Origin of the sequence: Blastomonas ursincola (assembly GCF_013607875.1) — a bacterium.
Taxonomy (GTDB): Bacteria; Pseudomonadota; Alphaproteobacteria; order Sphingomonadales; family Sphingomonadaceae; genus Blastomonas; species Blastomonas ursincola.
Genome location: NZ_VDES01000004.1, coordinates 1 through 57,671 on the forward strand (window position 1 = coordinate 1; position 57,671 = coordinate 57,671).

Genomic DNA, 57,671 nt, shown 5'->3' on the forward strand with positions numbered 1-57,671 from the left:
ATTGGTCGCGGTGGCGCCGGATCCGGTGATCGCATAGGTTCCGGCATTGCTCGCGATCGTCGCGACCGAACCATAGGTGAGGCCTGAGACGACGCTGGCGGTATCGCCATTGCGGAAGCCGGTGATGCTGCCGGTAAAGGCGGGGTTGGAGAGCCCGTATTCGCGCGTCGCGTTGTCCGCCGTCACCGTCAGCAGCGCCTTGGTGATCGTCAGCGTGCCGGGGACGTAGGCGAAGTCATAATTGGTCGCGCTGCCACCCGACGCTGTGATCGCATAACTGCCGACGGCCGATCCGGTGTTGGCCGCGGTACCATAGGCCAGGCCCGAAACCACGCTGGCGGTATCGCCCGCACGCAGGCCGCTGATCGTGCCGGTGAATACCGGATTGGCGAGGCCGTACTCCCGCGTTGCATTGTCGGCGGTCACCGTAAGCAACGCCCTGGTGATCGTGAGCGTGCCGGGGACATAGCTGAAATCGTAGTTCGTGGCGGTGGCACCCGAACCCGTGATCGCATAGTTGCCGATGCCCGAGTTCAGCACCGCGCTGCTGCCATAGACCAGACCGCTGATCACGCTGGCGGTATCGCCGTTGCGATAGCCGGTGATCGTGCCCGTGAACGCCGGGTTGGCCAGGCCATATTCGCGCGTCGCGTTGTCCGCGGTAACCGTCAGCAGCGCCTTGGTGATCGTCAGCGTGCCGGGGACGTAGGCGAAGTCGTAATTGTTCGCCGTCGCACCCGATCCGGTGATCGCATAGGTGCCGACATTGCTCGCGATCGTCGCGACCGAACCATAGGTGAGGCCTGAGACGACGCTGGCGGTATCGCCATTGCGGAAGCCCGCGACGCTGCCGGTAAAGGACGGGTTGGCGAGCCCGTATTCGCGCGTCGCATTGTCCGCTGTCACCGTCAGCAGCGCCTTGGTGATCGTCAGCGTGCCGGGAACGTAGGCGAAGTCGTAATTGGTCGCTGTCGCACCCGATCCGGTGATGGCATAGGTGCCGACATCGCTCGCGATGGTCGCAACCGAGCCATAGGTCAGGCCCGAAACGACGCTGTCGGTATCGCCGTTGCGGAAGCCGGTTATCGATCCGGTAAAGCCTGGGTTCGCAAGGCCATATTCGCGCGTGGCGCTATTTGCTGTCACTGTCAGCAGCGCCTTGGTGATCGTCAGCGTCCCGGGGACGTAGCTGAAATCGTAATTGGTCGCTGTCGCCCCCGATCCGATGATTGCATAGGTACCAACCGGCGACGCAGCCGTTGCGATCGTGCCGAACGTCAGGCCGGAAATGACGGTGGGGTTATCGCCGTCGCGAAAGCCGGTCACCGATCCGGTGAAATTCGGGTTCGTCAGGCCATATTCGCGCGTAGCGTTATCCGCCGTCACCGTCAGCAACGCCTTGGTGATCGTCAGCGTCCCGGGCACAAAGGCAAAGCCATAGCCGACATCCGATGTCAGCGAGCCCAAAGCCGCGTTGATCGCGTAGGTGCCGACGCTGGAACTGGTGAACGCCGAAGTGCTGAGCGCCGGGTTGCCGGCAAAGGCATAGGCCGCGCTGTCGCCATTCACCAGCCCGGCAAATCCAGCGGTGAAGGTCGGGTTGGCGAGCCCGTATTCGCGCGTGGCGTTGTTGGCCGTGAAGGTCAGGATGGGCTGACGGAAGAAGATGAACAGATTGCCGGGCTGGGTGATCGACCCCGGCGGGTTGAGCTGGAAACCGCGATTATAAAGATTGTTGCCGACCAGCCCGCCGCGCTCGATGACATCGTAATCGTTGGAATAGACAAGGAACCGCCCGCCCCCGGTCATGTTGAACGCGCCTGGTCCACCATTGTTGGTGAACACGCTGCCGATGACCGTGATGGCCGTTCCGGCACCGCTGGCGTTCAGCGTGATGCCCGCAGGAATGATGACTTCCTGAACGGGGCTGGAAAAGCCCGCATTGAGCACATTGATCGTGCCGGCGGTGATATTGCCCAGCGTGATGGCACCGGATTGCGGATTGGCAAGGCCGGCGCCAGGGCCGATCTGTATATCGACCAGACCCGTTCCTGCGTTGATGAATCCGCCCGCGCCAAAGGTGACGACCGAAGCACCGGGGTCGCGGAAGGCATCGATGGCACCGGGGAACAGGATGTTGTTGGTAAACAGTTCAACCCTGCCGTTATCGCTCGTGATCCCGGCGTTGACAAAGATGGAGCGGCCCGCCTCCAGGCGCAGATTGCCGCCATCGCCAGAGGGATTATCGACCAGAATTGCCGCGTTGACGGTGATGTCGTTGTTCGCCTGAAGCGTGACGCCGGTTCCGCCCGAAAGGATCGCGGCAAGCGCGCTGGCGCTGATCGTCACATCCCCGCCCGGATCGTCACCGAAGCCGAGGCCCGGCAGCCCGACCGCGCTGGCGGTGTTGAAGAAATAGACCGACCCGGCATTGCCGACCCGATCTTCGGGACCGTCGTCTCCGGGCGCGCCCACCACCAGCCTGCCGCCATCGAGCGACAGCGCACTGCCGAAAAGGTCGGCAACGCCTGTGGGACCGAAGTTGATATCGGCAGGGCCGTTATACCCGCGGCCGATGCGCGAGGTGAGCGAGGGGTCGCCGCCAAAGCTCGCGCCGGGCACAGCAAAGAGATAGGCCGCGCCTACCCCCGCCTGCTCGTTGCCCGCGCCGCGATCGCCCGGCGCGCCGACCGCCAGGGTTTCGCCGCGCAGCGCCACCGCCGATCCGAAAAGATCGCCACTGTCCAGCGTGGGCACCCCATTGGCCCCGGCATAGTCCACACCCAGCGTGCGTGCGAGCGTCGGCGTCGCAAAGGCAGTGTCGGCAAAGGTGAACAGATGCACCGCGCCTGCGCTGACCCTGCCACCCAGCGCGCCATCATCGCCGGTCGCGCCGACGGCAAGCCGCAACCCGTCAAGCGAGAGCGACGCGCCAAAGCGGTCCGCGCTGTCCAATATCGTCAGGTCAAGGTCGCCGCTTCCCGAATAGCCGCGGCCGATGGTTCCCGCCAGCGACGCTCCGAACAGGGCAGGATCGGTGAAGGTGATGAGGTAGACCGCGCCGCTATCGGCGACCGCATTGCCAGCACCGTCGTCGCCCGGCGCCCCGACGACCAGCCGGGTGTCCAAGAGCGAGACCGCGCTGCCGAACCTGTCGTCGGCATCGAGGCTGATCCCGAGATTGTTGCCGCCGGCATAGCCAACACCGATCTGGCCCAGCAGGCCGCCGCTGTTGAAGTCGGTGTCGGTAAAGGTGAAAAGATACACGGCGCCGGAATTGGGAACGCCGCGCGCTGCGCCCGGATCGCCCGGCGCGCCCACGGCAAGCCGGGTCCCATCGAGCGAAACTGCGCTGCCAAAGGCCGCCCCCGCCGTCAGTTCGCTCACCGCGATATTCTTGCCGCCGCTATAGCCGCGTCCCACGATGCCCTGCAGAACGGGTGCCGCAAAATCGGGATTGGCAAAGGAGAAGAGATAGACCGCGCCCGCGTTGGGAACGTTGATGCCCGCACCATCATCGCCGGGTGCGCCGACCGCCAGGCGGTTGCCGTCGAGCGATACCGCCGCGCCGAAATTGTCGTCGAGTTCAAGGCCCGCGACCGGCGTGCCGAGGCCGCGTGTATAGCCGGAGCCGATGGTACCGACCAGCCGCACGCCGCCGAAATCGAGATCGGTAAAGGTGAACAGATAGACCGCGCCCGAATCATCGACATTGCCAGGGTTGCCGAGGCCGTCGTCCCCTGGCGCGCCGACCACGAGCCGGCCGCTGTCGAGAGACACCGCCGATCCGAAGAAATCGAGCTCGTCCAGCTCGACGTCGAAATCGGGATTGGTGCCGAAATTGGCAAATCCCTTGCCCAGGATTTCGGAAACCGTGCCGCCGCCAAAACTGCTGTCGGAAAAGCTCAGCAGATAGACCGCACCCGAACTGACGGGGCTGGCGGCGGAGCTGGTGAGCCTCGGCGCGCCAATGGCCAATCGATCTCCATCGAGCGAAATCGAATGGCCGAAAAAGCTTCCGTCCCCCATGCCGAATGGCGTCAGCGCCGTGTCGACATCCCCAGGCCCATTATAGCCGGCGCCGACGATGCCGCGCTGGATTCCACCGGAAAAGGCGAGATCCGCAAAAGTGAACAGATAGACCGCACCCGGGCTGATCAGGCTGTTGCCGTTGCCGTCATCGCCAAGCGCACCGACCACCAGACGCGTGCCATCGAGCGCCACCGACGAGCCGAACCGGTCGAAATCGTCGAGCGCGATATCCAGGTCGTTGCCACCGGCATCGAAGCCGAGCCCGACAATGGCCTGCAGCGCACCGCCCTGGAACAGCGAATCGGCAAAAGTGAACAGATAGACCGCCCCGGTCTCGCGCTCGAGCGCGGGGGGATTGCCTGCGGCGTCGTCGCCATCGGCCCCAACCGCCAATCGGTTGCCATCGAGCGAAACCGATGTGCCGAAGCGGTCATTGGCCTGGAGATCGGCCAGGCCGATATTCTTGCCGCCCCCATAGTCCAGGCCGACAATGGCTTCGAGCGCTCCACCGGAAAACTGGGCGTTGGAGAAGCTGAATAGATAGACGGCGCCGGCAAAACCGGCCGTGTTACCGGCGCCCGCATCATTGGGTGCGCCGACAGCCAGACGGTTGCCGTCGAGCGAAACCGAGGATCCGAAACGGTCTCCCCCCTCGATCTGCGTGACGAACAGGTTCTTGCCGCCGACATAGCCATGGCCGATCACCGATTGCAGGGTCGCGCCCCCGAACAGGAAATCGGTGAAGGTGAACAGATAGACCGCGCCCGCATCGATCAGGCCGTCGATCGAACCGTCATCGCCCCGGGCCCCGATCGCGAGGCGGACTCCATCGAGCGAAACCGCATTGCCGAAACCGTCGCCTGCACCGAGCTGCGCAAACGATGGCGCGGCAGGTGCCGTCAGGTCCAGCCCCACCGAAGCGCGATAGTCGGCGCCGATCGTGCCGGTCAGGCGGCCGCTGCCGAACGCGGCATCGCTGAACTGGAAGAACTGCACCGCGCCGCTGTTCGGCTGGCTGTTGGCGGGGCCGTCATCCCCTGGCGAGCCGACGGCGAGGCTGGTGCCGAACAGCGAGACGGCAGCGCCGAAATTGTCGCCTTCTTCCACCGGTACCGAGATCTGCTGCGCCCCATTGACCGTGCCGACATAGCCGTTGCCGATGATCGAGCGCTGCAGTGGGCTGGCCAGCAGGGCATTGGCAAAGCCGTAGAGATAGACGGCACCGGCGCCGAACTGGAAGAGATTGCCCGCGCCCTGATCGCCCGGCGCACCGATCGCCAGCCGCCCGGCGTTGAGGGAAACGGCGCTGCCGAAAAGGTCGCCATTGTCGAGCGATCCGGGATCGCCGTCATTCGCCCCGGTATAGCCGCGACCGATGACTCCGACCTGCGCGACGCCGCCTGCCTGGCTGTCGGCAAAGGTGAAGGTGTAGACCGCACCGATGGCGCTCAGGCTGCCGCCGATATTGCCCGCCCCCTCGTCGCGCGGCGCACCGACAGCGAGCTGCCGCGCGACGATATCCATCGACAGCGATGAACCGAAATTGTCGCCGGGATCGAGCGCGCCGAGGTTCAGGCTGTTGAGCCCGCCATAGCCCGCACCGATGGTGCCGATGACACCGCCTGCACCCACAAACGGGCTGTGCAGCAACAGATAGACCGCGCCCGAATCGCCCACGGCGTTGCCCAGGCCATCGTCGAACGGTGCCCCGACCAGCAGGTTGGTGAGCGAAATGGCGACGGCAGAACCGAATCTGTCCCCAGCCTCCAGCGCGACGTCCAGATCGTTGACGCCGCCATATCCGTTGCCGACCGTGCTGAACGACGAGAGGTTTTCGAAGGCCCCGGACTGGAACGCGAAGGTATAGACGGCGCCGCCATCGGCGACATCGTCCTGCCCGCCGTCATCGCCCGGCGCCCCCACCGCAAGGAACGACCCCGACAGCGAGACCGAAGCGCCGAAATTGTCGCCGGCCTGCAGACCGGCCAGCGACAGGTTCTTCCCGCCGGTATAGCCCGACCCGATCACGCCTTCGAGCACGGGTGCCGTGAGGTTGAGGCCCGGCGCATTCGAGAAGCTGATCAGATAGACCGCACCCGCGCCGGTGGTGAGGCCGGACGCGCCATTGTCGAACGGCGAGCCGATCGCGAGCAGCTGGCCGTCCAGCGAGACGGAATTGCCGATATTCTCGGGCGGGTTACGGTTTATGCCCTGCGCGGCGAGCGAATATGTCGGACCGTTGGCATAGGCCCCTCCGATGATCCCGGCGAGCTCGAGGTTGGCGAAAAACGGGCCGTTGAAGGTGAACAGATAGGCGGCTCCGGCCGATGGACCGACGCCATTGCCGCTGTCCCCCGCCGCACCAATGATCAGCCGGTTGGATTCGAGCGTTATCGCCGCACCGAAGCGGGTGCCGTCAAACAGGCCGACGACCGGCAGAGCCGACGGACCGATATAGCCCGAGCCGATGACGGCCTCCAGCGTGGGGCTTTCCAGCGCGGCACCGGCAAAGGCGAACAGGAAGGCCGCACCACGATCGAGACCACCGCCGGAAGACCCGCTGTCACCGGGCGCGCCCACGGCCAGCCGGTTGTTCAACAGCGAAACCGAAGCGCCAAAGCCGTTGGCACCGTCAAGCTCGCCCACTGAAAAATCGCTTGGTCCCCCAATATAGCCGCTGCCGAGCGTACCGAGCAGTGTCGGCAATCCGAAATTGCTGTCGGCAAAGTTCAGCAGATAGACCGCGCCCGCATCGCCGAGCGCGTTGCTGGTTCCGTCATCGCCAACGGCGCCGACGGCCAGGTTGAAGCCGTCGAGCGACACCGAGCTTCCGAAACGGTCGCCCGCCTCCAGATTGCCGATCGCCAGAAGATCGGTACCGGAATAGTCCGCGCCATAGACGCCAATCAGGCTGCCGGATTCGAAATAGTTGAACACCGGAACAGGGCCGCTGAAATCGATCGTGTTCGAGAATTTCAGCGAATAGACCGCGCCGGAATCGATGAAATTGTTCGATCCGCCATCGTCCCCGGGAGCCCCGACCACGAGCTGATTGAAGCGCAGCGACACCGCGCTGCCAAAGGCATCGCCCGGCCCCAGATTGAGCAGCCCGACATTCTTTCCGCCGCCGTAATCGCGGCCGATCGTCGCCTCCAGCACCGGATTGTTCAAACCGGGATCGAACCGGAAAAGATAAACCGCGCCCGCATCGGGCGACAGATCATCGGCGCCATCGTCTCCCGGTGCACCGACCGCCAGCAGATCGGGGTTGAACCCACCGAGCGAGACGCTGCTGCCGAACCGGTCGCCATCCTGCAACGCTGCAACATCGAAATTGCCCGCGCCGGTATAACCCTTGCCCAATATGCCCTTGAGCGTCGGCGCGGCAAAATTGGCACCGGCGAAGGTGAACAGATAGACCGCGCCGATATCGGTGCCATTGACGTCAGCCGAGCGGTCTCCGGGCGCGCCGATGGCGAGCAGTTCTGCCGTCAGCGAGACGGCGGTGCCGAAGCCGTCGTTGGGGAAGACTTCCGGCACCGATACGTTCTGCGGGCTGCCGTAGCCGCGGCCGAATGTCCCGGCATAGGAAAGGTTGGCGAAATTGCCGCCGGTGAACGCGAACAGATAGACCGCGCCGAGCCCGAAATCCTTGTTGGCCGCGCCCATGTCGCCCGATGCGCCGACCACCAGCCGGTTCTGGTTGAGCGAGAGCGCGTTGCCGAAACCGTCGCCGGTTTGCAGCTGGCCCAGCGGCAGATCGAGATCGCCGCCATAGCCCCTGCCGATTGCGCCGATCTGGGTATAGGTGCCGTTCGACAGCGAGAACAGATAGGCCTTGCCCGAACCCCCGACCGAATCGTCAGCACCGCTGTCACCGGGCGCGCCGACCACCAGCCGACCTCCCGAGGCGGATACCGCCGCCCCGAACTGGTCGGCAGCGCCAAGAAACGAAATATCGGTGTCGTTGCTCTCGCCATAGCCCGAGCCGATGATGCCGATCAGCTGGGGCAGGTTGAAGACCGCATCGTTGAAGGCGATGCTATAGACGGCACCCGCATTGGCCAGGTTGTTGCCTAGCCCCCGATCGCCCGGCGCGCCCACCAACAGTCTCAATCCGTCGAACGCCACGCTGGTGCCGAATGCATCGCCCGCTTCCAGCTGCGTATCAGGGCGATTGATGTCCAGGTCCTTGGCACCGACCTGATAGCCGAACCCGATCGTGCCTTCGAAGATACCGCTGTTGAACTGGGCATCGGCGAAGCTGAACAGATAGACTGCACCCGAATCCACGGCGCTGCCGCCCAGCCCGTCATCGCCGGGCGCACCCACGGCGAGCCGGGTTCCGCTCAGCGCGACCGATCGGCCAAAGGCGTCATCCGTGGCGAGCTGCGTCAGATCGATATCCCGGGCACCCGCATAGCCCAGCCCGATGGTGGCCTGCAGCGAAGCGCCGGAGAAAAGCAGGTCGGTGAAATTGAAGAGATAGACCGCGCCTGCGGCACCCGCCGAGCCCAGCGCGCCCGCGTTGCCCGGCGCGCCAACCGCCAGCTGCAGCCCATCGAGCGAGACCGACGAGCCGAACTGTTCGAACCCGTTGATCGGTACCGACAGGTTCTTTCCGCCGCTATAGTCCAGCCCGATGACCGCTTCGAGCACGGGCGCGCCGAAAGCCAGATCGGCGAAACTGAACAGATAGACTGCACCGGAAAAGCTGAGGCTGTTGAAGGCGCCGCGATCGCCAGGAGCCCCGACCGCGAGCCGATTGCCGTCGAGCGAAACGGCGAAGCCGAATTCGTCACCCGGTTCGAGCCCGGGCACCGAGAGGTTGCTGAACCCGGTATAGCCCGCGCCCAACTTGTCGATCAGCCGGGTATTGCCGAAATCGGTACCGGCAAAGGTGAACAGATAGGCTGCGCCCGATCCCGGCGCGCTGCCGTTGCGGCCGGCATTGCCCGATGCGCCGACCACCAGCCGTTCGCCGTCGAACGCCACCGCCGCACCGAACTGCTCCCCCTTGGCGAGCTTCAGGTCGAAATCCCGTGCCGAGCCGAGATAATCGACCCCGATGATCCCGGCCTGGCTGATGTCGGTAAAGCCGGAGGAGGTGGTGAACAGATAGACTGCGCCGGCATTATTCTGCGTACCGTTGCGCCCGTCATTGCCCACCGCGCCGACGACGAGCTGCACTCCGCGCAGCGCCACCGACTGGCCGAACAAATCGCCCGCCGCCCCATTGGTGTCGAAATCGTTCAGCCCGGTATAAAAGGTGCCCAGCCGCGCCTCCAGCGTGCCACCGCTGAAATCGCCGGCCGCAAAGCTGTAGACATAGACGGCACCGGAATCGAAGATCGGGGTGCTGCCCCCGTCGTCATTCGGCGCGCCGATCGCCAGCCTCAGGCCGTCGAGCGAGAGTGAGGTGCCGAACCGGTCCCCGGTCTCAAGCCCCGGAACCGCGATATCGTTGGGGCCGCCCGATCCATAGCCCAGACCCAGAGTGGCAAGCCGCTGCGGCGTCGCGGAAAAGCCCGCATCGCCCATGTCGAAGATATGGACCGCACCCGCTTCGATGTCCGATCCGCCAAAACCGTTGTCGCCCGCCGCGCCGACCGCAAGAATGTTCCCCGAAAGCGCGACCGCGCTGCCGAACAACGCCCCTTCGCTGTTGATGGCGCTGCCGTTGAAGCTCTCGAAACTGAGCACACGCGCCAGGACGCCACCCGAAAACGAGGCGTCGGCAAAGGTGAAGAGATAGACGGCACCGGCATCGCCCTGCGCGATCGCGGTGCCATCGTCACCGATCGCCCCGACCGCGAGCCGCGTTCCGTCCAGCGAGACCGAGGACCCGAAAAGGTCGTCCGCCTCGAGCCGCCCGACCGAGACATTCTTGCCGCCGCTATAGCCCGATCCGATGATCGACTGCAGCACCGGCGCGCTGAACAACGCATCGCCGAAGGTGAAGAGGTAGACGGCGCCCGAATCGGACCGGGTGTTGGTCGCGCCATCGTCAAACCGCGCGCCGACCGCCAGCCGGTTGCGGTCCAGCGAGACCGCCGTTGCGAAATTGTCCTGCTCTTCCAGGCCATTGCCCAGCAGCGACAGGCCGAAAAGCGAGGTATATCCTGCGCCGAGAATGCCGACCTGCCTGCCATCGCCGAACCGGTCGTCGCCGAAGGTGAAAAGGTACACCGCGCCCGAATCGGTGGCCACATCGGTTCGGCTGTCGTCATTGGCCACGCCGATGACCAGACGGTTGCCAAATAGCGACAGGCTGCTCAGCGTGTCGCCAAACTGCAGCCCGCTGACCGACAGGTTGTTGCCGCCCAAGGCTCCGTAATCGGCACCGATCCGCCCGACCAACTGAACGCCCGAAAACGCATCGTCGGCAAAGGTGAACAGATAGGCCAGGCCTGAATCGGTGACGCCGTTTTCGCGGCCGTCGTCCAGCTGGGCGATCACCGCCAGGCGATTGCCTTCGAGCGACAGCGCGTTGCCGAAATGGTCGGACGGCTCGAGGAAGCTGATCGCGAGATCCTTGGCCCCAGAATATTGGTGGCCAAGAATGGCTTCGAGATTGCCGGAGTTGAATTCCGAATCCTCGAAGGTGAACAGATAGACCGCGCCATGGCTGAAGCCGACATTGCCCTGGCCGTCATCGAACACGGCGCCGATCGCGAGCCGGTTGCCATCGAGCGCTACCGCACTGCCGAAATAGTCATCGACATCGAGCGCGAGGTTGACGTTCTTGCCGCCCGAATAGCCTTGGCCGACGATCGCTTCGAGGACAGGCGTTGCAAAATCCGGCCCGGCGAAGCTGAACAGATAGACCGCGCCCGCATCATTGGTGCTGTCGGTCGCGCCATCGTCGAACAGCGCACCGACCGCGAGCCGGCCGGAAGTGAGCGACAATGATGTCCCGAACAGGTCCCCCGCGCCCAGGTTCGCGACATCGAGGCTGGCAGGCCCGGAATAGCCCGCCCCCAGCACGCCCGCCAACTGCCCGCCGCCAAAGCTGAGATTCGAGAAGGTGAAGAGATATACGGCGCCGGAATCGGTCGTCGCGTTGTTGGCGCCATCATCATTGCGCGCCGCCACCGCAAGGCTGAGTGAAGAGAGCGAGACGGCGTAACCGAACCGGTCATCAGCCTCCAGCGCTCCGACCGAAATGTTGTTGCCGCCGGTATAGCCGGAGCCGATGACCGCGCTCAGGACAGGCGTCGAGAACGCGCTGTTGGCGAAGGTGAAGAGATAGACCGCGCCGACATCTGTCAGGCCATTGGTCGCGCCGCGATCCCCCGGCGCGCCGACCGCGAGCCGGTTGCCATTGAGCGAAACCGAGACGCCAAAGCCATCGCCTGCCTCGATCCCCGGGGCGGGCACGACCTGCGCCGGGAAATTGCTGGCAAAGGCCTGAAGCACCAGCCCGTACTGGCTGGGCGCGTTGCTGGCATCGGCGATAATGATGTTCTTGGGGTCAAGCAGCAGCGTGCCGCCGCGTTGGCCGTCGCGCGCGGTTTCGACCGTGCCGCGATAGACCAGCGTTTCCTTGCCCGATATCTCGATCTGCCCGCCGACCCCGCCGACCATCCCGCCGCGCGCGATTGCATTGCCCAGGAACGTCGTCTTCTCGTCCGACCAGATGACGATCTCGCCCGCATTGCCGCGCATGCCGATCGCCGAAACGTCGATCGTCACCGCATCAGTCGCCACCAGCCTGAGCGCGTTGGGCAGTTCGTCGGTGGTGAGGTTCCTGCCGCCCTGGAACTCGCCGCCCAGCCGTACCCGGCCGCCACGAATGCCGCCCTGGGCATAGAATTGCGCCGAGAAAAGGTCGAGCCTAGGCGCGCTGACATCGATATTTCCGCCAAAGCCATGGCTGCCCGACGCGCGGAACTTGCCCGACGAGATGATCTGGTCATCCGAGACATAGCGGATCGACCCGCCGTGCAGGCCGCTTGCATCGATGAACGCGTCGCCGGTGTCGATCGCGCGGCGCGTCGTCCTGATATCGACGCTGCCGCCCTTGCCGAGCGCGGCGTTGACCGTGATCCGCCCGGCGAGCGAGAAGCCGCCCGCATCGAGCTGGATCTTGCCGCCCGCATCGACACCGCTGGCCGACAGGATCGAGCCGAAGGACAGGAAATCGCTGCCCGTGATATGCGCGGTGCCGCCTGTCTTGCTGCCGTCGAGGTTGATCGTACCGTCGAGGATCGTCCGCGCCGCGCGGATCGTCAGCGTGCCGCCGCTGCCGCTCGCCGCCATCGCCTGGCCCGGCGCGCTGCCGTCGCCATTCAGCGAGCTGACCCAGCCGATCGCGTTCTCCGTATCGCTGGCCTTGCCGCCCTTGCCCTTGGCGCTTCCCGCGGGCGCCGCATTGGTTGCGGACGACAGGTCCATCGCGACATTCCGGCCCACCTGCACCTCGCCCGGCGCGGTGATCGCGACCTTGGCCGCGACCAGCGACACCTTGCCATCGGGCCCGGTCTGCATGCTCGCCGCCTGGGGCGTGCCGATGCGCACCGACTGGTTGACCAGATCGCGTGCCGCCGATGCCGTGATCAGCACCGATCCGCCGCGCGCATCGACGACACCGTCGACGCCGACCAGTGCGCCCTTGTCGTCGAGCTTCGTCACCGCATCGCCGACCTGGAAGCGGATCAGATTGTCGCCATGCAGGTCGAGCGTGAACGCCTGTGCGCCGCCAAAGGCGATGCGCCCCATATGCGCGGTGATGATGCCGTCATTGGCCACTTGCGGCGCGACAAATGCGGCAATGCCCGCATCACGTACCGTGATATTGCCATGGTTGGTGATCCTGGCGCCCGCGCGGCCCGGCGTGCCGAAGCGCAGCGCCCCGCCCGCCATGAACGCCTCGTTGCCGATGTCCGCGCTGGTCGCGACCAGCCCCGCGACATCGACCTTGGCATCCTTGCCGAAGACGATGCCGTTGCCGTTGATCAGATAGACCTGGCCGTTGGCGGTCAGCTCGCCCAGGATCTGGCTGATCTCTGGCCCGGTCACCCGGTTGAGCGCGATCGATCGGGCGTTGGGCTGGCGGAAATCGACCCCCTCGCCCGCATCGATCGAGAAATTGTTCCAGTTGATGACCACGCGGTCGCTCGACTGGTCGATGCGCACGCGGCCAGTGCCCTGGCCATTGATCGTCGCCTGGCCGGCCACCACCTGTCCGCCACTGGGATTGGCATAGGCGGCCTGGGCAGAGGCAATGGCAAGACCCGCCGCGCCCGTCCGCAATGCGACGCGCCAACCCGGCATCGTCCGCGCCCCCTGGCCCCGTTTGCGATACAGGCTCATCGCGTCGCTCCGATCGAGAAGAAGATGCGCGGATCGTTGCTGCCATCGGGGGTGAAGCGCGACTTGCCGGGCCAGGCGGCATAGATTTCACCGAACAGGCCGTAAGGCAGGGCGATGCGCGATCCGCCGCCCGCCGACCACAGTTCCGTCACGCGCAGCTCGGCAAAATCGAGCCGCCCGCTCTGGCGCAATATGCCCGCATCGACGAACAGGAAGGGCTGGACGGTCACGCCGCCGACGCTCAGCCGATCGTTCACTTCCATGGCGACATTGATGCAATGGTCGCCGCCCGCCGCGCCATAATCATAGGCGCGGCCGAACTGGTCGCCGCCGAAATTGCATTCGCGCGAGGCCGATGCGCCGCCATTCAGCCCGATCTGCGCTTCGGCATTCACCCGCACGCGCGTCGTGCCATACAGCGGTGCGGTCCACACCAGCGAGCCGTTGAGCGCGGTAAATTCGGGATCGCCCAGCGTCCGGCTGCGCAGCGGATTGAACCGCCCGGTCGCGCCCAGGCCGTTGATGCCTTGCGACAATCCCAGCCGGAACAGCCCGATGCTGCCATCGGCGGCGGCCCAGTCATAGCTGCCGTACAGCTCGTAGAAGCGGCTGCGGTCGTCGATCAGCGTGACGCCGAAAATGCCGCTGTCCGAATTGATCGCGGTCCCTTCCAGCCCGACGATCAGGCTGGAATTGCGCGTGCGGCGCAGCGGATAGCTGAGCCCTGCGCGGATCACCTCTTCCTCGCCCCGGAACTGCAGGATCGACAGGAAACCGCGCACCGCGCGCGATCGCGCCCGCGAATAGCTCACCGTTCCGGTGAGGCCATCATCGGTAATCGGCGCGCTGTACTGGACGAAGCCCGAAACGAAGCCGTCGGTCGGCAGCGTCGCGCGGACATCGGCCACCAGACGGTCGCCCGGCACCAGCACCGAGTTGGCGGTCACCCCGGCGCGATACCGCCGCTCGCCCAGATTGTCGCGGATGCGGTTGTCGAACTGCGCCTCGACCTCGAGCGGATCGAGATTGACCACCACCAGCAGATTGGCCGCGCCCGGCGTCGCTTCGGAAGGCCGCACCACCACCGAGACGTCGAGACCGCCGAGGTCGCCCGTTGTCAGGATCGCACGTTCGAGCTCGTCGACCATCACCGGGCCGCGCTTGATCAGCGGGGTGAAGCGGCGACGCACCATCTCGGTCAGCCGGGTCTTGCCCACCAGTCCGGCGCTCGACTTGAGCTGGATTTCAAGCGCATCGACGCTGCCCTCGACCACTCGCAGCACGACGACACCGTCTTTCACCTCCTGTTCGGGCACGATGGCAAAGGACAATGCAAAACCGGCGTCGGCATAGACGCGGGTGAGCAGGTCGGCGGCGCGATAGATGTCGGCGAGCGTCAGATCCTGGCCCAGGAACGGCTTGAGCGGCGCCTGCAGCCGATCCTCGTCAAGATAGTTGAAGCCAGTGATGCGGAATTTCGTGACGCGCACCTTCTGGGTATCGTCGACGCTGTTCGGGTCGGTGCGCGGGCGATCGATGGTGAAGGGAGTGCGCGGGGTCGAAAGCGGCACCTCGGCGGCGCGGTTCTCGCGCTCGAACGTTCCGGCGGGAGGGCGCACGGGGCCAGGCAGCGCCTGCGCTGCCAGCGGCGCGGGAAGCAGCAAGGCTGCCCCAAAAGCTGAAAGGCACGCACGGGCCATCACGGCCTGCCGACCGCGCATCCTGCCCCAAGTCCGCCACATCGCCATGCGGTTCAAATGTTCCACTACCCCGAAGGGATTGAGAGGGTGCGACCCCGCCTCGGAACGTCGAGAATCCGCGCGGGAACGACCGGTTAGCAGCCCCTGCGTCCGGCAAAGTGCACCGGATCACAGACCGCGAAACCGGACGATCGTCCAGCGCGAAAACCCGCAAGGATAAACCGCTTCATTATGAAATCAGCAAACCTCGCCCCTGGCGATGATTAAGCATTGCCACAGACAAAAGGCAAGTGAATGACGACTTAAGGTCATGATTTTGAAGATGAGATGCCGATTAACCACCGTATCCAGGCGACAGGCGCCGCAGCGTCAGAGCGCCTGCGCAGCCGGATTGCGCAGCACCAGATTGTCCACGCTCTGCCCCTCGGCCCAATGGCCCGATCGGCGGAACTGCCCGATGCAATGGGGCTCCAGATAGATGACCGACACCGGCTGGGTCAGCGCGGTGAGCCTGTCGACCACCGGCGCCATCACGCTATCATCGAAAGGATCGTAGAAGAAACAAACCAGATCGAGATCGGCAGGTGGCTGGTAGCGCGCCGCATCCATGCACAGGAACTGCGTCGGTGCCACGAGCGCGCCCTTGCTCGCCATGATCTCGCGGTTGCTCAGCGCGATATCGACCAGCTCGGGCGCGAATTCGACGCCGATCGCGCGGGCGAAGGGGAAGCGCGCCGCCTCGAGCACCGCGCGCCCCTTGCCGCAGCCATAATCGATGAACGCGGTGCGCGCGAAATCGACCTTCAGGTCGGCAAACCAGACCGGCATGTTGGCGCCGTTGCTCGCCTGATAGCGCCGGGCATGCGCCGCAAGCGCCGGATCGACGCTGAGCGTGTGCAGCTCGCGCATCGCGAAGGTATCGGTGCCCCATTGCTCGTCGAACGCCTGGAAGCTGCGGTCCCGCTGCCGCGCCTGGGGTGTCATCGCGCGGGCATGATAGACGATATTGTGCCCGATCAGCCGCACGATCTCACCGGCGGACCGGCCCCTGAGGCGCTGGGTGATCGAGGACAGCATTGCGGCAGGACACCTTTCTGGTTGACGTAGGATTGCCATTTTCGGCAGGCCATGGCGTCTAGCCCGGCGAGCAGAAGCTTGAAACCGGATTAACCATAGCAAGACCGCTGCGGCCCATTACGGGGCATCTGGCGGCAGGAGAGGACAAGGGGCCGATGAGCAACCCGATTGTGATCACTACCCAGGGCGCGATCGAGACTGTGACGCTCAATCGCCCGGAAGCGCTCAATGCCATGGACGAGCCGATGATCATGGCGCTGCAGGACTATTTCCGCGGGCTCCAGGACCGGCACGCAGTCCGCGTCGTCATCCTGCGCGCCGAGGGCCGGGCGTTCTGCGCCGGGCTCGACCTCAAGGGCTGGAGCCCGCGCGAGGGCGAAGGCGCGGTGCATGGCGGCTGGCGCACCCAGCGCGCGATCGCCACGGTGATGCAGCTGATGCGCGCCTGCCCGCAGCCGATCATCGCCTGTGCGCAAGGCGCGGCGTGCGGCGGCGGCATGTCGCTGCTGCTGTCGAGCGACGTGCGCTATTGCACCCCCGATTTCCGCATGAACGCCGCCTATATCCGCATCGGCCTTGGCGGTTGCGACATGGGCTCGAGCTATTTCCTGCCCCGGCTGGTGGGCAGTTCGCTCGCGGCCGAGATGATCCTGTCGGGCCGCTTCGTCGGGGCCGAGCGCGCGCTGGCCGCCGGGTTCGTCAGCGAGATCGCCTCGCCAGAGGACATGCTTGCCAAAGCCGAGGCACTCGCGGCCGACATGCTGCTCGCCAGCCCGATGGGGCTGAGGCTCAGCAAGGACGCGCTCAACCGCAATATCGACGCGCCCGGCTTCGAGGCGGCGCTGGCGCTCGAGGATCGCCAGCAGATCCTGCTCAGCATGACCGAGGATTATGCCGAGGCGCGGCGGGCATTCATGGAAAAACGGGCGCCGGAGTACAAGGATCGATGAGGCCTGCAAGATACTCCCACAGCTTGCTGGGGGAGGATTTACTTCGCGCCACAGCCCATTGCGTCGGTCTTCTGCCGCTCGATGAAGCGGTGGACCGCCTGGATCACCACCGATCCCTCGCCGACGCCCGAGGCGACGCGCTTGACGGAGCCCGAGCGGACATCGCCCACCGCGAACAGGCCGGGGCGGCTGGTCTCGAACGGTGAGCAGCCGTCGCCGGTCAGGATGAACCCGGCATCGTCGAGCTTCGCGCAACCCTGTAACCAGTCCGAACAGGGCTGCGCGCCGATCATCACGAACAGCGCGCCCGCCTCGATCTGCATCTCCTCGCCGCTGCGCCGGTCGCGCCAGGCGAGCCCTTCCAGATGCGTGTCGCCGGTGAGCGCGGTGACCTCGCTATAGGGGTGCAGCGTGATCGCGTCCGAGGCCATGATCCGGTCGATCAAATAGCTCGACATGGTCGCGGCCAGCCCTTCACTGCGCACCAGGATGTGCACATGCGCGGCAAAGCGCGACATATAGACCGCCGCCTGCCCCGCCGAGTTGCCGCCGCCGACCACCACGACCGGGCGGTTCGCGCAGAGCTGGGCCTCCATCGCGGTCGCGGCATAATAGACGCCCGCGCCTTCGAACCGGGCATAGTCGGGGAGGTCAAGCTTGCGATAGCGCGCGCCAGTCGCCGCGACCACCGCGCGCGCCTCGGCCACCGTGCCGTCCTCGAGCTGCAGCCGAAAATGACCGCCGCTGCAATCGAGCCCGGTCGCCGCGCGCGAGACCGCGAGCCGCGCGCCGAATTTCTGCGCCTGGACCTGCGCGCGGCCTGCCAACGCCTGGCCCGAAATGCCGGTGGGAAAGCCCAGATAGTTCTCGATCTTGCTGCTGGTCCCCGCCTGGCCGCCGGGCGCGGTCGATTCGATGATCAGCGTATCGAGCCCTTCGGACGCGGCATAGACCGCCGCTGCCAGCCCTGCCGGTCCTGCCCCCACCACGATCAGGTCGTGCAGCCGCTGCTGGTCGATCGCCACCGCGACGCCCAGCGCATCGGCGAGATCGTGCGTGCTGGGGTTGCGCAGGATCTGCTCTTCGGAAATCACCACCGGAAGATCGGCATCGCTGAGGCCGAAGCCTTCGAGAAACGCCGCCGCATCGGGGTCGGTCGACGAATCGATCGTTCGGTGCGGATAGCCGTTGCGCGTCAGGAACGCGTTGATCCGGACCGTGTCCGCGCTGCGCGCCGGGCCGACCAGGGTCACTGCGCCCTGCTGGTGCTGCATCAGCGCGACCCGGCGCAGGATGAAGGCGCGCATGATGATCTCGCCGATATCGGGTTCGGCGACGATCAGCCGCCGGAAATCGGCGCGCTTGACCCGGATCACTTCGGTCGGGCCCACAGCGCGCCCGCTGACCAGGATCTTGCGGTCGTTGAACAGGTCGAGCTCGCCGGTGAACTGGCGCGCGCAATGGCGGTGGACGATGCCCTCCTCGCCATGATCGCCATGATCGATGATCTCGATCTCGCCCGATCCGACCAGGAAGAAATCGACTCCGCGCTCGCCGCGATGGAAGACATGATCGCCGTCGGCCAGCGTCTCGCGATGCCCGAAACGCGCGATTCGGCCAGCCATGTCCTCGCTCAGCACCGGGAAGGTCTGTTCCAGCCGGGCATAGGGATCGCTGCTGTCGACCGGCTGCGCGCCGGGTGCCGAATTGCCCATTTCCTGCGTCCTTTCGCCTGACCTTAGTGCGCCGTAGCGTCAGCTCCGGTACCGCATTGCCAAGCCTATCATGCTATCGCGCCAATGCGTCAGTTTCTTGGCATCGCGGCTTGCATTTGGGTGGTGGCGGTGCAGATTAGCGCCCAACAATCCCGTTCAGGACAAGGTGAGGATCATGACCGAAGACGAAGACCTGGAGAGCTTCCGCGCCGAGGTTCGCGCGTTTCTCGATGCCGAGCTGCCGCCCGAAAAGCGCTTCGCTGCCGATGGCTTTGCCAACAGCAGCAAGGAGCTGACGGCCTGGTGGCAGGGCGTCCGTGCCAAGCGCGGCTGGGGCGCGCCCGGCTGGCCCAAGCAATATGGCGGCTGCGAATGGTCGCTCGCCAAGAAGCGCATCTTTGCCGATGAATCGACCAAGGCGGGCGCACCGTCCTACAGCCCGTTCGGCCTGACCATGGTAGGCCCGGTCATCTACACCTTCGGTACCGAAGAGCAGAAGGCCGAGCATCTGCCGCACATCCTCAACGGCACCCGTTTCTGGTGCCAGGGCTATTCGGAGCCGGGCGCGGGATCGGACCTTGCCAGTCTGAAGACGCGCGCGGTGCGCGACGGCGACCATTATGTCGTCAACGGCCAGAAGACCTGGACGACGCAGGGCCATTGGGCCGACTGGATTTTCTGCCTGGTGCGCACCAACACCGAGGTGAAGCAGCAGAACGGCATCTCGTTCCTGCTCATCGACATGAACACGCCCGGCATCGAGGTGCGTCCGATCCGCACGATCGACGGGATGCACCACTTGAACGAGGTGTTCTTCACCGATGTGCGCGTGCCGGTGAAGAACCTTGTCGGCAACGAGAATGACGGCTGGACCTATGCCAAGTTCCTGCTCGGCAACGAGCGCGCCGGCATTGCCGGGGTCGCCCGCACCACCGGCGACCTGATCCGTCTGCGCGAATGGGCAAGCTCGGCCAGCCATTTCATCAACCCGCCAATCAACGATCCGGTGATCGCGCAGAGGCTGGACTCGCTCGAACAGCGGCTCGCCAAGCTGGCGGCGCTCGAGGCGCGCGCGCTCGAGGCACCGAGCCAGTCGGCCGAGGCGATGCGGCTGGTCGCGCCGTTGAAGCTGCTCGGTACCGAGCTGTCGCAGGACGTGTCCGAACTGGCGCTGGACATTGCGGGTCCTGCCGCGCTGCCGCGTCCGGCGAACGATCCGGTCCATCCCTATGGCCAGGAAGGCGAGCACGCGATGTCGGTCTTCCTCTTCGGCCGCGCCCAGTCGATCTATGGCGGCACCAACGAGGTGCAGAAGAACATTCTCGCCAAGATGATGGCCGCAGGGATCTGATCGCCTTCGCAATTATTAGCCAATACCTAACCCGTTTGTGTCGAGCGAAGTCGAGACACGTGTGCGCACGTCCCTCGATTTAAGTTTACCCTGAGCGGCTGGCTTGCCAGCCAGTCGAAGGGCTCGGGACACACGGACATAGTGCAAGGACGCATTCTCCATGTTCGCACCCAATGATGACCAGCAGTTGCTGATCGACAGCGCCCGCCGCTTCACCCAGAAACATTATGCCGACGACAAGCTCGGCCAGATGGGCGAGAGCCCGCTCAACACCGCGCTCTGGTCCGAGATGGCCGAGGCCGGCTGGTTGATGCTGCCCTTTTCCGAAGCCGATGGCGGTCTGCAGGCCGAGGGCCAGTCGGGCCTGGGCGATTGCGTCAGCCTGTTCGAGGTGCTGGGCGAAGGCCTGGTGGTCGAACCCGTACTCGCGAGCACCATCCTCGCCGGGGGCCTGATCGCCGCCAGCCCGGAAACGCAGAGCCGCAGCGACCTGATCGAGGGCATCGTCTCGGGCGGTGCGCCGGTCGGCGTGGCGCTGCACGAGCCCCGCGCGCGGCACGACATCTGGTATTGCGAAGCCACCGCCAGCAATAGCGGCGACGGCTGGACGCTCACCGGCCACAAGTCGCTCGCCCATGGTGCGGCGGCGGCCGAAACGATCATCGTGCTCGCGCGGATCGAGGGCGAGCCGGGCAGCGGTTCGGCGGGCCTCGGCCTGTTCCTCGTCCCCGCCGACGGCGCGGGCGTCACGGTCACCCCCTATCGCCTGCGCGACGACCATTGGGTCGCCGATGTGAAGCTCGACGGCGCGACGCTCGGCGCGGACGCTCTGCTGCTCGGCCCCGGCGCGGCCGCCGAGGCGCTGGAAAAGGTGATCGACAAGGCGCGGCTGCTGCTCGCGGCCGAAGGCACCGGCATCATGCGCCGGGTGTGCCTCGCCACCCAGGCCTATACCATGGATCGCAAGCAGTTCGGCGTGCCGCTCGCCTCGTTCCAGGTGCTCCAGCATCGCATGGTCGACATGCAGGTCGCCTTCGATCAGGCGCGCTCGCTGGTCTATGAGGCGGTGACGCATGATCTGGCGGGCGATGCCGAAGCCGCCACCCGCGCCGCGCGCGCCGCCTATCGCGCGGTCAGCGAGGACGGGGTCGAGGTCGGCAAGCAGGCGATCCAGCTGCACGGCGGCATGGGCATGTCCGAGGAACTGCCGCTGGGCCGCGCGCTGCGCCGGCTGCTCGCGATCCGCCAGGCGTTTCCGCTTTAAGCCTTCGATTTCGAATCCGTCACCGTCACCCCCGCGAAAGCGGGGGTCCCGCTCTTGCGCCAGGCTTTAGGGACAAAGCGGGATTCCCGCGTTCGCGGGAATGACGATGGAATAACCTAAAGCGCGTCGAAATCGATCGGCGCGTGGCGGTCGAGCGTGCGGGAATCGTCGGGCATCGGGTATTTGAGCCCCGTCGCGCAGTTGAACAGCACCACCCGATCGCTCTTGCCGACAAGACCGGCGGCGAGCGCATCGTGATAGGCCGCCAGCGTCGCGCCGCCTTCGGGACAGAGCAGCAGCCCATCCTGCTTGGCCGCCTGCACCACCGCGCGCTCGATCGCGTCATCGCCCACCGCCAGCGCCTTGCCGCCGCTTTCGCGCACCGCGCGCAGGATCAGGAAATCGCCGACCGCGCGGGGCACGCGGATGCCCGCTGCGATCGTCTCGGCATTCTCCCAGCGCTCGGCATGCTCGACCCCGTCGTCGAACGCCTTGACGATCGGCGCGCAGCCTGCAGCCTGGACCGCGAACATCTTCGGCCGCTCGGGGCCGATCCAACCCAGGGCCTCGAGCTCGTCGAACGCCTTCCACATGCCGATAAGCCCGGTGCCGCCGCCGGTGGGGTAGAAAATCGCATCGGGCAGTCGCCAGCCGAACTGCGCGGCGAGCTCCAGCCCCATCGTCTTCTTGCCCTCGATCCGATAGGGCTCCTTGAGCGTCGAGACATCGTACCAGCGGCCCTGTTTCGCGCCTTCGGCGACGATCGCGCCGCAATCGTCGATCAGCCCGTTGACCCGCCAGACCCGCGCGCCCTGCAGCGCGATCTCGCGGACGTTGATCTCGGGCGTATCGTCGGGGCAGAAAACCACCGTCTTGATGCCGCAGCGCGTGGCATAGGCCGCGAGCGCTGCGCCCGCATTGCCGTTGGTCGGCATCGCGATGCGCGTCACGCCCAGCGCCTTGGCCATCGACACCGCCATCACCAGCCCGCGCGCCTTGAACGATCCGGTAGGCAGCCGCCCCTCGTCCTTGACCAGCACATTCGACCCGCCTGCCCGGGGAAGCGGCACCAACGGCGTCTCGATCTCGCCCAGGCTGACGATATCGCGCGTCTGCCGCACCGGCAGCAGCTCGCGCCAGCGCCATAGATCGGTATCGCGCCGCTCGAGCGCATCGCGGTCCAGATGCGCAGCGAGGGCGGCAAGGTCATAGCGCACCAGCAACGGCCGCCCGACGCGCGAGAGCCCGTGCACCTGATCGGCCTCGCAGCGATCGCCGGTCATCGAGCATTCGAGATGCGTGACGAAGCTCTGCCGTTCGGCCAGGATGTTGCTCAGCAAGGGCATGGTCGTCGCGCTCTCCCTGCCCCCGGTGATCGGCAGGCTTGTCCGTCCCAATTGGGCTTTTCGGCTTTCATTTCAATGTTTTGTTGATCTACTTAGCGAAACGGAAGCCGCATCGCCCATCCGAAGCGCGCAGTCTCCTGACCGGGATAGTCGATAAGACCGATGGTCATCGCGTCATGCCCGCCGCTCGGCCGCGCCCGATAGGTGCCAAGCAGCCGGTCCCAGATCGACAGGCAGAAGCCATAATTGCTGTCATGCTCGATGCGGCGGGTGCTGTGATGCACCCGGTGCATGTCGGGCGTGACGATGACGAGCCGAAGCACGTCGTCAAGCCAAAGCGGAAGCGCCAGATTGGCATGGTTGAACATCGGCAGCAGCGCGAGCAGCAGCTCGAACACGATCAATGCCCAGAGCGGCGCACCGAGCGCGAGTGCCACGCCCATCTTGAACAGCATCGACAGGGCGATCTCGAGCGGATGGAAGCGCAGCGCGGTCGACACGTCGAGATCGCGATCGGCATGGTGCACCCGGTGCATCCGCCAGAGCAAAGGCACGCGGTGCGTCGCCCAGTGCTGCGCCCAGACCGCCAGATCGAGCAGCAGGATCGCGGTGATCCCCTGCGCCCAGCCGGGCAGGCCGGTCATCGGCAGCAGGCCGAAATCGGGCTGCGGCGCATAGCCCGTCACCGCACCGAACAGCGCAATGAAGATGAGCGCCTGCACCCCGCGCTCGATCGGCATGTTGACCAGCACGAAGCCGAGATGCGCGGGCCAGCGCCTAGCCGCCGGCAGGCTGCGATGGCGGCGCGGGAAGAGCGCCTCGGCCAGCAGCAGCGCCAGCGCCGTGCCCAGCAGCACCGCGCTGATCAGCCAGGGCTGGCCACTGGCGATCATGACGCGGCAGCGGCCTCGGGCTGGATTCCCTGTTCGTCCATGGTCGGGTAATCGGTATAGCCTTCGGGCGAGCTGCCATACCAGCGCGCCGGATTGTCCGGATTGAGCGGCGCATTGACCGCCAGCCGCGCGGGCAAGTCCGGATTAGCAAGGAAGGTGCGACCGAAGCTGATCGCATCGGGAATGCCGCCCGCCATCGCCGCGACCGCCTTGTCGTGATCGTAATCGCTGTTGAGCACCAGCGGACCCGAGAACACCTTGCGGATGTGCGGGCTGACCGGCGGCACGTCGCTCGCCCCGAAGGTGCCGTCCATCGGCGGCTCGCGCAGTTCGAGGAATGCGATGCCGATCTTGTCGAGCAGCGCGGCGGCGGCGGTAAATGTCGCTTCGGGCGTCGCGTCGTTCACCCCCTGCGTCTCGCCATTGGGCGACAGGCGCACCGAGACATGGTCGTGGCTCCAGACCCCGACCAGGTGCTGCGCCACCTCGCCCAGCAGGCGGATGCGATTCTCGACCGCGCCGCCATAATCGTCGTCGCGCAGGTTGGACGAGGAGCGCAGAAACTGGTCGATCAGATAGCCATTGGCGGCGTGAATCTGCACCCCGTCGAAGCCGGCGCGGCGCGCATTCTCGGTCGCGCGGGCATAATCGTCGAGGATGCGCGGGATTTCACCGACCTCGAGCGCGCGCGCGGTCTCATAGGGCTTGGTCCCCTCATAGGTATGCGCGTGATAGTCGAACCGCGTCGCCGAGGCCGAGACCGGGGGCTTGCCGCCGTTGAAATCGGGATGCACCAGCCGCCCCATATGCCAGAGCTGGCAGATGATCCGCCCGCCTGCCTGGTGCACGCGCTCGACCACCGGCTTCCAGCCTTCGACCTGCTCGTCGTTCCAGATGCCCGGCGCATAGGGCGTCCCCAGCCCCTCCGGGCTGATCCCGGTCGCTTCGGAGATGATCAGCCCCGCGCTGGCGCGCTGCGCATAATATTCGCCCATCAGCGGCACCGGCACGTGCGCACGTGTCGCGCGGCAGCGGGTGAGCGGCGCCATCAGGATGCGATTGGGGCAGCTGATCGCGCCAAGCTGGACAGGATCGAACAGGGTGGGCATGGGCAGCATCTCTCCTTCGCGCGCCATCGGGAAAAGCCCCGCGACAGCGTTTAACCGAATGGCTAAAGGCCGATGATGACAAAAGCAACCGAGCGGGGCGGGATTCTCGCGATCCTCGCGCTGATCCTCGCCAATGTCGCGCTCGCCACCGGGCCGCTGTTCGTGCGCATGGCCGATACCGGGCCGGTCTCCGCCGGTTTCTGGCGGCTGACGCTGGCGCTGCCGGTGCTGTTCCTGATCGCCCGGCAACAGCGCGAGCCGATGACCGGCTATCGGACCTCGATCTGGTGGTTGCTGGTGTTGAGCGGCATCGCCTTCGCGCTCGACCTCGCCAGCTGGAATTTCGGCATCGAGCGCACCAAGCTCGCCAATTCGACGCTGTTCGGCAACATGGGCAGCGTGATGCTGGTCGTCTACGGCTTCGTCATCGGTCGCGTCTGGCCGCATCGGGCGGAACTGGGCGCAGTGGCATTCGCGATCCTTGGCGCAGGGTTGCTGATGGGCAGCAGTTACGAGCTCGATGTCCGCAATCTGGTCGGCGATCTTTTCTGCCTGCTGGCGGGCGTGCTCTACGTGGTCTATCTGCTCAGCATCCGCCACGTCCGGGGCGAGATGGGCAGCTGGTCGGTGCTGGTCTGGTCGACCATCTTCGGCATCGGCCCGATGCTTTGTATCGCGGTGCTGCTGGGCGAGCCGGTCTGGCCGACCGACTGGACGCCGGTGCTGCTGCTCGCTCTGGTCTGCCAGCTCTTCGGCCAGGGGGCGATGGTCTATGCGGTCAGCCATTTCTCTCCGGTGGTGCTGGGCATCGCGCTGCTCAGCCAGCCCGCGATCGCCGCGCTGATCGGCTGGCGGGTATTCGGCGAGACATTGTCGCTCTTCGACACGATCGGGATGGTCCTGATCGGCGTCGCGCTGGTGCTGGTGCGCCTGCCTGAAGCGCGGCGCGCGGCGCGGCTTGCAGCTTCGCCCCCGGCTCCCTAACTGTGGGAGCATTCATGGAGGCACCCGCATGTACCGCCCGACCAAGCTCGACACCCTGCCTGCCGACCCGACGATGGACGAGGTGCGCCAGTTCCTGCCGCCGTTTATTGCCGACGAGGCCGTGTTCGACGGCTGGACGCCGACCGCGCGCGATGCCGCCGCCGCTGCACAGGGCGTGGAGCCAGGCCTTGCGACGCTCGCCTTCGACACCGGGCCGATGGACATGATCGATGCCTGGATCGGCCATATCGACGCGCAGATGATCGAAGCCTTTCCGCCCGAGCGCATCGCCGCGATGAAGATCCGCGAACGTATCCGCGCGCTCGTCGCCTTCCGCTTCGAGGCGGTGGCGCACCAGCGCGAGGCGCTGCGCCGCGCGACCGCGATCATGGCGCTGCCCGCCAATCTCGCCCGCACCGCGCGAATCTCGTGGCGCACGGCCGACCTGATGTGGCGGCTCGCGGGCGATACCGCCACCGATTACAACCACTATACCAAGCGCATGATCCTCTCGGGCGTCTATGGCTCGACGCTGATGGCGTTTCTCGACGACGAGAGCCCCGATTTTGCCGACACCCACGCGTTCCTTGAACGCCGCATCGACAATGTGATGCAGTTCGAAAAGGCCAAGGCCAAATGGACGAACAAGGGCGAGAGCCTGAGCCTGTCGCGCTTTCTGGGACGGCTGCGCTACCCGGCGCGATAATCACGCGCATGACGTGCGACGTAATGGCCTTGCGACGCTGATCTCGGCACCCTGCCCGCTCAGCTGCAGGAGACCCGTCGCATGTCCAATACCGATCCGCTCGCCGTCCCGCTCGCCTTTCTGAAGGCGATGGAACCGCTCGACTATGACTCCGCGCTGCAATGGGTCGCGCCGGATTGCGAATATATCAATCCGCCACCGCTCGGGACGGTGCATGGACCCGATGGCATCCGGGCGGTGCTGCAACCATTTTTCTCGCCGACGCTGGAGAACGAGTTTCGCGTTCTGCGCTCGGCGGTCGGTGGAAATGTGGTGATGCTCGAACGGCTGGACCGGCACCGGCTGGTCGACAAATGGGTCGAGTTGCCGGTGACGGGCGTGTTCGAGATCGAGGACGGAAGAATCCGCTACTGGCGCGACTATTTCGATGTCGCGACCATCCTGTCGGAATGGCCGACAGGATAATCCTGCGGCAAGCCGCTCATTTCGGGGCGATGCGCTTCCAGGCTTCGGCGATCTCGGCGAGCATCTGGCGCGCGGACATCAGCACGTCGACCTTGTCGGGGCTCATCGCGGCGTTGATGCGGCGGCTGGCCTCGCGATAGATGCGGGCGAGCGCGAGCGCGAGTTCACCGCCCTTTTCGAAGTCCAGGCTTTCTTCCAGCGCGATGACGATGGCCGATGCGCGGGCGCGGGCCTGGATCATCGGCACCGCCTCGCCGCGCTGGGCATGACGGATCGCCGCATCGAGCCGCAGCAGCAGCTCGTCGAACAGGATGACGACCAGCTGGTGCGGGCTGGCGCCCTCGACACGGCTGACCGTATCGACGGCCTGATAGCTGCCCATGTGGCGACGCGGAGAGATGAAGCTCATGCGGTTTTCCTTGTCATTCTATGTGTTTTGGTTGTCTCAGTTGTCGCCGCTGTTGGTCCAGACGGACACCTGCTGCTCGATATAGCTCTGGGTAGAGCGCAGCACGGTGAGCTGGCGGTCCATGGCGGCGAAGGTCTTTTCGAGCTGCTCGCGATACTTGTCGCTGTCCTCCTCGACCTTCTCCATCATCTTGGTCAGGTCGGAGGCGATCTTGTTCAGGCGGTTCTGCGCGCCGGTCAGCGAGCCGTTGGGTGCCTTGAGCGCGGTCTTCACGTCCTCGAACGCCTTGGCGAGGCCAGGATTGCCCGCGGTCGGCGTCGCCGGTTCGAGCATCCGGGCAATGCCTTCGGGATCGGCAGCGAGTGCGCGGTCGAACTTGACCGAATCCAGCGTCAGCGTGCCGTCGCGGTTGGTCTTGACGCCGATATCGGCGAGCGAGCGATAGGCGCCGGTGTCGGTGAGCTGCTTGGTGGTCAGCGAGGCCATCGAGCGCATCATGTCGCGTGCGGCCCGTTCGCCGGCCAGCGGACCGCCGCTCGCGCCATCGAGACCCGGCGCAGTCGCCGAATTCAGCGCACCGCGCAGATCGTTATAGGCGGTCACGAACTCGTTGACGATATCCTTGACCGACGAGGTCGGCTGGTCGCCGCTGATCACGACATTGGTGCCGGGCGCCGCCGCGAGCAGGTTGATGCGCACGCCGGGAACGGCGGTGTCGATCTGGTTGCTGGCGTTGGTCAGCTGGATGCCGTTGACGTTGATGATGCTGTCGCGCGCCGTGGTGACCGAGTTCATGCCCGCGCCGCCTGCCGGGGGAAAGGCAAAGGCATCGAGCGTTGCCGCGCCGCCCGATCCGGTGACGGTGAAGCTGTTGGCGGCGCCTTCCCTGCCGCGCATCACCAGCCGCGAACCGCTGTTGTCGGTGACGATGCTGGCGGTGACACCGCTGTTGGTCGCGTTGATCGCGTCGCGCAGGCCACCGAGCGAATTGTTGGTCGAATCGATGGTGACGTTGAAGCTGCCAGCCGAGGTCGTGATGGTCAGCGATCCTTCGCCGACCGTCGAGCTGGTGCTGGCAAAGCTGCTGGCCGAGACCATGCTCTGCGCGGCGGCGAGCTGGCTGACCTGCACCGTGGCGGGCAGGCCCTGCGGTTTCTGCCCGGGGATGAAGCTGGCCGCGACCAGATCGCCGCGGGTCGAAACGAGATTGCCGGTCAGCTGACGGCCGTTGAGCACTTCGCCCAGCGCCTTGGAAAAGGTCTCGAGCGCCGACGAGGCCGAAGCGAGCGCGGAGATGCGCGCCTGGTTCAGGTTCTGCCGGTTGCGGACATCCGACTGTTTCGGCTCAAGCTGGGCCGTGACGAGATCGTTAACCAGCTGGGCGCTGTTGACGCCGGTAAAGCCGGTAATGACGTTGGAAATTCCGCTATTCGTGACCATCACCAGTTCCTTCTGAAAGGATTAACGGCGCGGTGCGGGCGGGCTTAAGGCCTTTTCCGACTCATTTCTGCGGCTTGCCGTCCATGTCGAAGCGCAGGTCTGCGGGCACGTCGAGTTCGGGCTGGCCGAAGCCCACATCCATCTTCTCGTTGATGCGGAAAACGAAGGCGAGCAGCGTCGCGGCGGCCAGATACAGCCGCTCGTCGATGATCTGGCCGGGCTTCGACGTGAAGTAGATCGCGCGGGTAAGCTCCGGGTAGCGCAGGATCGTGAGTCCCCGCTCCATCGCCAGTTCGCGCATCGCCTGGGCGATCGCCCCGCGCCCGCGCGCTAGCACAACTGGGGCGGGATCGCGCTCGCGGTCATAGCGCAGCGCGATCGCGAAATGGGTCGGGTTGACCAGCAGAACGGTCGCATCCTCGACCGCCTTGCGGGTCGAGCCGTTGAGCACTTCGTACTGCCGCCGGCGCACCGCCTGCTTGAGCTCGGGCGAACCTTCGACCTCCTTGTGCTCGTCCTTGACCTCCTGCTTGGTCATCATCAGCTTCCGGTTGCGCTGGAACCATTGCGCCGGAACGTCGATCAGCGCGATCAGGCCGAGCGCGCCCGCCATCGCCATCAGCGTCATCGAGAACAGGTCGCCGAACGCGGCAATGCCCTGGCGCACGTCGCCATGGCCGAGCTCAGCCATCTGCGGCAGCATCGACATGATCATGACCACGCCGATCGTGCCCATCAGCAGCACCTTGGCCATCGATTTGACCAGCTCGATCAGGCCGTGCGTGCCGAACATGCGCTTCAGGCCCGACATCGGGTTCATCTTCGATGCCTTGGGCTGAATGGCGCTCCAGCGGAAGCCAAGCGAACCGAGCGCGGCAGGCGTCGCCACGCAGGCGACCAGCAGGAACAGGAACAGCCCACCGAACGGCAGGGCCAGCGGCATCAGCAGGCTGAGCGTGCGCTGGCCGACGTTGAAATCGGTCGCCTGATAGATGTCGAACACCAGAGCGGCGCGCAGCATGCCGGCAATGGACGAGACCATCATGTCGCCGAACAGCACGAAGGCCATCGTGCCGCCGATGATGACCATCGCGGTGCCGAGTTCCTTGGACTGGAGGACATCACCTTTTTCGCGCGACTCCCTGAGCCGCTTCTCGGTAGGGAGTTCGGTTTTTTCGCCACCACCTGAAGGGCCGTCTGCCATCGCGTCAGCCCTCCCCTGCCATGACTTCGGACTGTTCCAGCCCGGTTTCCATTGCGCGCATCACGCCATCGGCAAGCACCGGCGCCGCGATCGCGAGCAGCACGATGCCGGCCAGCACCGCCACGGGGATGCCGACCGAAAAGAGGTTGAGCTGCGGCGCCGATCGCGCGAGCATCGCCATCACCAGCTGGACGATGATCAGCGCGGCGCCGACCGGCAGCGCGATCACCAGGCCCATCGAGAACAGCATCGCGCCGAATTCGACCAGGTCCATGATCAGCCGCGGCGAGAGCATCGCATCGCCCGGCGGCAGCGCCTCGTAGCTGCGCACGATGATCGCGATCAGCATCAGGTGCCCGTCAATCGCTAGCAGCAGCAGCACCGCGATGATCGACAGGAAGCTGCCGATCACGGGGCTCGACTGGCCGCTCTGCGGATCGGCCATCGAGGCAAAGCCCAGGCCCATCGCGTTGCTGATCAGCTCGCCCGCGACGAAGGCGGCGGAATAGCCGATCTGCAGCGCGAAGCCGATGGCGACGCCGCAGACGATCTCGCCGATGATGAACAGGAAGCCGGTATAGCTGACCAGCGTTGCATCGGGCAGGTTGATGGTGGCGCTGTTGGTCGCGGCGATGCCGATCATCGCCGACAGGATGATGCGTACCTGGAGCGGAACCGAGGTCGCACCGAACACGGGGGCTGCCATCAACGCCGCGCCGGGCCGGATCATCGCCATGATCCAGATCCACAATTGCGCTTCGACGCCGGCAAAGCCCGGTGCGATCACAGCAGCAAATCCGGAATGCGGCTGTACATCTCGACGGTGAAATCGGCGATCAGGTACAGGATCGACCCGCCGAACAGCGCGAGAATCACGCCGAGCACGACCAGCTTGGGTACAAAGCTCAAGGTCGCCTCGTTGATCGAGGTCGCCGCCTGGACCATGCCCAGCAGCACGCCGACCAGCAGCGCGGGGATCAGCAGCGGGGCCGAGGCCAGCGCCGTGATCCACAGCGTCTGCTGCGCCAGGCCAATGAAATAGTCGGTCTGTTCCATATCAGCGTGCGATCCAATCAGGTCCCCGTTTGTCCCGAGCGTGTCGAGGGACGTCTGCGCCACCCTTTCCGATCACGTCCCTCGACTTCGCTCGGGACAAACGGAGGGGGCGCAGGGGACCGGGTTAACTAATTCACGAACGATCCGGCGAGCGAGCCCATGGTGAGCGCCCAGCCATCGACGAGCACGAACAGCAGCAGCTTGAACGGCATCGAGATGATCGTGGGCGACAGCATCATCATGCCCAGGGCCATCAGCGTGGAGGCCACGACCAGGTCGATCACCAGGAACGGCAGGAAGATCATGAAGCCGATCTGGAACGCGGTCTTGAGCTCGCTGGTGACGAAGGCAGGCAGCAGGATCGAGAAGGGGATATCCTTCGGCGCAGCAACCGGCTTGGCCTTGGCCATGTCCATGAACAGCTTGAGATCGGTCTGACGCGTCTGCTTGATCATGAACTTGTGGAATTCCTCGCCCGAGATCTGGATCGCGGTTTCCAGCTCGATCGTGTCGGCAGCATAAGGTGCGACCGCCCGATCGTTGATCTGGGTAAAGGTGGGGGCCATCACGAACATCGACAGGAACAGCGCCAGGCCGATCAGCACCTGATTGGGCGGCGTCTGCTGCAGGCCCAGCGCCTGGCGCAGGATCGACAGCACGATGATGATGCGCGTGAAGCTGGTCATCATCAGCACCATCGACGGCAGGATGGTGAGCAGACCCATGACGACCAGGATCTGCAGGCTGAGCGTGAGCGGCTTGCCATTGCCCGCCACGTCATCGAGCGCCTGGGACAGCGCCTCGGACGCCCCGGGCGTGCCGGTGGCAGAGCCGGTGGCGGGGGTTGCGGCGGGAGCGGGATTGGTCGTGGTGGCAGCGGGAGCAGCCGGGGTCGCGGGTGCAGCCTGGCCGGTGACAGCAGCAGTGGGGGTAGCCGGGGCCGGGGCCTGCTGGGCCATGGCGGGGGTAGAAATCAGGATTGCCAAGCTTGCCAGGATGACAGCGAGCTGACGCCCCCATCCGTTTGTCCCGAGCTTGTCGAGGGACGTAGGTGCACCGGTTCCGATCACGTCCCTCGACTTCGCTCGGGACAAACGGATCATGGTCCGAAGAAAGCTCATGCGCCGCGCTCCCGAAGGGCGGCGAGCAGATCGCGATTATGTCCGGCCAGCGCCGCCGGGGGGAGGTTAGCGCTGGCCGGACCGGTTCCGGCATCCGCGCTGGCGATCGTGTCGATCCGCGCGCGCGTTACCGAAAGCAGGATTTTCTGTCCGGCAAACTCGACCACGGCGAGCTTGCCCGAAACGCCCATGCTGACCGTCTCGGTGACCTTGAGCTCGCGCTGCGGGCCGGCCATATCGAGCCGGGCCATCATGCCGGGCTGGTATTTGCGGTAGAGCCAGAGGCTGCCATAGATCATGCCGCCCATCACCGGCAGCATGATCAGCAGTTTGATGATGTAATAAGTCATTCCGGTCCGCTTCCAATTCCCTGTGCCGTGCCGCCGGATGATCCGGCGCGGGCGACGGGGACTGGAGCAGTCCGGTCAGATGCGCCGTTCGACCCGTGCGTGGCCGACGTTCTTCGACACCACCTCGGCCACCCGGATTCCGAACCGGCCATCGATGGTCACGACTTCCCCTCTTGCAACCAGCGTGCCATTTACGTTGATGTCGAGAAGCTCGTTGGCCTGGCGGTCGAGCTCGACCACCGATCCCTCGCAAAGCTCCATGATTTCGGCGAGGCGCAGCGAGGCGCTGCCCACCTCGACCGACAGGCGCACGGGGATGTCGGCCAGAAAGCGGTAATGATTTGCCGCCTCGTGCAATCCGTTGCCGCCCATGTCGAAAGGCTCTGCCGGGGCGCCCAGCATCGGTGCTTCGGTCATGTCGCTCATGGGGCTTATCCTCTTTCTATGGTTTCGATGCGGAACGCGGCCAGGCCGTTCTGTTCACCAAGGCTGCCGCGTGCGAAAATGCGGTCGCCGATGATCAGCGGCAGGTTGCGCGCCGGTGGAATGGGAATGATGTCGCCGGGCTTGAGTTCGGCAAGCTGCGGCAGGGTGAGCACGGGCCGTGCCAGCACCGAGCGCGCGGGCAGCGTGACATGCGCCAGCGCCTTGGACATCTGGTCGCGCCAGGCCGGATCGGGCATCTGGTCGTCGGCAATGCCGGCGGGCGTCAGGCACTGTTCGGCCGCCTGAAGCCCGTCGAGCGGATAGACCAGCTCGAGTTCGTAGCGGATATTGTCGGGCAGCGTGATGCGGAAGCGCTGCACCACCATGCGCGCCAGCGGCGCGGCGATGCGCGCGCCATCGACCGTGGTCGAATGGCCTGCGGCATGGCAGGCGAAATTGCCAACCTCGTTCCACGATGCGCCCAGCCGCTCGCCGATCACGCGCGCGATGCGGCCGATCAGGCGGATGTCGGTCTGGGTGAATTCCTTCTTGGGCGACGCCATCTCGCGCGGTGCCCCGCCGAAGAACGCGTCGAGCATCGCCGAGACGAACACCGGCTCCATCTTCAGCAGCACGCGGCCCTGCATCGGCGCGAGCTGGAACTGGCTGATGCTGACCAGCTCGGCCTGGCGGTCGCACCAGACATCGAACTGGGTGAATTCGGCATCGGGGGCATCGACGCGCAGCTTGACCCCGGCAATCGGCTCGAGCGCATGGCGCAGGCCCGTGCAGAGCGATCGCGCAACCCGGCGCAGCACCGGCACGACCGTCTTCTGGTCGGCATCGGCCTTGGCAAAGCTGTGCTCGGCCAGGCGGCGCTCGCCAGCACCCGCGGTCATGCCCTCTGCGCCATCAAGAAGTTCGCTGCTGCTCATCGGATCAAAGGCCTTGGCTTACTGGACCACGAAGCTGGTGAAATAGACGTCCTCGACGCCGGCAAATCCGGTCTTGTCGACCAGGACGTCGTTGATCACCTTCTTGAGCTGGCCCTTGAGCTGCTCCTTGCCCTCGATCGTCTCGAGCTGGATCGGGTCGAAATCGCTGATCGCCAGCAGGATCGCCGAGCGGATTGCGATATTGTGCTCGGTCAGCGCGGCGGGAACCTTCTCGTCGAAATAGGTCGATACCGCGAGCGACATCTGCGCAAAGCCGCCGCCGCCGCGCAGATTGGCCGTGAACGGCTCCTCGATGGGCAGATAGGTGACCTTGAACTTGGCATCGAGATGGCTGCCGGAGGCGACCTGCTTGAGCCCGGCCGCCTTGGCCGACACGGTCGTGCCGTCTTTCAGCACCACCTTGGGCGCATTGGGGTCTTCATGCTCGCCGCCACCGATCATCCCGGCAGCGAAAAAGCCTGCAGCCGCGCCGCCACCGCCAAGCACCAGCACGGCGACAAGCGGAATGAGCAGCTTCTTGACCATGCCGCCCTTCTTCTTCGGTTCCTTTTCGGTTTCAGCCATTTCTCGGTTCCCTCAAGAGAATTTCATGCGTTAAAAAGTTCAGGCGTAGCGGACATTGCCGCGCGGACGGCGTGGTGCCGGGTTGGCATCAGACGTCTGGTCGGCGGACGGCTGGCGCTGCGCCGCGTCACGGGCAGAGGCGCTTTCGGCGCCCGACTGGCCGCGCTGCTGTTGCTGCTGCGCCGATCCGTTCTGCGTACCCGGCGATTGCTGGCGCAGTTCGACGGTCACTTCGGCATTGCGCTGGCCATTGCTGCGCAGGTCCTGCTCGAGCCGATGCTGCGAACTGACCAGCGTGTCGCGGACCGCGTCATGCTCGGTGACGATGCGCACCTGATCGCGATCGGGCCCGGCGAGCATCTCGATATCGATCCGGCCCAGATGCTCGGGCATGACCTGGATCTTCACCATCTGCCCGCCATCTGCCAGCTTGGCGATCTGGCTCTCGATCCCGGCGACAAAGCCCGCGTCGAATGCCAGATTGTGCACCGGAAGCTGCGCCTGCGCGGCGGCCTGCGGCGCGACAGAACCGCTTGCCTGCTGGACCGGCGCGTTGACCGCGTTGAGCGCGGCAGCCCATGCGGGGGGCACGGCTTCCGTCACCGTCGGCGCGGCGGGCTCGGCCGCCAGGCTGGAGGTAGCGGACTCGATGGACATTTCGGCGCGTTCCATCATCGCCGAGCGGAGATCGGCGGATCGTGGCGTCGGTACGACAGCGTCGAGCGCGCGGCGCACAGGCGTGCTGGTTTGCGGACGCGATGCCTGCGGCTGAGCCGGGGCGGCCATGGCCATCGGAGCGGCCTGCGCGACGCGCGAGGCATCGGGCGCGGTCGCCGTCGGTACGGTCACTTGCGGCGCGGCCGGCTGCTGGCGCGGTTCGATGGGCGCAGCGGCATTGGGAAGCGGACGTGCGGTGGCAGGCGTGCCTGCTGCCAAGGGCTGGGCCGCAGCGGCGGGGGGGCCGTCACCTGCAGCAGGCGTCTCGCCGACCACCGGGGCGGCTTCGGCCACGGGCTGCGCTGCAACGGCCGCGACCGGCGCCTGAGCCATGACGGGCTGCGCGGCGGGCGGCGCCTCGAGCGACCGCGGTGCGATAGGAGCGGCGCCGGGCTCAGCGTGGCTCACCGGGGCGCTGACAGGTGCGCGATCGGTGACGGTGCGCTGGGGTGCGGCGGGAGAGGTTGCGGCGATGGCTGCCGGCTCGGCCGCCACCGGTGCGGCGGGCGCAGCCGCTGCAGTGGCGATCGGCTGGACGATCGGCGCATCGGGTCCATGGGATTGAACCGGTTCGACCGTTTCGCGCATGATTTTCGCCTTGCGCACATGCGGGGCTTGCTGCGTCGGATCAGGCCGGGCACCCGCAGACGCCACCGGCTCGGGCTGAGCGATGTCGGCGGACGGGGTGACGGGCGAAGCTTCTACGTTCGGCGCCACCAGGCTTGCAGCCAGTTGCGGCTGCGCGGCAATGGCAGGATCGACCATCGGCTGGGCCGACTGGATTTGCGGGCTGACGATCGCTGCCGCCTTATCGGCGGGCTGGAGCGGCGTTGCCGCGACCTGCGGTGCGGCTGCGGAATGCGCGACCGGCACGGCCTTTGGCTGATCTGCGACCTTGGGCGCGGCTGCATGACGCGGCGCTTCGAGCGAAGCGTCCGCAGCGATGCCGGTCGTTTCCAGATCGGTCACCGGCGCTTCAGGACGCGGCGCCGCCGGTGCGACAGCGATGACCGGGGCCTGCAACGGCATCGTTTCGCCAGCGGCAGGCTTGTCGGCGCTTTCGCCATGCTCGCGCAGACGCACTGCGACAGGCGTGGCGGGTGCAGCAATATCCGTTCCGGTTTCGGCTTCGCCCTGGATTTGTGCCCGGATCGGCATCGGGGCATCGGCGCGGATGAGGTTCCTGAGATGGGGCACTTCCGACGCGTGCGGCAGCGGTTGCACCGTCAGCGCGGATTGCGCACTAGCCTGTTCGGGCAGGGCTTCAGCCTCGGTGTCTTCCATGGGCAGTGTCACGGTGGGCGCGGTGTGCGGCAGGTCGTGAGCGCGGGGGGCCTGGGTGATGGTGGCAGCACCGCTCAGCGCCGCCTCGATCAGCTGCGAGGCGCTCGCCTCTTCGGGAAGCGCGACGACGACCGGCGCTTGCAGTGCGACCGCCGGCCTGGCGGCCTCGGGCAGCGTGACCCGAACAGGCTCACCGGACGGCGGTGCCACCGGCGCGGGTTCGCCCAGGTCAGCGAGCGTTGCGGCAAAAGCGCCCTCGCCCGCACCCTGCGCGACCGCGACGGGCGCAATCATGCCCGCAACGGATCCATCCGTTCCGGTCATCAGCGCCAGCTGGCTGGCAAAGGGGTTGGCGTCCAGGTTCATGCCCGGTTTGACAGCAGGAAGCGTGCCAATTGAAAGCGAAAGCAGCGACGACCCTGAAAGGGCCTGCATCATGTCCTGGCTCATTCCTCTGCCTCCTTGGGATATTTTCTCTTGAGCGGCAGGCGCGCGGCCTTGCGCTCGGCGGTCTCGTCCGCCGCCGCGATGGCCCTGCCCAGCAGCTTGGATGTGGTTTCACGGTCGATATAGGCGGCAGTGCGTTGCCGCTCTGCCTGGGCAAGCGCTTGCCGCGCCCGGCCGAGCGCGACATTGATCTCGCCATCGGCGCGGATCAGCCGCTGCGCGAGCTCGAGCTGCGCATGGAGTGCTGCGCCATTCTGGCAGTGCCCGGCATCGAATGCATTGTCGCGCAAGCGCTTCAGGCGCTCGGCATTGTTCTGCAGCACCGCCTCGTTGCGCTGGGCCGTGGCCGCCGCACCAATGGCGAGCTTGACCTGCGCCTCGCGGACCGCGTGCACGCGCTTCCAGGATTTGGGCTTCAGGCTCATGCGCCAAAGCTCTGCAGCAGTTCAGCGACGCTTTCGTCGAGATCGATCCGGTCGTGCGGCCCCTGGCGGATGAACGCCAGCAGATCGGGCCGGCGCGCCACCGCCTCGTCGATATTCGCGTCCGAACCCTCGCGATAGGCGCCCATCAGCAGCAGGTCGCGATTTTCCTCATAGGCCGACCAGATGCGGCGGAAATTCGCCATCGCGCGGCGATGCTCGTCGGAGATGATGTCGGTCGCGACGCGGCTCAGCGACTTGCCGATGTCGATCGCCGGGAAGATGCCCTGCTCGGCCATCGACCGCGACAGGATGATATGCCCGTCGACGATCGCGCGTGCGCCATCGACCACCGGGTCGTCGAGATCGTCGCCATCGGCGAGCACGGTGTAGAGCGCGGTGATCGATCCGCCGCTTTCCTTGTCATTGCCCGCGCGCTCGACCAGCTTGGGGATCAGCGCGAGTGCGGAAGGCGGATAGCCCTTCATCGTCGGCGGCTCGCCCAGCGCCAGGCCGATCTCGCGCTGCGCATGCGCGACGCGGGTGAGGCTGTCGATGATCAGCAGCACCTTCTTGCCCTGCTTGCGGAAATATTCGGCAATCGCGGTCGCGCGGAACGCGGCGCGCAGGCGCAGGATCGGGCTGTGATCCGCCGGGACCGCGACGGTCACGGTGCGCGACTTCATCGGGCCGGACATCTTGGTCTCGACGAAATCGCTGACCTCGCGGCCGCGTTCGCCGATCAGTCCGACGACGATCACGTCCGCCTCGGCAAAGCCGATGATCTGGCCGATCAGCACCGATTTGCCGACGCCCGAACCTGCCGCCACCGCGATGCGCTGGCCATGGCCGGCCGTCAGCAGCGCGTTGATCGCACGCACGCCAAGGTCAATGGTCTTGGTCACCCGGCCCCGGTTGAGCACATTTTCGCGCTTGCCAGCGAGCGGCCAGCGGTCATGCGCGATGATCGGGCCCATGCCATCGAGCGGCTCACCCATCGGGCCGATGATGCGGCCCAGCAGCGCATCGCCAACCACTGCCATATTGGCTTGGGCGTCAGGCTCCACGCGCGCGCCGCTGCGCAGCGCGGCATCGCTTTCCAAAGGCACCATCATCGCGCGCGATCCGCGAAAGCCCGCGATTTCTGCACGGATACGGCGGCCATCGGCGGCGCGCACCGACCCGCCATAGCCGATTGGATAATCGAAACCGGTGACTTCGAGCATGCCGCCCTCGTGCGCGACCAGGCGGCCGACGCGGCGCGGCCCTGCCTCGAGCGCGGCGATCTTGTCGGTGAACTGGCGAACCGCCTCTTCCTGTGCCGCGATCACTGGTCGCCCTCCAGATCGTCGATCAGGCCCTGCAGCGCATCGAGCATCGGCTGGGTGCCCTGCTCGATCCAGCCATCGGCATGGTTCAAGGAAACCGTACCCCGTCGGATCGACGGATCGGCGGTGAGCACCAGTCCGCATTCGGCATCGCCGAGCAGCTTGAGGTCATCGGGGTGAAGGTGCAGCGCGCTGCCGCGCATGTCGCGCGTGACGAGCGTGGCGAGCGAGCGGCAATGCCTTTCGAGCACGGCAGCGTCGGGTTCGGCAAATCCGCTCGAGCGTTCGAGCATTTGCTTCATTGCATGCAGCAACATCGCGCAAAGCCCCTGCGACAGCTGCGGGCGCAGCGCGGTGATCGCCTGGGCCAGGGCCTGGGTCGCAGCGTCGCTCGCCTGCATCTCGGCCTGGGCCTGGGCGATGCCATCGGCAACGCCCTGCTCATAGGCCTGGACCAGCAGCTCGTCCTGCGACGGGCCGGTTTCGACCATGAGGTCGCCATCGAACCCGTCTTCCTCGCCGAAATCCACCGGTTCGGCATGAAGCTCGGCTTCGGCAAGGTCGGCCATCGACGAGAAGATCGGCGACGGACGGAAGGCGCTGGCGGCGGGCTGCATCTGCCAGACCGGCATGAACTGCGCCTCGCCGGTGGGCGTGATGGAGATCGGACGATCAGACATATTCGTCGCCGCCTCCGCCGATCACGATATCGCCGGCATCGGCCATGCGCTTGGCCACCTGGATGACCGCACGCTGTGCCTCGAGCACCTCGGACATTGGCATAGGGCCGCGATCGGCGATCTCGTCGGCGATCGACTGCGCCGCGCGGCTCGACATGCAGCCGAACATCTTGTCGCGCAGCTTGTCTTCCGCACCCTTGAGCGCGGGGACCAGCAGCTTGGATTCGAGCCCGCGCACCAACGTGCCCAGATCCTTGGCATCAAGCCGGATAAGATCGGCAAAGACGAACATCTCGTCCTCGATCCGCCGGGCAATATCCTTGTCGCGCTTGGTCACCGCCTTGATGATGCGCTGGCTTTCGCGCTTGTTGATGATGTTCATGATCGCCGCCGCATCGGACGTGCCGCCCGAGGACGATGCGCCGCCACCGCTGCGCGGGGCTCCGGCCTGGTTGACCAGCAGCGCCTCGATCGTCTCGATCGCCTCGGGGCTCACCGGCCCCAGGGTGGCAAGGCGGAAGACGACATCCTCCTGCGCTTCGGGGGGCAGCAGCTGCAGCACATTGGCGGCGATTTCAGGCTTGAGGAACGACAGCACCACCGCCGCGATCTGCGGGTGTTCATGCTCGACCAGCAGCGCGATCTCGACCGGGTCCATCCACTTGAGCGCCTCGAGCCCGCCACCGGCCTTTTTCGGCGCGATCTTGGTCAGCATCGTTTCGGCACGGCGGTCGCCCAGCGCGCGCTTCAGCATGCCCTCGATCTGCTCTTCGGCCTTGTAGCCCAGCATCGTGCGGTTGCGCGCCTTGTCGATGAACATGTCGAGCACTTCGTTGATGTCCTCGGCACCGATATCGGCGACGGTGTACATCATCTCGCTGAGCTGGCGGACTTCCTCGGGCTCCAGCCGGGCGAGGATCTCGGCGGCCTGCTCTTCGGAGAACAGCAGCATCAGGATCGCTGCGGCCTGCTGGCCAGGGATCGGGCGCCGTGCGGGAGCGGCGGCACCGCCCTCTTCGGCCATGGTGTCGAGAACATCAGGCATTGGCAGGCTCCTTGCCAGCGTCGGCATTGCCCTTCAGCAGCTCACGGACCACCAGAGTGGCGTGGTCGGGATTCTGCCGGACGAAATTCTGGATCAGCAGCGCGCGCTCCTGATAGGTCGAAGCGGCATTGATCATGTCGAGCGTGACCGGTTCGTTCTCCTTGGGAGCGCGGGCGGCTGCACCACCGCCATTGGCAGCGTCCTTGCCATCGGTTCCCAGCGCCTGCGACAGCAGCTCGCCGGTTTCCGCCGCCTTGACCGCGTCTGCGGCAGCCTTTTCATCGGCCTTCTGGCGGGTGTAGCGCTTCAGCAGCGGGCGGCCGATGCCGAAGATCAGCGCCAGCGCCACCAGCAGCGCGGAAACGTTGCGAACCACCATGTTGAACCAGCTGGCTTCGTAGAACGGCTCCTCGACCTTGGTGACCGGCTCGAAATTGCGCGACGAGATCGCAACCTGGTCGCCGCGCGCGGTATCGAAGCCGATCGCGCCCTTGACCAGCGCCTCGATGGCCGCGATTTCCTGCGGGCTGCGCTCCTTGCCGCCCGGCAGGTTCTTGACCGCGACGGCGACCGAGATGCGGGTGACCTTGCCCGAAGGCTCCTTGGTCACCGCGATCTGGCGGCCCAGTTCGAAATTGCGGTTGGTCTGCTCGTTGCGCGTGGTCGGCGCACCGGGAGCGGCGGCTTCCGCGCCGGTCAGCTGGCCACCGGCCTGCGGCGTGACATTGGGATCGGCGGGAGGCTGGTTGGCCAGCGCGCCGGGGACGCCTCCGGCAGGAGCAGGGCTGGTCTCGGTCGAGATCGACGTCTGCTCGCTCTTCACCCGCGCTTCATCGGCAGGGAAGCTTTCGGTGGTCGCCTGGCGCTCGGTCATGTTGATCTCGGTCGAGACCTCGGCAACGAAATTGCCGGCGCCCAGAACCGGGGTCAGCAGCGCGTTGAGCTGCCGACGATAACGCTCCTCGATAGCTTCCTTCATCTCGATCTGCTGCTCGACGCCGTTCATTCCGTTCTTGCCGTCGCCCGAGAGCAGGCGGCCATTCTGGTCGACGACCGAGACATTGTCGGCCGACAGCCCGGGGACCGAGCTGGCGACGAGATGGATGATCGCCTGGACCTGCGATTCGGGCAGGCGTCCGGCATTGGCGAGCTGGAGCACGACCGAGGCGGCCGGCTCGTTGCGGTCGCGGATGAACACGCTGGGCGGTTCGACCGCGAGATGGACGCGTGCCGAGACCACCGATTCCATCGCCTCGATGCTGCGCGCCAGATCGAGCTCGCGCGCGGCGCGGAGCTTTTCATTCTCCACCGCGCGGCTGGCCCCCATCGGCATCGACGAGATCAGCTCGTCGCCGCTCGGCGCGCTCTTGGGCAGGCCCTGCGCGGCGAGCGCGATCTTGGCCTTGTGGTAATCGTCTTCGGAGACCATGATCGTGCCCGAGCTTTCCTCGAAGCTGTACGGGATGGTCGAGCTGTCGAGCGCGGCGATCACCGCCGCCTTGTCGCTATCGGGCAGGCCGCGGAACAGGTCGCGTTGCGGCGGTTCGCGTAAGGCTGCCCAGGCGAGCACCGAAAGCAGCACGACGCCCAGAAAGCCGACCAGCGGCATCGCCTTGGACACCGCCGGCTGGCTCATGAAATTGCGGACCTGCGCCGGGATCGCCGTGCCGTTCAGCACGCGCGCGCCGGCACCAGCCCCGGTGCCGGGGCTTCCGGGGATCACGGCCGGAGCGGATCCGTCGACATTATTGGGGGTGATGGTGATGTCGGACATGGATTACACCGGCATGTTCATGATGTCCTGATAGGCGGACAGCAATTTGTTACGGACCTGCAGCGTCGCTTCGAAACCGATCGACGCCTTTTGCTTGGCCATCATCACCGCCGCGATGTCGGTGGTCTGGCCCATTTCATAGGCGGTCGCGGCCTCGGACGAGGCGTGCTGCACCTGGTTGACCTGGTCGAGCGCGGTCTTGAGCGTGCCCGAAAAGCCGTCCGTCCGGGTCTCGGTCGGCTCGGTGCCCAGCATCGGGGATTTCTTGCTGATCTGCTGCAGCGCGCTGTTCTGTTGCAGAATGGCGTTGCGGGCGGCCATGATCGAGCTGCTGATATTGGTGCTCATGGGTTCTGTTTCCCGTTATCGATCAGGCTGCGGCTGCCAGCTCGCGCATATTGGCGAGGCGGTAGCGCAGGGTGCGTTCGGAGATGCCGAGCATCTTGGCGGTTTCGCGGCGGTTGCCGCCATTCTCGTCGAGCGCGCGCTGGATCGCGTCATGCTCGACTGCGCGCGACAGGCTGTGCAGATCGCTGCCGCGCATCAGGCGGGCGGAACCGGCGGCAGGCACAGGATCGGCACGCGGCGTGCTGATCTGCGGCGCGGCGACGGGCTGGACCGGAGCGGGCGTGAACAGGCGGACGGGGGCAAGGCCCAGATCCTCGGCTTCGATGGCATCGCCTTCACGCAGAACCAGTGCGCGCTGCAGCACATTGCCCAGCTCGCGGGCGTTGCCCGGCCAGCTGTGCGCCTGCAGCGTTTCAAGCGCTTCCGCGCTCAGCCAGGCGAAATCGTCGCCCGCATTCTGCATGCGCAGCAGCATGGCGGCGGCAATGGCGCGGACATCCTGACGGCGATCGGCAAGGCGGGGGAGTGCGATCGGCATCACGTTGAGGCGCCAGTAAAGGTCTTCGCGGAACTCGCCGGCGGCGACCAGCTCGGCGGCATCGCGGTTGGCGGCGGTGACGATGCGGACATCGACCTTGACCGCGCGGGTCTCGCCGACGGGCAGGACTTCGCCTTCCTGCAGCGCGCGCAGCAGCTTGGCCTGGAGCGCCAGCGGCAGCTCGGTGATCTCGTCGAGGAACAATGTGCCGCCATCGGCCGCGCGGAACAGGCCCTCGCCATCGGCCGATGCGCCGGTGAACGCACCCTTCTTGTGGCCGAACAGAATCGCCTCGACCATGGTTTCGGGCAGCGCAGCGCAGTTGACCGCGATGAACGGGCCCTTGGCGCGCGGGCTTTCGTCATGCACCAGACGCGCCATGCCTTCCTTGCCGGTGCCGGTTTCGCCTTGGATCAGCACCGCAGCCTCGCTGCGTGCGATGCGGGCGGCATAGCCCATCAGCTTGGCCATGGCGGGTTCGCCGACGGCGGGGCCGCGTCCGGCGCGCAGCAGCTCTGCCACCAGCGCCAGGCCAAGCGCCATGTCGTCAAAGCCGAAGGCGATGCGCGCGGGCAGGCCGTTGGCAGCGCGGACGAGCGACGGTGCGCCGTCGCGAAAATCGATGAGAATGTCACGATGGCTGGCCGAAGCGATTTCCGCGGCCATCAGCACCTTGGCGGTCTGCACGGTCGCAGCACCTGCGGCGACCGGCTTGATCCAGGCCGATGCGAGCCAGCTTTCCAGCATGGGCAGATTTTCACGAACCGCCTCGCTGATAGTGCATTCGATCATTTTTTCAGTCCCCCGACTTAATGGATCGCGTTGGCCAGCCGTTACACTGGCCCCCGCAGGTCCAAAGCAAAGCAATCGCCGTGCCAAATCGGGAAAACGGCAGAAAATGGCCGCCCACACCCCCCTATATATATAAGGCACACCACCGCCGCCAAAAAATTGACGGGTTTTGCCGGGCCGGGGCGTCAGAAAATTGACGCCTGTCGGCCAAATGACAACCTGTTCGAAAGGTGTGTGAAAACTTCTTAATGGCTTTCCAACCGTGCCGTTAACCATGTCGAGGCCGCTGACAGAAGCAGTGCGCCGCAAGATTGACCAAGCGAAAGGAAAGACTGATGACTGTTATCGGAACGAATATCGGCGCCATCCGCGCTGCCAATGCCTCGACCGCTGCCCAGGCCATGCTGGGCCGCGCGATTGACCGCCTGTCGACCGGCAAGCGCATCAACTCGGCCGCAGACGACGCTGCCGGCAATGCGATCGCCACCCGCATGACCTCGCAGATCCGCGGCCTCGGCCAGGCCGTCCGCAACGCCAATGACGGCATCTCGCTGACCCAGACGGCCGAAGGCGGCATGAACGAGATCACCAACATGCTGCAGCGCATGCGTGAACTGGCCGTCCAGTCGGCATCGGGCACGCTGAGCAACAGCGACCGCACCAACCTGCAGGCGGAAGTCGCGGCGCTGATCCTTCAGGTCGACGATGTTGCCAACAAGACCAACTTCAACGGTGTGTCGCTGCTGACCGCCGCTGGCCCCATTGCGATCCAGACCGGGATCGACTCGGGCGATGTCGTCAACATCACGCTCGCCAACGTCACCACCACTGGCCTTGCCGTCGGCACTATCGATATCAGCACCGTCGCAGGCGCCGGCACCGCGCTGACCGCGCTCGACACGGCGCTGAACAACATCACCACCGCTCAGGCGAACCTGGGTGCCAGCCAGAACCGTCTGCAGGCGACCGTGTCGAGCCTGATCAACCGCTCGACCAACCTGTCGGAAGCCCGCTCGCGCATTCAGGACGCCAACTTCTCGGACGAGTCGACCAACCTCGCCAAGGCGCAGATCCTGAGCCAGGCATCGACCGCGATGCTCGCCCAGGCGAACCAGAGCCAGCAGGGTGTGCTCAGCCTGATCCGCTCGTAAGACCGGAGGGTAAACTGATAACAGCATCGTCGGGAAAATGACGGGCGTCAAAATACTGGTCATATTTTGACTTAAAGCCCGTCATTGCCCGCCGTTAATTCCTTTCGAGGCCGCTTAGGAGGGACCGAGCGCCCCATCGAAAGGAATATGAGATGACTGTTATCGGAACGAATGTCGCGGCGCTTCGCGCCGCTAACGCTTCGACCTCGGCCCAGATGAGCCTGTCGAAGTCGATCGATCGCCTGTCCACCGGCAAGCGCATCAACTCCGCTGCGGACGACGCGGCCGGCAATGCCATTGCCACCCGCATGACCTCGCAGATCCGCGGCCTCAACCAGGCCGTGCGCAATGCGAACGACGGTATCTCGCTGACCCAGACCGCCGAAGGCGGCATGAACGAGATCGTCAACATGATGCAGCGTATGCGTGAACTGGCCGTCCAGTCGGCCTCGGGCACGCTGGTTGCCGGTGACCGCACCAACCTGCAGGCGGAAGTCACCGCGTTGATCGCCCAGGTCAACGACGTCGCAGGCAAGACCACCTTCAACGGCGTTTCGCTGCTGAACACCGCAGGCCCGGTCGCCATCCAGACCGGCAGCGCTTCGGGCGACACGATGAACATCGCGCTTGCCGATGTCACCGCCACCGGTCTTGGCATCAACGCCATCACCATCGCCACCGACACCGGTGCCGCCGCCGCGCTGACCTCGCTCGACACCGCGCTGAACACGATCACCACCGCACAGGCCAATCTCGGCGCCAGCCAGAACCGTCTGCAGGCGACCGTCTCCAGCCTGGTCAACCGCGCCACTAACCTGTCGGAAGCCCGCTCGCGCATCCAGGATGCGAACTTCTCCGAAGAATCGACCAACCTCGCGAGGTCGCAGATCCTCAGCCAGGCGTCGACCGCGATGCTCGCCCAGGCCAACCAGAGCCAGCAGGGCGTGCTCAGCCTGATCCGTTAAGCAACGCAGGGGGGCTGACGGACGCCTGTCAGGAAAATGACGCGTCCGCCAAGAAACTGACGTTTTCCGCTTAATTTCCTGTCAGCCCTCGCCGTCAAAGCGCTTGAGGCCGCCCCAGCAATGGGGTGGCCCCAGGGAAGAAGTGAAAGGACTCAACAATGACCGTTATTGGAACGAACGTTGCGGCCCTCCGGGCTGCCAATGCTTCGACCGCGGCTCAGGGCAGCCTGTCCCGGTCGATCGATCGCCTGTCCACCGGCAAGCGCATCAACTCCGCTGCGGACGACGCGGCCGGCAACGCCATCGCCACCCGCATGACCTCGCAGATCCGTGGCCTCAACCAGGCGGTTCGCAACGCGAACGACGGTATCTCGCTGGCGCAGACGGCCGAAGGCGGCATGAACGAAATCGTCAACATGATGCAGCGCATGCGCGAACTGGCCGTCCAGTCGGCTTCGGGCACGCTGGTCGCCGGCGACCGCACCAACCTGCAGGCGGAAGTCACCGCCCTGCTGTCGCAGGTCAACGACGTCGCCAACAAGACCACCTTCAACGGCGTGCAGCTGCTGAACGTGCCGCAGACCCCGGCTCCTGCTCCGACCATCGCCATCCAGACCGGCGTGAGCTCGGGCGACACGGTCAACATCGCGACCGCCAACGTCACTGCGGCCGGGCTGTCGATCGACACGATCGACATCAGCACCGCCGCTGGCGCAGGCACCGCGCTGACCGCGCTCGACACCGCGCTCAACTCGATCACCACCGCACAGGCGAATCTCGGTGCCAGCCAGAACCGTCTGCAGGCGACCGTGTCGAGCCTGGTCAACCGCGCAACCAACCTGTCGGAAGCGCGCTCGCGCATCCAGGATGCGAACTTCTCGGAGGAATCGACCAACCTCGCCAAGTCGCAGATCCTCAGCCAGGCGTCGACTGCGATGCTCGCCCAGGCCAACCAGAGCCAGCAGGGCGTGCTCAGCCTGATCCGATAAGGCGATCAGAAGGTCGATCAGTCAGAAATTTGACGCGCTCGACAAAAATTTGACGCTTTTTGCTTAATTCTCCGTCGGCCTCACCGTCAAAGATGGTGAGGCCGCTCCTTTTACGAGCTGCCGGAAGGAAGACGTGAAGGGAACCAACTTATGACTGTTATCGGAACGAACGTCGCAGCACTCCGCGCTGCCAACGCTTCGACCTCGGCTCAGATGAGCCTGTCGAAGTCGATCGATCGCCTGTCGACCGGCAAGCGCATCAACTCCGCCGCTGACGACGCGGCCGGCAATGCCATTGCCACCCGCATGACCTCGCAGATCCGTGGCCTCAACCAGGCGGTTCGCAACGCGAACGACGGCATCTCGCTGGCCCAGACGGCCGAAGGCGGCATGAACGAAATCACCAACATGATGCAGCGTATGCGCGAACTGGCTGTCCAGTCGGCTTCGGGCACGCTGGCTGGCGGTGACCGTGCCAACCTGCAGGCGGAAGTCACCGCCCTGCTGGCGCAGGTTGATGACGTCGCGGGCAAGACCAACTTCAACGGCGTGTCGCTGCTGAACACCGCAGGCCCCGTGTCGATCCAGACCGGCATCGGCTCGGGCGACACGGTGAACATCGCACTCGCCAACGTCACCACCGGTGCGACCGGCCTTGCCATCGGCACGATCGACATCAGCACCGCTGCTGGCGCCGGCACCGCGCTGACCGCTCTCGACACCGCGCTGAACACGATCACCACCGCACAGGCGAACCTGGGTGCCAGCCAGAACCGTCTGCAGGCGACCGTGTCGAGCCTGGTCAACCGCTCGACCAACCTGTCGGAAGCGCGCTCGCGCATCCAGGACGCGAACTTCTCCGAGGAATCGACCAACCTCGCCAAGTCGCAGATCCTCAGCCAGGCCTCGACCGCGATGCTCGCCCAGGCCAACCAGAGCCAGCAGGGCGTGCTGAGCCTGATCCGCTAATGACGACAGGGGCTGGCGCGGCGGTGCGTCGGAAAATTGACGCGTCAGTCGAAAAATTGACGCTTTCTGCTTAACCGCCCGCCAGCCCCACCGTCTTAGTCATTGAGGCCGCTACATTTTTTGGAGCCGCCCCAGGAACGTGGAAGGAACCACAGATGACTGTAATCGGTACCAATGTTTCGGCACTCCGTGCTGCGAACGCTTCGACCTCGGCCCAGATGAGCCTGTCGAAGTCGATCGACCGCCTGTCGACCGGCAAGCGCATCAACTCCGCCGCCGACGACGCGGCCGGCAACGCGATCGCGACCCGCATGACCTCGCAGATCCGCGGCCTCAATCAGGCCGTCCGCAACGCCAATGACGGCATTTCGCTGACGCAGACCGCCGAAGGCGGCATGAACGAAATCGTCAACATGATGCAGCGTATGCGCGAGCTGGCGGTGCAATCGGCTTCGGGCACGCTGGCAGACAGCGACCGCACCAACCTGCAGGCGGAAGTCACCGCGCTGAAGGCGCAGGTGAACGATGTCGCGAACAAGACCACCTTCAACGGCGTGTCGCTGCTCAACACCGCCGGCCCTGTCGCGATCCAGACCGGCATCGCTTCGGGCGACACGGTGAACATCACGCTCGCCAACGTCACCACGGTAGGCCTCGCGATCGACACCGTCGATATCGGCGCTCTTGCCGGCACGGGTGACCCGGCGGCTGCGCTGACCGCGCTGGACAGCGCGCTGAACACGATCACCACCGCTCAGGCAAGCCTGGGTGCGAGCCAGAACCGCCTGCAGGCGACCGTGTCGAGCCTCGTCAACCGCTCGACCAACCTGTCGGAAGCCCGCTCGCGCATCCAGGACGCGAACTTCTCGGAAGAATCGACCAACCTCGCCAAGTCGCAGATCCTGGCGCAGGCCTCGACCGCGATGCTCGCCCAGGCGAACCAGAGCCAGCAGGGCGTATTGAGCCTGATCCGTTAATCGCATCGGATCGGAACCGACCTGCGGTTCGACCGTAGGGGAAACGCAACGGCCGTTACCGACAACTCAATGGCCTGAGCCGATATTCGATCAACCCCCTTTCCGGATGGACCGGAAGGGGGGTTTTTCGTATCGGATGGGCGCTACTTGACCGCGCCGCTTTTCAGCAATTTCGGTACCAGCACGACCGCCGCGACCAGCGGCCATTTGCGCTGCCACGGCCGGATCGTGATCTGCGTTCCGGCGTGCCGGTTGATCTTCCAGGCCAGGTAATCGATGCCGCCGGCAAAGGTGAAGCTCGCCTTGGCCAGCCGTGCGACGGTCAGCCGCTTGCCGCGCGCGCGCAGCCTTGCCCAGCGGCGTTCTGCCTCGGCGCGCGGCATCGCGGCCAGATCGGGCACCTCGCGCGCGATCGCTGCGCCGACCGCCGCATAATGATCGGGCGCAAAATCGACCACCTTGTCCGGCCGGTCGCCGCGTTCGGCGCGCAATTCCGCGCCGTAGGTACGGGTAAAGCCGGTGCGCCAGATGTGCAGCGGATCGGGCGATGCGGTATCGGCCACCGGCGCGGCATGGCGCAGCAGCGTCACCGGAGCGGCGCACAGCGCATCGAGTGCCCGGGCCTCGGCGGCAGTATCGGCGCTCCACACGATCCGCACCGGCTGGGCAAAGCGCGCCCAGACCGAGACATCGCCCGCCTGCATCGAGCACGCCCTGGCCAGGTCGGCCTCGGACAACACGGCATATTTGGCGGCCAGCGTGCCATGCGCCGCCGGAAAGACGTTGGGCGGGATCAGCGCATTGGCGCGCGCCATCCACCCGGCCTTGTTCGCCGCGCGATAGGCCGCCGCATAATCCGACACGATGACGTAGAAATCGAGCATCAGCCCGTCGAGCTGCGCCTCACGCAGGCACGACCCGTAGAAGATCACCGCACGCGCCGTCTCGCCGAACGGGGCGATGATCGCACGCGCAAAGTCGGTGACGAGGGGATCGACCGGCTGCAGGGCCTCGGCGGCGATAAGGGATTGGAGAGTTTCGGCCATGACTAGCTAGGTTCAAAAGCCCTCCCCCTTGATGGGGGAGGGTTGGGTGGGGGTGTGTTCCCGGAATGTAGCTGCAGGTGTCAAACTGCGAAACCTTTCACGCAGCTGCCCGATCACCCTCACCGCTGCGACTAGGCTCCTTCGTCGCCAAGTCTCGCTGCCTCTCCCATCAAGGGAGAGGCGGTTTCATGCGCGCCGCAGCAATCAAGCCGCCAAGCGCAGGAACGGCACCGGATCGGTCGAGCGCAGGATGATCGGCTTGCCCGCGCTCGCCTCGAAGATTTCGCCGTCCAGGATCACGCGGCTGCGCGTGCGGTCGCTGTCGATGCGGATCATGTCCTCGCGCGCCAGATGCACGCCGCGTCCGCGCCGGGTGCCGAACCGGCCCATCAGCGTGTCGATCAGCATCGTCGTCAGCCCGGCACGATTATGCTCGACCGCGATGAACTTCAGATGCCCGGTCGGCGATGGTCCGCTGTCGGCACGACTGCCGAGCAGCAGCTTTTCCAGCGTCGTCACCATCACCACCAGGAAGCTGCCATTGAGCTCGCCCTTCTGGAAATAGGAGATGCGCAGTGCCGATCGGGTGATCGGCAGGAACTTGGCGGTCAGGCCGAACAGCATCGTGAACAGCCCCGCAATGGCCGCGATGAAATGGCTGATCGAATTGGGCAGGCCGAGCGGATAGATCTTCTGGCGGCAATAGAGGATGATCTCGGCCAGACCGGCCCCGCCCATGAACATGCCCAGCACCGGGCGCCCGTCCTCGCCATCGGGCAGCGCGATCAGCTGCCGCACGACGATATGGCTTTCCAGATCGTTGCGCGCGATCTCGACGATGCGATCGAGCGTCGCCAGCGGCTTGCCGCGCGCGCCGAGGTCGAGCGCGATCAGGTTGGTCTTGCCGTTCGGCAGCACCGCGACCGGCGGCGGCGACTTGCCGAAATGGCCGCCATGGTAGAGCTCGGTCAGCGTCGCCTGCACCGTGCCGTCGCCGCCATTGATGACGAGCACGCGCGGCTTCACCAGGGCAATGGCGCGCAGCGCGTCGGCAATCTGGTGCACCTCTTCCACCTCGTAGTGGAAGATGTCCGGGTTGCGCGCGCAATAATCGCGCACCGCCGGCAACATCGCCTTGTTGCCGGTCGAGCGCGGATTGGAAATGAGCGCAACGAGAGTCATTCAGGTCATCCTATCGGCTTGATCGTCATCCCCTGGCGGTAGTTCAGGACCACCTGGATGCGCGTAACGCCGGGACCCACCCGGATGGCGGTCTTGCCCGCAGAGGGCTTGAGGCTGAGCAGCGAGAGCGAGGGGTTGTTCGAGAACCCGCCACCATCGTTCCAGCCGGATTTGCCGCTGCCGTCGACATCGTGGCGCACGGCAATGCCATAGGCGCCGGTGGCCGGAAGCGGCACGCAGAAGCTCATCTTGCCGCCACGCGGGGCGACGGCGGTGTCGATGCGGTTGATCCATGCGCCCTTTTCCAGCCAGCTCGCCTTCGTGGCGGGATAGGCCTGGACGCGGATGCGGCCGGTATTCGCCTTGAAGCCGCTGACCGTCACATGCACCGCCGGGCCGTCCGCCCCATCGGCGCATTTGCGCAGGTCGTTGGCGATTTCCTGCCGCTGCGCATGGGCCACAGGCGTCAGGGCCGCGAAGGCGATGCCGCCCGCAGCCAGACAAGCCAGTGATTTTGTCGCAATTTTGAACATGACGTAATCAATCCCAGAAGCTATAGCCGTGCCGCTCCGGATGGCGCGGACAAGGCCGATGAGCCCCCTTTACCGTCCGCTTATGGGAAGCGTTTGCGGCCAAATCATGGTGACAGGGCGACAATAAGTTGAAATTGCTAACCGCCACAGACGCTTATATCGCCCGTCTCGTCTTCTTTCCGCTGGTCGGCACGCTGATCCTGGCTGCCATGCTGCTGGTGCTCGACAAGATGCTGCGATTGTTCGACTTTGTCGCGGCCGAAGGAGGACCGGTCAGCGTCGTGTGGCGCATGCTCGCCAACCTTCTGCCCGAATATCTCTCGCTGGGAATTCCCATCGGCCTGCTGCTCGGCATCCTGCTGGCGTTCCGCAAGCTCGCCATGTCGTCGGAGCTAGACGTGTTCCGCGCGGTCGGCCTCAGCTACACCCGGCTGCTGCGCGTGCCGTACATGTTCGCGGTCGGGCTGATGCTCGTGAACCTGGCCTTGGTCGGCTATATCCAGCCCAAGGCGCGCTATGCCTATGAGGAACTGGGCTTCGAGCTGCGCTCGGGCGCGCTGGGTGCCTCGATCAAGGTCGGCGAATTCACGCAATTGGGCGACCGGATGACGCTGCGCATCGAGCAGAGCCGCGATGGCGGGCGCGAGCTGTACGGCATTTTCGTGCGTGCCGAGGCCAAGTCGGGCACCTCGCTCTCGGTGACGGCGGAGCGCGGCAAGTTCCTGGCGACCGACGACCCGAACACGATCATCTTCCGCCTGACCAATGGCACGCTGGTGCACGATTCGCCCGACTACAAGACCCCGCGCGTGCTGACCTTCAGCAACCATGACCTGCCGATCGACCTGCCCAAGATCGAATCCTTCCGCAGGCGCGGCGGCGGCAAGGACCGCGAATACACGATCCCCGAGCTGGTCCGCATCGGCACCGATGCCAGCATTCCCGAGGCGCAGCGCAACCAGACGCGTGCCAATTTCCATTTCCGCATGGTCGAAGTCGTGATGATGCTGCTGATGCCGCTGCTCGCGGTGGCGCTGGCGATCCCGCCCAAGCGCTCGACCTCGGCGCTCGGCGTCTTCCTGTCGATCGTGATGATCGTGACCTATCACAAGATCAACGAATATGGCGAGGATGTCGGCGCGCTGGGGCTGGTCGACCCGATCATCGCGCTGTGGGTCCCCTTCGCGCTGTTCTCCGCATTGATCGCCTGGATGTATTATCAGGTCGCCTTCGTGCCCGGCGGTCAACCGATCGGCGCGCTGGAAAAGGTCTTCGCCAAATCGGGCGCGGCGGTGCGCGGGCTGTTCAGCTTCGGCCGCAAGCGGTCCTTCCAGGAATAGGCGCAAGCGCGATGCAGTTCGAATTCTTCCCCTCGCGCACCGTGGCCATCTACATGGCGCGCAAGTTCCTCACCAGCATCCTGGCGGTGGTGGCGCTGCTGTTCATTGTTCTCCAGTCGCTCGACCTCCTGGGCGAAAGCGGCAAGATCCTCGCCTATCCGGGCAACGGCCAGGCGCAGCTCTTGACCTATATCTCGCTTCGCGCGCCGCAGATCATCGACCTCGTGCTGCCCTTTTCGGTGCTGCTGGCGACGATCATCACGCTGGCGACGCTGAACCAGAACAGCGAAGTCGTGGCGATGAAGGCGGCGGGGCTGTCGGCGCATCAGGTGCTCGCGCCGCTGCTGATCGCGGCCTTCGGCGTCTCGGCGATCACCTTCGTCTTTTCCGAACGCATCCTCACCCGCGCCACCGCGACGCTGGACGCCTGGGAGGCGGCGGATTTCGGCCCGATCCCGCGCGATTCCAACGTGAAGTCGAACATCTGGGTGCGCGAAGGCGACAATATCATCCAGGCCGATACGGTCGAAGGCCGGGGCAACGCGACACGGCTCACCGGCGTCGCGGTGTACCAGCGCGACAGCCAGGGCGGCATGGCGCGGATCATCAAGGCCAGCGAAGGCACCTATACCGGCAAGGGCTGGAAGCTGACGGATGCGACGCAGTTCGATGTCGCCACCGGGCAGAAACAGGTGCTGGGAGATATCGTCACCGCAGGCAATGTGCGGCCCGACCAGTTCACGCTGTCCAAGGTCAATGCCGATGGCCTGTCCTTCCCGCAGCTATGGACCGCGATCGCCGAGCTCAAGGCCGCCGGTCGCCCGACTGCGGCGCTCGAGGCCAATCTGTGGCACAAGCTGTCGGGCCCGCTTTCGGCGCTGCTGATGCCGCTGCTCGGCGCAGTCGCCGCCTTCGGCCTGGCGCGATCGGGCCAGCTGTTCATCCGCGCCGTGATCGGCATGGCGCTGGGCTTTGCCTATTTCGTCGCGGACAATTTTGCGCTCGCAATGGGCAATCTGGGTGCCTATCCGCCGATCCTCGCGGCCTGGTCGCCGTTCTTCCTGTTCCTGATGGTCGGCGAGACCGTCCTCATCCGCACCGAGGAATAGGCCGCAACCCGTGGCCGCAGACACGCCCGATCCTGTCAGCCCCGCCCCCGCAGTGAGCCGCGCTGATGTGGCGAGCGGCGCAGCGCTGTCGGGCCTGGCGCGCATGGGCGCGATCATCGAGATCGTGACCCAGCCTGCCTTCGTGTGGATGTTCGGCCTCGCCACCTATGGCAGCTATGTCGTGCTCTGGGCGGCGGTGAACGTGCTTTCGACGCTGACCACCCTGTCGCTGGCGCAAGGGCTGCAGCGTTCGATCCCGTCCGCCGCCAGCCGCGAGGCCGAGCATGGCGTGGTGCGCTATGCGCTGCTGGTGACGGTGATCCCGTCGGCGTTCGTGGCCCTGTGCATCACCCTCGCCGCGCCTGGAATCGCGCCGCAATTCTCGGTCGAGCCGGCGATGCGCCCGCATCTGCCCGCGCTGATCGCGCTGTTCGTGTGGACGCTGCCGCTCACCGTCGCGCTCGAAATCGCGACCGCTGCCGCGCGCGCGCGGCGCGCCTTCGGGCCCGAGATCCGGCTGCGCATCTTCTGGGAGCAGATCGCGCGGCTGATTGTCGCGGTCGCGCTCTATGCGCTGGGCGTGCGGCTGTTCGGGCTGTTCATCGCGCATATCGTCTCGCTGGGCGTCACCGCCTGGTTGTCGGTACGGCTGCTCGGACGCTATTACGACCTCGGGTTGCTCTGGCGTGCGCCGATGCCCCCCGCGCTGCGCAATGACACGCTGAAATCGGGGCTGGCGACGATGCCGCCCAATCTGGCGCGGCGCGCGTTCAACGATCTGCCGCCGGTGCTGCTGGGCCTGGCGCTGAGCGGCGGCGGCGGCGCGGTGGCGGCGGGGCTGTTCGGCATCGCGCGCAAGATCGCCTCGGTGCCACTGATCGTGCGCCAGACCTTTCTCTATGTCCTTGCGCCCCTGAGCGCCGCGCAGCGCGCCGCCGACCGGGCCCAGATCGCGCCGCTCTACCGCTTTGCCAACCGCATCGCTGCCATCATCGTGCTGCCGCTCACTGCGGTGATGATCGCCGGTGGTGATGCGACGCTGCTGCTCTTCTCGCCCGAGGCCGCCGATGCGCTGCCGGTGCTGATCGTGCTGCTGGTCGGGCGCGCGGGCGAGACGATTCTGGGCGCGGCGACCCCGATCGTCGAGATGACCGGGCACCGCCTGCTGCCGCTCGCCAATTCAATTGCGGGGCTCGCAGTCGCGGGGCTGGTCGGCTGGCTGACGGTCGATGCCATGGGCGCGACCGGCATGGCGCTGGCGGTGAGCGCGGGCGTGATCGTGTCGAGCTGGGCGGCGGTGGCAGAACTCTGGATCAGCGATCGGCTGGGTCCGTTCGACCGGCATTTCCTGCGCGCCCTCGCCTGCGGCCTGGGCGGATTTGCCGCGCTCTGGCTGGTCGGCTGGCTGTTCCAGGGGGTAGGCATGGTGCCGCGCGCCACGATCCAGTTTGCCTGTTTCTTTCCGCTGGTCTGGCTCGGCCTCAAGTTCGGGCTCGATGCCGAGGACAAGGCCGCACTCGGCAAGGCGGGGCGTAAACTGGCGCTGTAAGGCGCGCCAGGCCAATTGCCCCTGCAACCAAAGCCCGCTAGACCCGTGGTGAAAGACCGCGCGGGCGAAGCGCGGCAGCCAGAGGAGCCCTGACCCGGTGATCGCCAACAAGTCTCTCGACCAGTTTGCCCGTTTCAACAATCTGCTCGACCTGTTCTTCGCGCGGGCGGACGAGCTGGGCGACAAGCCCTTCCTGTGGGCCAAGCGCAGCGGAGCCTGGACGCCGATCAGCTGGCGGCAGGCAGCGGGACAGGTCGCGGAACTGGCGCATGCGCTCAAGGACATGGGGCTGCAGCGCGGCGACCGGGTGATGCTGGTCAGCGAGAACCGTCCCGAATGGTGCATCGCGGACCTCGCGATCATGGCCGCAGGCTGCGTTACCGTGCCAACCTACACCACCAATACCGAGCGCGACCACCAGCATATCCTCGACAATTCGGGCGCGCGCGCGGTCATCGTCTCCGATGCCAAGCTGGCGCGGACGCTGCTGCCCGCGGTGTTGCGCGCAGGCAATGCCTGGCACGTGATCGGCATGGAGCCGGTCAAGGTCGGCCAGGCCAGCCGCTTCCGCGCGCACAACTGGTCCGATCTGGTCACCGGCGATGCCGGGCGCCGGGCCGAGCTGATGCCTGCGATCCGTAGCCATGCGGCGACGCTCACGCGGCAGGACACCGCCTGCATCATCTATACCAGCGGCACCGGCGGTGCGCCGCGCGGGGTGATGCAGCATCACGGTGCGATCCTGCACAATGTCGCCGGCCCCACCCGCGTGATCACCGAGGATTTCGGCTGGGACGACGAGGTGTTCCTCTCGTTCCTGCCGCTCAGCCACGCCTATGAGCACAGTGCGGGCCAGTTCTTCCCGATCGGGCTCGGCGCGCAGATCTATTATTCGGAAGGGCTGGAAAAGCTCGCCAGCAATATCGAGGAGGTGCGCCCGACGCTGATGGTCGTGGTGCCGCGCCTGTTCGAGGTGCTTCGCGCGCGCATCCTCAAGCAGATCCAGAAACAGGGCAAGGTCGCCAATTTCCTGTTCGAGCGCGCAATGGCGCTGGGCGAGAAACAGCTCGGCGGCCGCGACGGTCTGCTCGACAAGCCGATGGACTTCATCCTGTCGAAGAGCCTGCGCCCCAAGATCCAGGCGCGGTTCGGTGGACGGGTCAAGGCGATGGTCTCGGGTGGCGCTCCGCTCAATCCCGAGATCGGCGTGTTCTTCCACGCACTCGGCATTACGCTGCTGCAAGGCTATGGCCAGACCGAGGCCGCACCGATCATCGCGTGCAACCGCCCCAGCGTGGGCATCAAGATGGACACGGTGGGCCCGCCGCTCGCCGATACCGAGGTGCGCATCGCCGAGGATGGCGAGATCCTGGTGCGCGGCGAACTGGTCATGCACGGTTACTGGCAGAACCCCGAGGAGACCGCGCGCGTGCTCAAGGACGGCTGGCTGCACACCGGCGATATCGGCTATATCGACGAGGCCGGGCGGATCGCGATCACCGACCGCAAGAAGGACCTGATCGTCAACGACAAGGGCGACAATGTCTCGCCGCAAAAGGTCGAGGGCATGCTGACGCTGCAGCCCGAGATTCACCAGGCGATGGTGGTCGGCGACCGGCGGCCCTATCTGGTCGGGCTGGTGGTGCCCGATCCTGAATGGACGATGGAATGGGCGAGCGCGCAGGGCCTCAAGGTCGATTTCGCCGCGCTCCAGGCCAATCCGCAGTTCAAGGCTGCGGTGCGCGCGGCGATCGACCGGGTCAATGCCGACCTGTCGGTGATCGAGAAGGTGCGCCAGTTCAACTTTGCCGACGAACCGTTCACCATCGAGAATGGCGAGATGACGCCGTCGATGAAGATCCGGCGGCACGTCATCCGCGGGCGCTATCAGGAGCGGCTGGACAGCCTGTACAAGAGCTGAGGGGTCAGGCGGGCCGGCGGCGGTTCCACAGCTGCAGCCCGATCTCGGCGATCAGCAGCGGCCCGAGCCAATAGGCCCATATTCCGAAGGCCGGGGCCACGCCTTCCATGTCGCCCAGCCGCTGCGCCAGGC

At 65.8% G+C, this 57,671-nt stretch carries 44 protein-coding genes (1 of these 44 running past the window's edge); 15 read left to right on the forward strand and 29 right to left on the reverse strand.

All coding sequences use genetic code 11. The features are described from left to right. From FG486_RS16840 to FG486_RS16850, 3 genes are all read right to left on the reverse strand, one after another. Positions 1-13,347, reverse strand: a 13,347-nt coding sequence (locus tag FG486_RS16840; protein ID WP_181268434.1) for an MBG domain-containing protein, incomplete at its 3' end; no start/stop codon positions are given. Next, positions 13,344-15,011, reverse strand: coding sequence for a ShlB/FhaC/HecB family hemolysin secretion/activation protein (locus FG486_RS16845; RefSeq protein ID WP_181268435.1), 1,668 nt, complete (start codon positions 15,009-15,011; stop codon positions 13,344-13,346). The genes FG486_RS16845 and FG486_RS16840, both read right to left, overlap by 4 nt. Positions 15,012-15,416: 405 nt before the next feature. Further along, complete coding sequence (locus FG486_RS16850; RefSeq protein ID WP_066281070.1) at positions 15,417-16,124, reverse strand: class I SAM-dependent methyltransferase; 708 nt, start codon at positions 16,122-16,124, stop codon at positions 15,417-15,419. 155 nt (positions 16,125-16,279) lie between these two features. Here FG486_RS16850 and FG486_RS16855 point away from each other — a divergent pair, with 155 nt between their 5' ends. After that, positions 16,280-17,074, forward strand: coding sequence for an enoyl-CoA hydratase/isomerase family protein (locus FG486_RS16855; RefSeq protein ID WP_181268436.1), 795 nt, complete (start codon positions 16,280-16,282; stop codon positions 17,072-17,074). Positions 17,075-17,112: 38 nt separating this feature from the next. Here FG486_RS16855 and FG486_RS16860 read toward each other — a convergent pair whose 3' ends face one another. Further along, positions 17,113-18,789: an FAD-dependent oxidoreductase gene (locus tag FG486_RS16860; RefSeq protein ID WP_181268437.1), complete on the reverse strand. Its 1,677-nt coding sequence runs from the start codon at positions 18,787-18,789 to the stop codon at positions 17,113-17,115. Between the two features lie 175 nt (positions 18,790-18,964). Here FG486_RS16860 and FG486_RS16865 point away from each other — a divergent pair, with 175 nt between their 5' ends. Further along, positions 18,965-20,140: an acyl-CoA dehydrogenase family protein gene (locus FG486_RS16865; RefSeq protein WP_181268438.1), complete on the forward strand. Its 1,176-nt coding sequence runs from the start codon at positions 18,965-18,967 to the stop codon at positions 20,138-20,140. A gap of 160 nt (positions 20,141-20,300) precedes the next feature. Continuing rightward, a complete protein-coding gene (locus FG486_RS16870; RefSeq protein WP_181268439.1) occupies positions 20,301-21,404 on the forward strand; it encodes an acyl-CoA dehydrogenase family protein in 1,104 nt (367 codons plus the stop codon). Positions 21,405-21,520: 116 nt separating this feature from the next. On the opposite strand, the gene FG486_RS16875 is transcribed toward FG486_RS16870, so the two are convergent. The 3 genes from FG486_RS16875 to FG486_RS16885 all read right to left on the reverse strand — a co-directional run bounded on the left by FG486_RS16875 (position 21,521) and on the right by FG486_RS16885 (position 24,752). Further along, complete coding sequence (locus tag FG486_RS16875; RefSeq protein WP_181268440.1) at positions 21,521-22,750, reverse strand: threonine synthase; 1,230 nt, start codon at positions 22,748-22,750, stop codon at positions 21,521-21,523. A 92-nt stretch (positions 22,751-22,842) separates the two neighbouring features. Then, a complete protein-coding gene (locus FG486_RS16880; protein WP_181268441.1) occupies positions 22,843-23,643 on the reverse strand; it encodes a sterol desaturase family protein in 801 nt (266 codons plus the stop codon). After that, positions 23,640-24,752: an alkene reductase gene (locus tag FG486_RS16885; RefSeq protein WP_181268442.1), complete on the reverse strand. Its 1,113-nt coding sequence runs from the start codon at positions 24,750-24,752 to the stop codon at positions 23,640-23,642. The genes FG486_RS16880 and FG486_RS16885 overlap by 4 nt, the downstream gene beginning before the upstream one ends. A gap of 72 nt (positions 24,753-24,824) precedes the next feature. Here FG486_RS16885 and FG486_RS16890 point away from each other — a divergent pair, with 72 nt between their 5' ends. The 3 genes from FG486_RS16890 to FG486_RS16900 all read left to right on the forward strand — a co-directional run bounded on the left by FG486_RS16890 (position 24,825) and on the right by FG486_RS16900 (position 26,907). Continuing rightward, positions 24,825-25,736, forward strand: a complete 912-nt coding sequence (locus tag FG486_RS16890) for a DMT family transporter (RefSeq protein ID WP_241695883.1) — start codon at positions 24,825-24,827, stop codon at positions 25,734-25,736. A gap of 28 nt (positions 25,737-25,764) precedes the next feature. Then, positions 25,765-26,442 carry a COQ9 family protein gene (locus FG486_RS16895; protein ID WP_066280753.1) on the forward strand — a complete coding sequence of 226 codons (678 nt, stop codon included), beginning with the start codon at positions 25,765-25,767 and terminating at the stop codon, positions 26,440-26,442. Positions 26,443-26,523: 81 nt separating this feature from the next. Further along, complete coding sequence (locus FG486_RS16900; RefSeq protein WP_181268443.1) at positions 26,524-26,907, forward strand: limonene-1,2-epoxide hydrolase family protein; 384 nt, start codon at positions 26,524-26,526, stop codon at positions 26,905-26,907. Positions 26,908-26,923: 16 nt separating this feature from the next. Here the strand turns inward: FG486_RS16900 and FG486_RS16905 are convergent, their stop codons facing one another. From FG486_RS16905 to FG486_RS16990, 18 genes are all read right to left on the reverse strand, one after another. Further along, on the reverse strand, positions 26,924-27,316 hold the full coding sequence (locus FG486_RS16905) for a flagellar export chaperone FliS (RefSeq protein ID WP_060979453.1): 393 nt from the start codon (positions 27,314-27,316) through the stop codon (positions 26,924-26,926). A 36-nt stretch (positions 27,317-27,352) separates the two neighbouring features. Then, complete coding sequence (gene fliD / locus FG486_RS16910; RefSeq protein WP_181268444.1) at positions 27,353-28,756, reverse strand: flagellar filament capping protein FliD; 1,404 nt, start codon at positions 28,754-28,756, stop codon at positions 27,353-27,355. A gap of 61 nt (positions 28,757-28,817) precedes the next feature. Further along, entirely contained in the window at positions 28,818-29,960 is a 1,143-nt protein-coding gene (locus FG486_RS16915) for an EscU/YscU/HrcU family type III secretion system export apparatus switch protein (RefSeq protein WP_181268445.1), read from the reverse strand. 4 nt (positions 29,961-29,964) lie between these two features. Further along, complete coding sequence (fliR, locus tag FG486_RS16920) at positions 29,965-30,747, reverse strand: flagellar biosynthetic protein FliR (protein ID WP_060979450.1); 783 nt, start codon at positions 30,745-30,747, stop codon at positions 29,965-29,967. After that, a complete protein-coding gene (locus tag FG486_RS16925; RefSeq protein ID WP_060979449.1) occupies positions 30,744-31,016 on the reverse strand; it encodes a flagellar biosynthetic protein FliQ in 273 nt (90 codons plus the stop codon). Before FG486_RS16925 ends, fliR begins: the two co-directional genes overlap by 4 nt. A gap of 128 nt (positions 31,017-31,144) precedes the next feature. Next, on the reverse strand, positions 31,145-31,975 hold the full coding sequence (gene fliP / locus FG486_RS16930) for a flagellar type III secretion system pore protein FliP (protein WP_181268446.1): 831 nt from the start codon (positions 31,973-31,975) through the stop codon (positions 31,145-31,147). A 158-nt stretch (positions 31,976-32,133) separates the two neighbouring features. Beyond that, positions 32,134-32,487, reverse strand: coding sequence for a flagellar biosynthetic protein FliO (locus FG486_RS16935; protein ID WP_067512944.1), 354 nt, complete (start codon positions 32,485-32,487; stop codon positions 32,134-32,136). Positions 32,488-32,562: 75 nt separating this feature from the next. Continuing rightward, positions 32,563-32,913, reverse strand: coding sequence for a flagellar motor switch protein FliN (fliN, locus tag FG486_RS16940; protein WP_023837574.1), 351 nt, complete (start codon positions 32,911-32,913; stop codon positions 32,563-32,565). Between the two features lie 5 nt (positions 32,914-32,918). Next, complete coding sequence (locus FG486_RS16945; protein ID WP_066284457.1) at positions 32,919-33,848, reverse strand: FliM/FliN family flagellar motor switch protein; 930 nt, start codon at positions 33,846-33,848, stop codon at positions 32,919-32,921. 18 nt (positions 33,849-33,866) lie between these two features. Next, positions 33,867-34,433, reverse strand: a complete 567-nt coding sequence (locus FG486_RS16950) for a flagellar basal body-associated FliL family protein (protein ID WP_066284460.1) — start codon at positions 34,431-34,433, stop codon at positions 33,867-33,869. Between the two features lie 39 nt (positions 34,434-34,472). Next, positions 34,473-36,884, reverse strand: a complete 2,412-nt coding sequence (locus FG486_RS16955) for a flagellar hook-length control protein FliK (RefSeq protein WP_181268447.1) — start codon at positions 36,882-36,884, stop codon at positions 34,473-34,475. After that, complete coding sequence (locus tag FG486_RS16960; RefSeq protein WP_181268448.1) at positions 36,881-37,306, reverse strand: hypothetical protein; 426 nt, start codon at positions 37,304-37,306, stop codon at positions 36,881-36,883. Before FG486_RS16960 ends, FG486_RS16955 begins: the two co-directional genes overlap by 4 nt. Beyond that, entirely contained in the window at positions 37,303-38,634 is a 1,332-nt protein-coding gene (locus FG486_RS16965; protein WP_181268449.1) for a FliI/YscN family ATPase, read from the reverse strand. The genes FG486_RS16960 and FG486_RS16965 overlap by 4 nt, the downstream gene beginning before the upstream one ends. Then, the gene (locus FG486_RS16970) at positions 38,631-39,311 is read right to left on the reverse strand and encodes a FliH/SctL family protein (protein ID WP_181268450.1); all 681 of its coding nucleotides are present in this window, start codon (positions 39,309-39,311) and stop codon (positions 38,631-38,633) included. Before FG486_RS16970 ends, FG486_RS16965 begins: the two co-directional genes overlap by 4 nt. After that, entirely contained in the window at positions 39,304-40,335 is a 1,032-nt protein-coding gene (gene fliG / locus FG486_RS16975; RefSeq protein WP_066284470.1) for a flagellar motor switch protein FliG, read from the reverse strand. Before fliG ends, FG486_RS16970 begins: the two co-directional genes overlap by 8 nt. Positions 40,336-40,348: 13 nt before the next feature. Next, entirely contained in the window at positions 40,349-42,130 is a 1,782-nt protein-coding gene (fliF, locus tag FG486_RS16980) for a flagellar basal-body MS-ring/collar protein FliF (RefSeq protein ID WP_181268451.1), read from the reverse strand. Positions 42,131-42,133: 3 nt separating this feature from the next. Further along, complete coding sequence (fliE, locus tag FG486_RS16985) at positions 42,134-42,478, reverse strand: flagellar hook-basal body complex protein FliE (RefSeq protein WP_060979441.1); 345 nt, start codon at positions 42,476-42,478, stop codon at positions 42,134-42,136. Positions 42,479-42,500: 22 nt separating this feature from the next. Next, positions 42,501-43,808 (reverse strand): sigma-54 interaction domain-containing protein, encoded by a 1,308-nt coding sequence (locus tag FG486_RS16990; RefSeq protein ID WP_066281652.1) that lies wholly within the window; start codon positions 43,806-43,808, stop codon positions 42,501-42,503. A 335-nt stretch (positions 43,809-44,143) separates the two neighbouring features. Between FG486_RS16990 and FG486_RS16995 the strand changes: the two genes are divergently transcribed. The 5 genes from FG486_RS16995 (at position 44,144) to FG486_RS17015 (ending at position 48,859) form a co-directional block, all read left to right on the forward strand. Next, positions 44,144-44,959 carry a flagellin N-terminal helical domain-containing protein gene (locus FG486_RS16995; protein ID WP_023837585.1) on the forward strand — a complete coding sequence of 272 codons (816 nt, stop codon included), beginning with the start codon at positions 44,144-44,146 and terminating at the stop codon, positions 44,957-44,959. Between the two features lie 152 nt (positions 44,960-45,111). Further along, positions 45,112-45,924 (forward strand): flagellin N-terminal helical domain-containing protein, encoded by an 813-nt coding sequence (locus FG486_RS17000; protein ID WP_060979438.1) that lies wholly within the window; start codon positions 45,112-45,114, stop codon positions 45,922-45,924. Positions 45,925-46,082: 158 nt separating this feature from the next. After that, positions 46,083-46,913 (forward strand): flagellin N-terminal helical domain-containing protein, encoded by an 831-nt coding sequence (locus tag FG486_RS17005; protein WP_137776085.1) that lies wholly within the window; start codon positions 46,083-46,085, stop codon positions 46,911-46,913. A 150-nt stretch (positions 46,914-47,063) separates the two neighbouring features. Then, positions 47,064-47,882: a flagellin N-terminal helical domain-containing protein gene (locus FG486_RS17010; protein ID WP_060979436.1), complete on the forward strand. Its 819-nt coding sequence runs from the start codon at positions 47,064-47,066 to the stop codon at positions 47,880-47,882. 155 nt (positions 47,883-48,037) lie between these two features. After that, the gene (locus FG486_RS17015; protein ID WP_066274950.1) at positions 48,038-48,859 is read left to right on the forward strand and encodes a flagellin N-terminal helical domain-containing protein; all 822 of its coding nucleotides are present in this window, start codon (positions 48,038-48,040) and stop codon (positions 48,857-48,859) included. A gap of 143 nt (positions 48,860-49,002) precedes the next feature. Here the strand turns inward: FG486_RS17015 and FG486_RS17020 are convergent, their stop codons facing one another. The 3 genes from FG486_RS17020 to FG486_RS17030 form a co-directional block, all read right to left on the reverse strand. Continuing rightward, positions 49,003-49,905 (reverse strand): hypothetical protein, encoded by a 903-nt coding sequence (locus tag FG486_RS17020; RefSeq protein ID WP_181268452.1) that lies wholly within the window; start codon positions 49,903-49,905, stop codon positions 49,003-49,005. 204 nt (positions 49,906-50,109) lie between these two features. Then, on the reverse strand, positions 50,110-51,087 hold the full coding sequence (locus tag FG486_RS17025) for a diacylglycerol kinase family protein (protein WP_181268453.1): 978 nt from the start codon (positions 51,085-51,087) through the stop codon (positions 50,110-50,112). A gap of 5 nt (positions 51,088-51,092) precedes the next feature. Beyond that, positions 51,093-51,620: a DUF2141 domain-containing protein gene (locus tag FG486_RS17030; protein ID WP_181268454.1), complete on the reverse strand. Its 528-nt coding sequence runs from the start codon at positions 51,618-51,620 to the stop codon at positions 51,093-51,095. A gap of 134 nt (positions 51,621-51,754) precedes the next feature. Here FG486_RS17030 and lptF point away from each other — a divergent pair, with 134 nt between their 5' ends. From lptF to FG486_RS17050, 4 genes are all read left to right on the forward strand, one after another. After that, positions 51,755-52,960, forward strand: a complete 1,206-nt coding sequence (gene lptF, locus FG486_RS17035) for an LPS export ABC transporter permease LptF (protein WP_060979463.1) — start codon at positions 51,755-51,757, stop codon at positions 52,958-52,960. A gap of 11 nt (positions 52,961-52,971) precedes the next feature. After that, positions 52,972-54,069: an LPS export ABC transporter permease LptG gene (gene lptG, locus FG486_RS17040; protein WP_066277669.1), complete on the forward strand. Its 1,098-nt coding sequence runs from the start codon at positions 52,972-52,974 to the stop codon at positions 54,067-54,069. 10 nt (positions 54,070-54,079) lie between these two features. After that, positions 54,080-55,618, forward strand: a complete 1,539-nt coding sequence (locus tag FG486_RS17045; protein ID WP_181268455.1) for a lipopolysaccharide biosynthesis protein — start codon at positions 54,080-54,082, stop codon at positions 55,616-55,618. A gap of 97 nt (positions 55,619-55,715) precedes the next feature. Then, positions 55,716-57,539, forward strand: a complete 1,824-nt coding sequence (locus tag FG486_RS17050; protein ID WP_181268456.1) for an AMP-binding protein — start codon at positions 55,716-55,718, stop codon at positions 57,537-57,539. A gap of 4 nt (positions 57,540-57,543) precedes the next feature. On the opposite strand, the gene FG486_RS18305 is transcribed toward FG486_RS17050, so the two are convergent. Continuing rightward, a protein-coding gene (locus tag FG486_RS18305; RefSeq protein WP_181268457.1) for a DUF2306 domain-containing protein crosses the window boundary here: on the reverse strand, positions 57,544-57,671 show its final stretch. Its footprint extends 496 nt past the window's final position; the window shows 128 of its 624 coding nt (coding positions 497-624); its start codon lies beyond the right edge, outside the window; the stop codon is at positions 57,544-57,546.

Coding starts and splice junctions, on each gene's coding strand:
- FG486_RS16925 (WP_060979449.1), bottom strand. CDS start 31,016: ATGGAACAGACCGACTATTTCATTGGCCTGGCGCAGCAGACGCTGTGG.
- FG486_RS16900 (WP_181268443.1), top strand. CDS start 26,524: ATGTCCAATACCGATCCGCTCGCCGTCCCGCTCGCCTTTCTGAAGGCG.
- FG486_RS16955 (WP_181268447.1), bottom strand. CDS start 36,884: ATGAGCCAGGACATGATGCAGGCCCTTTCAGGGTCGTCGCTGCTTTCG.
- FG486_RS16870 (WP_181268439.1), top strand. CDS start 20,301: ATGTTCGCACCCAATGATGACCAGCAGTTGCTGATCGACAGCGCCCGC.
- fliG (WP_066284470.1), bottom strand. CDS start 40,335: ATGGCCGAAGAGGGCGGTGCCGCCGCTCCCGCACGGCGCCCGATCCCT.
- FG486_RS16945 (WP_066284457.1), bottom strand. CDS start 33,848: ATGAGCAGCAGCGAACTTCTTGATGGCGCAGAGGGCATGACCGCGGGT.
- FG486_RS17010 (WP_060979436.1), top strand. CDS start 47,064: ATGACTGTTATCGGAACGAACGTCGCAGCACTCCGCGCTGCCAACGCT.
- FG486_RS16915 (WP_181268445.1), bottom strand. CDS start 29,960: ATGGCAGACGGCCCTTCAGGTGGTGGCGAAAAAACCGAACTCCCTACC.
- FG486_RS17030 (WP_181268454.1), bottom strand. CDS start 51,620: ATGTTCAAAATTGCGACAAAATCACTGGCTTGTCTGGCTGCGGGCGGC.
- FG486_RS16970 (WP_181268450.1), bottom strand. CDS start 39,311: ATGTCTGATCGTCCGATCTCCATCACGCCCACCGGCGAGGCGCAGTTC.
- FG486_RS17005 (WP_137776085.1), top strand. CDS start 46,083: ATGACCGTTATTGGAACGAACGTTGCGGCCCTCCGGGCTGCCAATGCT.
- FG486_RS16960 (WP_181268448.1), bottom strand. CDS start 37,306: ATGAGCCTGAAGCCCAAATCCTGGAAGCGCGTGCACGCGGTCCGCGAG.
- fliF (WP_181268451.1), bottom strand. CDS start 42,130: ATGTCCGACATCACCATCACCCCCAATAATGTCGACGGATCCGCTCCG.
- FG486_RS16935 (WP_067512944.1), bottom strand. CDS start 32,487: ATGACTTATTACATCATCAAACTGCTGATCATGCTGCCGGTGATGGGC.
- FG486_RS16855 (WP_181268436.1), top strand. CDS start 16,280: ATGAGCAACCCGATTGTGATCACTACCCAGGGCGCGATCGAGACTGTG.
- FG486_RS16875 (WP_181268440.1), bottom strand. CDS start 22,750: ATGCCCTTGCTGAGCAACATCCTGGCCGAACGGCAGAGCTTCGTCACG.
- FG486_RS16890 (WP_241695883.1), top strand. CDS start 24,825: ATGATGACAAAAGCAACCGAGCGGGGCGGGATTCTCGCGATCCTCGCG.
- FG486_RS17025 (WP_181268453.1), bottom strand. CDS start 51,087: ATGACTCTCGTTGCGCTCATTTCCAATCCGCGCTCGACCGGCAACAAG.
- FG486_RS16905 (WP_060979453.1), bottom strand. CDS start 27,316: ATGAGCTTCATCTCTCCGCGTCGCCACATGGGCAGCTATCAGGCCGTC.
- FG486_RS16860 (WP_181268437.1), bottom strand. CDS start 18,789: ATGGGCAATTCGGCACCCGGCGCGCAGCCGGTCGACAGCAGCGATCCC.
- FG486_RS16865 (WP_181268438.1), top strand. CDS start 18,965: ATGACCGAAGACGAAGACCTGGAGAGCTTCCGCGCCGAGGTTCGCGCG.
- FG486_RS17000 (WP_060979438.1), top strand. CDS start 45,112: ATGACTGTTATCGGAACGAATGTCGCGGCGCTTCGCGCCGCTAACGCT.
- FG486_RS17020 (WP_181268452.1), bottom strand. CDS start 49,905: ATGGCCGAAACTCTCCAATCCCTTATCGCCGCCGAGGCCCTGCAGCCG.
- FG486_RS16990 (WP_066281652.1), bottom strand. CDS start 43,808: ATGATCGAATGCACTATCAGCGAGGCGGTTCGTGAAAATCTGCCCATG.
- FG486_RS16885 (WP_181268442.1), bottom strand. CDS start 24,752: ATGCCCACCCTGTTCGATCCTGTCCAGCTTGGCGCGATCAGCTGCCCC.
- fliD (WP_181268444.1), bottom strand. CDS start 28,756: ATGGTCACGAATAGCGGAATTTCCAACGTCATTACCGGCTTTACCGGC.
- FG486_RS16895 (WP_066280753.1), top strand. CDS start 25,765: ATGTACCGCCCGACCAAGCTCGACACCCTGCCTGCCGACCCGACGATG.
- FG486_RS17015 (WP_066274950.1), top strand. CDS start 48,038: ATGACTGTAATCGGTACCAATGTTTCGGCACTCCGTGCTGCGAACGCT.
- FG486_RS16850 (WP_066281070.1), bottom strand. CDS start 16,124: ATGCTGTCCTCGATCACCCAGCGCCTCAGGGGCCGGTCCGCCGGTGAG.
- FG486_RS16950 (WP_066284460.1), bottom strand. CDS start 34,433: ATGGCTGAAACCGAAAAGGAACCGAAGAAGAAGGGCGGCATGGTCAAG.
- lptG (WP_066277669.1), top strand. CDS start 52,972: ATGCAGTTCGAATTCTTCCCCTCGCGCACCGTGGCCATCTACATGGCG.
- fliE (WP_060979441.1), bottom strand. CDS start 42,478: ATGAGCACCAATATCAGCAGCTCGATCATGGCCGCCCGCAACGCCATT.
- fliP (WP_181268446.1), bottom strand. CDS start 31,975: ATGGCCCAGCAGGCCCCGGCCCCGGCTACCCCCACTGCTGCTGTCACC.
- FG486_RS16995 (WP_023837585.1), top strand. CDS start 44,144: ATGACTGTTATCGGAACGAATATCGGCGCCATCCGCGCTGCCAATGCC.
- fliN (WP_023837574.1), bottom strand. CDS start 32,913: ATGAGCGACATGACCGAAGCACCGATGCTGGGCGCCCCGGCAGAGCCT.
- FG486_RS16880 (WP_181268441.1), bottom strand. CDS start 23,643: ATGATCGCCAGTGGCCAGCCCTGGCTGATCAGCGCGGTGCTGCTGGGC.